Origin of the sequence: Telluribacter sp., from assembly GCF_035998675.1 — a bacterium.
Taxonomy (GTDB): domain Bacteria; phylum Bacteroidota; class Bacteroidia; order Cytophagales; family Spirosomataceae; genus Telluribacter.
The window spans coordinates 288358-346028 of record NZ_DASYHI010000022.1; the positions used below are offsets into that span (position 1 = coordinate 288358).

At 50.1% G+C, this 57671-nt stretch carries 57 protein-coding genes (2 of these 57 only partly in view); 27 read left to right on the forward strand and 30 right to left on the reverse strand.

What is annotated here, in order from left to right:
* Positions 1–816: the 5' portion of a tRNA 2-thiouridine(34) synthase MnmA gene (gene mnmA, locus VGN67_RS20625; protein ID WP_327488796.1), read on the reverse strand. The gene continues 294 nt to the left of window position 1, outside the view; the window shows 816 of its 1110 coding nt (coding positions 1–816); it begins with the start codon at positions 814–816; its stop codon lies beyond the left edge, outside the window.
* Positions 817–1032: 216 nt separating this feature from the next.
* Between mnmA and VGN67_RS20630 the strand changes: the two genes are divergently transcribed.
* Complete coding sequence (locus tag VGN67_RS20630) at positions 1033–2496, forward strand: hypothetical protein (RefSeq protein WP_327488797.1); 1464 nt, start codon at positions 1033–1035, stop codon at positions 2494–2496.
* Between the two features lie 10 nt (positions 2497–2506).
* Here VGN67_RS20630 and VGN67_RS20635 read toward each other — a convergent pair whose 3' ends face one another.
* Complete coding sequence (locus VGN67_RS20635) at positions 2507–3586, reverse strand: DUF2891 domain-containing protein (RefSeq protein WP_327488798.1); 1080 nt, start codon at positions 3584–3586, stop codon at positions 2507–2509.
* Positions 3587–3767: 181 nt separating this feature from the next.
* Here VGN67_RS20635 and VGN67_RS20640 point away from each other — a divergent pair, with 181 nt between their 5' ends.
* The 5 genes from VGN67_RS20640 (at position 3768) to VGN67_RS20660 (ending at position 7452) form a co-directional block, all read left to right on the forward strand.
* Positions 3768–4391 (forward strand): hypothetical protein, encoded by a 624-nt coding sequence (locus tag VGN67_RS20640; protein ID WP_327488799.1) that lies wholly within the window; start codon positions 3768–3770, stop codon positions 4389–4391.
* 210 nt (positions 4392–4601) lie between these two features.
* The gene (locus tag VGN67_RS20645; RefSeq protein ID WP_327488800.1) at positions 4602–5315 is read left to right on the forward strand and encodes a PspC domain-containing protein; all 714 of its coding nucleotides are present in this window, start codon (positions 4602–4604) and stop codon (positions 5313–5315) included.
* Positions 5316–5375: 60 nt separating this feature from the next.
* A complete protein-coding gene (locus tag VGN67_RS20650) occupies positions 5376–5561 on the forward strand; it encodes a LiaI-LiaF-like domain-containing protein (protein WP_327488801.1) in 186 nt (61 codons plus the stop codon).
* Between the two features lie 12 nt (positions 5562–5573).
* Positions 5574–6572, forward strand: a complete 999-nt coding sequence (locus tag VGN67_RS20655; protein WP_327488802.1) for a LiaF transmembrane domain-containing protein — start codon at positions 5574–5576, stop codon at positions 6570–6572.
* 217 nt (positions 6573–6789) lie between these two features.
* Positions 6790–7452, forward strand: a complete 663-nt coding sequence (locus VGN67_RS20660) for a hypothetical protein (RefSeq protein ID WP_327488803.1) — start codon at positions 6790–6792, stop codon at positions 7450–7452.
* A 58-nt stretch (positions 7453–7510) separates the two neighbouring features.
* Here VGN67_RS20660 and VGN67_RS20665 read toward each other — a convergent pair whose 3' ends face one another.
* Entirely contained in the window at positions 7511–7936 is a 426-nt protein-coding gene (locus tag VGN67_RS20665) for a hypothetical protein (RefSeq protein WP_327488804.1), read from the reverse strand.
* Between the two features lie 139 nt (positions 7937–8075).
* Positions 8076–8732 carry a response regulator transcription factor gene (locus VGN67_RS20670; protein WP_327488805.1) on the reverse strand — a complete coding sequence of 219 codons (657 nt, stop codon included), beginning with the start codon at positions 8730–8732 and terminating at the stop codon, positions 8076–8078.
* A 410-nt stretch (positions 8733–9142) separates the two neighbouring features.
* Here VGN67_RS20670 and VGN67_RS20675 point away from each other — a divergent pair, with 410 nt between their 5' ends.
* Positions 9143–9733 carry a M15 family metallopeptidase gene (locus VGN67_RS20675; protein WP_327488862.1) on the forward strand — a complete coding sequence of 197 codons (591 nt, stop codon included), beginning with the start codon at positions 9143–9145 and terminating at the stop codon, positions 9731–9733.
* Positions 9734–9821: 88 nt separating this feature from the next.
* Here the strand turns inward: VGN67_RS20675 and VGN67_RS20680 are convergent, their stop codons facing one another.
* Positions 9822–11498, reverse strand: coding sequence for a glycosyltransferase family 39 protein (locus VGN67_RS20680; protein ID WP_327488806.1), 1677 nt, complete (start codon positions 11496–11498; stop codon positions 9822–9824).
* Between the two features lie 488 nt (positions 11499–11986).
* Between VGN67_RS20680 and VGN67_RS20685 the strand changes: the two genes are divergently transcribed.
* Complete coding sequence (locus tag VGN67_RS20685) at positions 11987–12184, forward strand: DUF4249 family protein (protein ID WP_414717353.1); 198 nt, start codon at positions 11987–11989, stop codon at positions 12182–12184.
* Between the two features lie 67 nt (positions 12185–12251).
* Positions 12252–12815, forward strand: coding sequence for an outer membrane beta-barrel protein (locus VGN67_RS20690; RefSeq protein WP_327488807.1), 564 nt, complete (start codon positions 12252–12254; stop codon positions 12813–12815).
* 107 nt (positions 12816–12922) lie between these two features.
* Here VGN67_RS20690 and VGN67_RS20695 read toward each other — a convergent pair whose 3' ends face one another.
* Positions 12923–13660 (reverse strand): head GIN domain-containing protein, encoded by a 738-nt coding sequence (locus VGN67_RS20695; protein WP_327488808.1) that lies wholly within the window; start codon positions 13658–13660, stop codon positions 12923–12925.
* Positions 13661–13942: 282 nt separating this feature from the next.
* Between VGN67_RS20695 and VGN67_RS20700 the strand changes: the two genes are divergently transcribed.
* The 3 genes from VGN67_RS20700 (at position 13943) to VGN67_RS20710 (ending at position 17758) form a co-directional block, all read left to right on the forward strand.
* Positions 13943–14518, forward strand: a complete 576-nt coding sequence (locus VGN67_RS20700) for an RNA polymerase sigma-70 factor (protein WP_327488809.1) — start codon at positions 13943–13945, stop codon at positions 14516–14518.
* Between the two features lie 18 nt (positions 14519–14536).
* On the forward strand, positions 14537–15562 hold the full coding sequence (locus VGN67_RS20705) for a FecR domain-containing protein (RefSeq protein WP_327488810.1): 1026 nt from the start codon (positions 14537–14539) through the stop codon (positions 15560–15562).
* 375 nt (positions 15563–15937) lie between these two features.
* Entirely contained in the window at positions 15938–17758 is a 1821-nt protein-coding gene (locus VGN67_RS20710; protein ID WP_327488811.1) for an STN and carboxypeptidase regulatory-like domain-containing protein, read from the forward strand.
* A gap of 150 nt (positions 17759–17908) precedes the next feature.
* On the opposite strand, the gene nadE is transcribed toward VGN67_RS20710, so the two are convergent.
* From nadE to VGN67_RS20725, 3 genes are all read right to left on the reverse strand, one after another.
* On the reverse strand, positions 17909–19936 hold the full coding sequence (gene nadE / locus VGN67_RS20715) for an NAD(+) synthase (protein ID WP_327488812.1): 2028 nt from the start codon (positions 19934–19936) through the stop codon (positions 17909–17911).
* Between the two features lie 160 nt (positions 19937–20096).
* Entirely contained in the window at positions 20097–20840 is a 744-nt protein-coding gene (locus VGN67_RS20720) for a glucosamine-6-phosphate deaminase (protein WP_327488813.1), read from the reverse strand.
* Between the two features lie 21 nt (positions 20841–20861).
* Positions 20862–22070, reverse strand: coding sequence for a DUF1343 domain-containing protein (locus tag VGN67_RS20725; protein ID WP_327488814.1), 1209 nt, complete (start codon positions 22068–22070; stop codon positions 20862–20864).
* Positions 22071–22134: 64 nt separating this feature from the next.
* Here VGN67_RS20725 and VGN67_RS20730 point away from each other — a divergent pair, with 64 nt between their 5' ends.
* Together VGN67_RS20730 and VGN67_RS20735 are read left to right on the forward strand one after the other, a co-directional pair.
* A complete protein-coding gene (locus VGN67_RS20730; protein ID WP_327488815.1) occupies positions 22135–23355 on the forward strand; it encodes an ABC transporter permease in 1221 nt (406 codons plus the stop codon).
* A gap of 266 nt (positions 23356–23621) precedes the next feature.
* Positions 23622–24050: a hypothetical protein gene (locus tag VGN67_RS20735; protein WP_327488816.1), complete on the forward strand. Its 429-nt coding sequence runs from the start codon at positions 23622–23624 to the stop codon at positions 24048–24050.
* A 114-nt stretch (positions 24051–24164) separates the two neighbouring features.
* Here VGN67_RS20735 and VGN67_RS20740 read toward each other — a convergent pair whose 3' ends face one another.
* From VGN67_RS20740 to VGN67_RS20750, 3 genes are all read right to left on the reverse strand, one after another.
* Positions 24165–25232: a DUF5700 domain-containing putative Zn-dependent protease gene (locus VGN67_RS20740; protein ID WP_327488817.1), complete on the reverse strand. Its 1068-nt coding sequence runs from the start codon at positions 25230–25232 to the stop codon at positions 24165–24167.
* Between the two features lie 105 nt (positions 25233–25337).
* On the reverse strand, positions 25338–25994 hold the full coding sequence (locus VGN67_RS20745) for a hypothetical protein (RefSeq protein ID WP_327488818.1): 657 nt from the start codon (positions 25992–25994) through the stop codon (positions 25338–25340).
* 289 nt (positions 25995–26283) lie between these two features.
* Complete coding sequence (locus VGN67_RS20750; RefSeq protein WP_327488819.1) at positions 26284–26688, reverse strand: hypothetical protein; 405 nt, start codon at positions 26686–26688, stop codon at positions 26284–26286.
* 178 nt (positions 26689–26866) lie between these two features.
* Here VGN67_RS20750 and VGN67_RS20755 point away from each other — a divergent pair, with 178 nt between their 5' ends.
* From VGN67_RS20755 to VGN67_RS20765, 3 genes are all read left to right on the forward strand, one after another.
* A complete protein-coding gene (locus tag VGN67_RS20755; RefSeq protein ID WP_327488820.1) occupies positions 26867–27076 on the forward strand; it encodes a hypothetical protein in 210 nt (69 codons plus the stop codon).
* Positions 27077–27081: 5 nt separating this feature from the next.
* A complete protein-coding gene (locus tag VGN67_RS20760; protein WP_327488821.1) occupies positions 27082–27207 on the forward strand; it encodes a hypothetical protein in 126 nt (41 codons plus the stop codon).
* Between the two features lie 235 nt (positions 27208–27442).
* Positions 27443–28558 carry an NAD(P)/FAD-dependent oxidoreductase gene (locus VGN67_RS20765; RefSeq protein ID WP_327488822.1) on the forward strand — a complete coding sequence of 372 codons (1116 nt, stop codon included), beginning with the start codon at positions 27443–27445 and terminating at the stop codon, positions 28556–28558.
* A 24-nt stretch (positions 28559–28582) separates the two neighbouring features.
* On the opposite strand, the gene VGN67_RS20770 is transcribed toward VGN67_RS20765, so the two are convergent.
* From VGN67_RS20770 to VGN67_RS20780, 3 genes are all read right to left on the reverse strand, one after another.
* Positions 28583–29143: a DinB family protein gene (locus VGN67_RS20770; protein WP_327488823.1), complete on the reverse strand. Its 561-nt coding sequence runs from the start codon at positions 29141–29143 to the stop codon at positions 28583–28585.
* Between the two features lies 1 nt (position 29144).
* Entirely contained in the window at positions 29145–29564 is a 420-nt protein-coding gene (locus VGN67_RS20775) for a DUF4345 domain-containing protein (RefSeq protein WP_327488824.1), read from the reverse strand.
* Positions 29565–29639: 75 nt separating this feature from the next.
* Complete coding sequence (locus VGN67_RS20780) at positions 29640–30224, reverse strand: Crp/Fnr family transcriptional regulator (protein WP_327488825.1); 585 nt, start codon at positions 30222–30224, stop codon at positions 29640–29642.
* A 279-nt stretch (positions 30225–30503) separates the two neighbouring features.
* Between VGN67_RS20780 and VGN67_RS20785 the strand changes: the two genes are divergently transcribed.
* Positions 30504–31214, forward strand: coding sequence for a hypothetical protein (locus VGN67_RS20785; protein WP_327488826.1), 711 nt, complete (start codon positions 30504–30506; stop codon positions 31212–31214).
* 20 nt (positions 31215–31234) lie between these two features.
* Here VGN67_RS20785 and VGN67_RS20790 read toward each other — a convergent pair whose 3' ends face one another.
* The 3 genes from VGN67_RS20790 to VGN67_RS20800 all read right to left on the reverse strand — a co-directional run bounded on the left by VGN67_RS20790 (position 31235) and on the right by VGN67_RS20800 (position 32104).
* Complete coding sequence (locus tag VGN67_RS20790) at positions 31235–31618, reverse strand: type II toxin-antitoxin system VapC family toxin (RefSeq protein WP_327488827.1); 384 nt, start codon at positions 31616–31618, stop codon at positions 31235–31237.
* Positions 31618–31833, reverse strand: a complete 216-nt coding sequence (locus tag VGN67_RS20795; protein ID WP_327488828.1) for a hypothetical protein — start codon at positions 31831–31833, stop codon at positions 31618–31620. Before VGN67_RS20795 ends, VGN67_RS20790 begins: the two co-directional genes overlap by 1 nt.
* Positions 31834–31927: 94 nt before the next feature.
* Positions 31928–32104 (reverse strand): UPF0175 family protein, encoded by a 177-nt coding sequence (locus VGN67_RS20800; RefSeq protein ID WP_327488829.1) that lies wholly within the window; start codon positions 32102–32104, stop codon positions 31928–31930.
* A 137-nt stretch (positions 32105–32241) separates the two neighbouring features.
* Here VGN67_RS20800 and VGN67_RS20805 point away from each other — a divergent pair, with 137 nt between their 5' ends.
* The 9 genes from VGN67_RS20805 (at position 32242) to VGN67_RS20845 (ending at position 44749) form a co-directional block, all read left to right on the forward strand.
* Positions 32242–33477 carry a nucleoside recognition domain-containing protein gene (locus VGN67_RS20805; protein WP_327488830.1) on the forward strand — a complete coding sequence of 412 codons (1236 nt, stop codon included), beginning with the start codon at positions 32242–32244 and terminating at the stop codon, positions 33475–33477.
* Positions 33478–33486: 9 nt separating this feature from the next.
* Positions 33487–34833 (forward strand): APC family permease, encoded by a 1347-nt coding sequence (locus VGN67_RS20810; RefSeq protein WP_327488831.1) that lies wholly within the window; start codon positions 33487–33489, stop codon positions 34831–34833.
* A 390-nt stretch (positions 34834–35223) separates the two neighbouring features.
* Positions 35224–36771 (forward strand): sodium bicarbonate transporter family protein, encoded by a 1548-nt coding sequence (locus VGN67_RS20815; RefSeq protein ID WP_327488832.1) that lies wholly within the window; start codon positions 35224–35226, stop codon positions 36769–36771.
* 11 nt (positions 36772–36782) lie between these two features.
* The gene (locus VGN67_RS20820) at positions 36783–37655 is read left to right on the forward strand and encodes an alpha/beta hydrolase (RefSeq protein WP_327488833.1); all 873 of its coding nucleotides are present in this window, start codon (positions 36783–36785) and stop codon (positions 37653–37655) included.
* Positions 37656–37688: 33 nt separating this feature from the next.
* On the forward strand, positions 37689–39026 hold the full coding sequence (locus VGN67_RS20825; RefSeq protein WP_327488834.1) for a DEAD/DEAH box helicase: 1338 nt from the start codon (positions 37689–37691) through the stop codon (positions 39024–39026).
* A gap of 673 nt (positions 39027–39699) precedes the next feature.
* Positions 39700–40086, forward strand: a complete 387-nt coding sequence (locus VGN67_RS20830) for a hypothetical protein (protein WP_327488835.1) — start codon at positions 39700–39702, stop codon at positions 40084–40086.
* Between the two features lie 200 nt (positions 40087–40286).
* A complete protein-coding gene (locus VGN67_RS20835) occupies positions 40287–41384 on the forward strand; it encodes an endo-1,4-beta-xylanase (RefSeq protein WP_327488836.1) in 1098 nt (365 codons plus the stop codon).
* Positions 41385–41521: 137 nt separating this feature from the next.
* Positions 41522–42334, forward strand: a complete 813-nt coding sequence (gene fdhD, locus VGN67_RS20840; protein WP_327488837.1) for a formate dehydrogenase accessory sulfurtransferase FdhD — start codon at positions 41522–41524, stop codon at positions 42332–42334.
* A gap of 120 nt (positions 42335–42454) precedes the next feature.
* The gene (locus VGN67_RS20845; RefSeq protein WP_327488838.1) at positions 42455–44749 is read left to right on the forward strand and encodes an FdhF/YdeP family oxidoreductase; all 2295 of its coding nucleotides are present in this window, start codon (positions 42455–42457) and stop codon (positions 44747–44749) included.
* 76 nt (positions 44750–44825) lie between these two features.
* On the opposite strand, the gene VGN67_RS20850 is transcribed toward VGN67_RS20845, so the two are convergent.
* The 12 genes from VGN67_RS20850 to VGN67_RS20905 all read right to left on the reverse strand — a co-directional run.
* Entirely contained in the window at positions 44826–45563 is a 738-nt protein-coding gene (locus VGN67_RS20850) for a DUF72 domain-containing protein (protein WP_327488839.1), read from the reverse strand.
* 44 nt (positions 45564–45607) lie between these two features.
* Positions 45608–46612, reverse strand: a complete 1005-nt coding sequence (locus tag VGN67_RS20855) for a PDDEXK nuclease domain-containing protein (protein ID WP_327488840.1) — start codon at positions 46610–46612, stop codon at positions 45608–45610.
* Positions 46613–46692: 80 nt separating this feature from the next.
* The gene (locus VGN67_RS20860) at positions 46693–46887 is read right to left on the reverse strand and encodes a hypothetical protein (RefSeq protein WP_327488841.1); all 195 of its coding nucleotides are present in this window, start codon (positions 46885–46887) and stop codon (positions 46693–46695) included.
* 56 nt (positions 46888–46943) lie between these two features.
* A complete protein-coding gene (locus VGN67_RS20865; protein WP_327488842.1) occupies positions 46944–47306 on the reverse strand; it encodes a DUF72 domain-containing protein in 363 nt (120 codons plus the stop codon).
* 321 nt (positions 47307–47627) lie between these two features.
* Complete coding sequence (locus tag VGN67_RS20870) at positions 47628–47966, reverse strand: hypothetical protein (protein ID WP_327488843.1); 339 nt, start codon at positions 47964–47966, stop codon at positions 47628–47630.
* A 193-nt stretch (positions 47967–48159) separates the two neighbouring features.
* Positions 48160–48480, reverse strand: coding sequence for a hypothetical protein (locus VGN67_RS20875; protein WP_327488844.1), 321 nt, complete (start codon positions 48478–48480; stop codon positions 48160–48162).
* Between the two features lie 530 nt (positions 48481–49010).
* Positions 49011–49505 (reverse strand): hypothetical protein, encoded by a 495-nt coding sequence (locus VGN67_RS20880; RefSeq protein ID WP_327488845.1) that lies wholly within the window; start codon positions 49503–49505, stop codon positions 49011–49013.
* A 322-nt stretch (positions 49506–49827) separates the two neighbouring features.
* Complete coding sequence (locus VGN67_RS20885) at positions 49828–50970, reverse strand: aldose epimerase family protein (protein ID WP_327488846.1); 1143 nt, start codon at positions 50968–50970, stop codon at positions 49828–49830.
* A 50-nt stretch (positions 50971–51020) separates the two neighbouring features.
* The gene (galK, locus tag VGN67_RS20890) at positions 51021–52196 is read right to left on the reverse strand and encodes a galactokinase (protein WP_327488847.1); all 1176 of its coding nucleotides are present in this window, start codon (positions 52194–52196) and stop codon (positions 51021–51023) included.
* 124 nt (positions 52197–52320) lie between these two features.
* Entirely contained in the window at positions 52321–53256 is a 936-nt protein-coding gene (locus VGN67_RS20895; RefSeq protein ID WP_327488848.1) for a D-2-hydroxyacid dehydrogenase, read from the reverse strand.
* A gap of 217 nt (positions 53257–53473) precedes the next feature.
* On the reverse strand, positions 53474–56932 hold the full coding sequence (locus tag VGN67_RS20900; RefSeq protein ID WP_327488849.1) for a DUF1080 domain-containing protein: 3459 nt from the start codon (positions 56930–56932) through the stop codon (positions 53474–53476).
* Positions 56933–56965: 33 nt separating this feature from the next.
* Positions 56966–57671, reverse strand: the 3' portion of a protein-coding gene (locus tag VGN67_RS20905) for a Gfo/Idh/MocA family oxidoreductase (RefSeq protein WP_327488850.1). It continues 569 nt past the right edge of the window; 706 of the gene's 1275 nt are visible here — the last part of the coding sequence; its start codon lies off the right edge, out of view; its stop codon occupies positions 56966–56968.

Sequence of the window (57671 nt, forward strand, 5' to 3'; positions counted from 1 at the left end):
GGTTTCTTTCCGGATTTCGGTCACGAATACCGGCCTCCCTAACGCAATACCCAGGCCTTTGCGTTGGCCCACGGTATAAAATGGGTAACCCTCGTGCGTACCTACCACGGTACCGTCTTCCAGTACGTACTTGCCTCCCGCTACTTCGGCTTCCAGGCCCGGTACCCGGCGCCGCAAAAATCCCCGGTAGTCATTGTCGGGTACAAAGCATATTTCGTAGCTTTCGGACTTATTGACCAAGTCAATAAAGCCCCGTTCGCGGGCCATATCGCGTATTTCACTTTTATGCAGGTACCCCAGCGGTAGCTGCGTACGGCTCAGACTTTCCTGCGAAACGCCCCACAGAACGTAGCTCTGATCTTTCCAGGTGTCTACGCCTTTGGAAACTATGTGACGCCCGCCTTCTTCGCGCAGGTTGGCGTAGTGGCCGGTCGCAATAAACTCGCAGTCGAGGCGGTCGGCGCGGCGCAGCAGCGCGTCCCATTTAATGTGCGTGTTACACAGTACGCAGGGATTGGGGGTGCGTCCGGCCAGGTACTCGCTGGTGAAGTGGTCAATGACATAGTCACCAAACTCGTTGCGGATATCCAGGATGTAGTGGGGAAAGCCCAGCTCCACGGCCACGTTGCGGGCGTCGTTGATGGAGTCGAGGGAGCAGCAGCCGGTTTCCTTTTTGGTACCACCGCTGCTGGCGTAGTCCCAGGTTTTCATGGTCATGCCTATGACCTCGTAGCCTTGCTCGTGCAGCATAACCGCCGCCAGTGAAGAGTCAATGCCGCCACTCATGGCGACCAATATTCGTCCGTGTTTGCTCATGTTGTTAATCCGCGAAGGTTCAAAGCCTTCCGATTTTTGTAATAGTAGTAGTTATTTTCTTGCAAAAGTAGATAATTGCTTCAACAAACAGACTGCCGGACAAAGTTCGTTTCCGGAAAGTGTTACACCTTTACTACTTTCGGGTAACTTTGGTTTTCTACTCAAAATGAACCGTATATTGCCAACTTACCCATTATGCCAACTCCTTATTTGGGAATGAATACTACTTTATTGCGTAAATTAAGCCTTGCATACCTGCTGCTACCCCACCTCCTTTTTGTACTTGGCTGGTTCCGGATTCAATACAGTATACCCATCGCTCTGGGCTTTTTATATTTATTTGGGATTGAAACTTTTAAAAAGCAGGATACTGCTGCCCCACCCCTACTCCCCAAAGAAATCCTTTTCCTGGTACTTTTCTCCTTGGTTTGGGCCGCCGTAACCGGAGTGGGCAACCTTTCGTACCAAACCATAGACCACGTAGCTCACAATGCCAAGTACTATGACCTTTACAAAAATCCCTGGCCCATGTACTTCGCCGAAAAAGGGCAGTACGCCTGCTACTATTTCAGCTACTACTTAGTACCGGCCCTGTTTTCAAAAGTTACCAATCAACTGTCCATTCCGGCTCTCGTTATCTGGACTGCACTAGGGTTCGCGCTGGGCCTGGCCTGGATATTCCTGCTTATCAACAAGAGTAAAAGGCTTCTGGTAGTTTTTTTATGTATTGGCGGAATCGGGCATTTTCTTAAAACCCTTATTTACCGAAGCCTTGAACATGACTTCCACATTGTTCCTTTTACCATCGAAATATGGTCGGTCTTTGAGCAGTCTTTGTGGGTACCCAATCAGGTCATTACTTCTATTTTACTGGTAGGGATAGTACTTCATGATACCTTCATCCGAAAAAAAATGGACGAAAGTTTCTTTCCGATAACGCTGGGTTTTACCTGGGCCATTTTTCCCTCTATGGTACTGGTTTTTCTTTTCGGCATAGTCTTTTTTCAACGGTACTGGAGGCACTTCAACCAGCTATTTGGCAGACAATTCGTCAACTGGTACCTGTTACCCGGACTCCTGTTTCTTCCCACCTTTGTTTACCTGCTATCCTCCGACGGGCTGCCGGTCAATGGTTTCATCTGGTCTTTCGACCCCCTTTCGGAAATCTTTCTGGAATACACCATCGAAATTGTCATTGACTGTCTGGTCCTCATCACGCTAACGCTCTACCTGCGCCCCTACCAGGATACCTTCCCTAGCTGGTTCATGTATGCTACTTTTGGGCTTTTTGTGGTTATGTCGCAGTATAGAATCGGCCTGGTTAACGACTGGTTAATTCGTGGCACTATACCTGTTTTTTGCGTAATCGGGGTTTTTCTCCTCAGAGGTGTTCATACGTATTTCCGCAAGGAAAAGCCCCTGCTTACCCCAAAGCCTATCCTGCTGTTACTATTTCTGGTGTCCCTTGGTATGGTAGTTCCAACGGTTCACCTGGGTCGCGCTCTTTATAAAAATGCAGGTACCAAAGCTTTATTTCCGGACTACATTCCTTTTGAACCGTATCCATTCAACCAGTTTCCCAATACCTACGAAGCAATTAAGTACCACTGGGGGAAGCAGGGCGCGGATGAATACCTCGCTAACAAAAACTCTTTTTACGTCCGCTACCTGGCCCGTTAGCCGGAGTACCTTAGTCAAATATAGCATACACCGCAAAGGAAGCCAGCCAGTGGTCGCCGCCGTAGTTGCCGGAGGTAACGTTCGGTAAGGTTTTGAGTAAAAACTGCCCGGCCGTATCGTTGAAAAGCTTTTTCCAGGGATGGCTGGCGGGTAGTGTCTTCGCTATTCCTTTCATACACCAGGCGCGGCTAAGACTGAGCCCATCCAGGTGCACGATCTGAAAATCGGTGCGGTCGCTGACAATTGGCATCCGGATAATGGTATCAATGCTTCGCTTTTCGTAAAAGGTATTCAGCCATTTTTCAAAGTCTTTGGCCGGAAGTACCCGGCGCATCAGGTCGGCAATTTCCAGACTGGGCGAAAGAAAGTCGGAGCCGTCGGGTTCGAGGTAGGCGGGGGTACTTTCATTCTTTTCATAGAATACTTTACTCTTTTCAATCACCGCTTTTTCAAAGGCCGGATTGCCCACCGTCCGCGCCCAGTCCAGCGCGAACACCAGCCCAAAAGCCGTGTTGGGATGTACTCCGGTGCGGTTGGGATAGGTTTGTTTGGGCAAAAAATTGGTCCATAGCTCCACTAAAGCCAGCGTAAGGGGCTGCAGGTTCTGGTGCCACTGCCTGGCCAGGGGTGTATCCCAGGTAGCCAGTTCCTGGTCCAGCTTGAGCAGCCAGGCCCAGCCGTAGGTACGTTCAAAGGTGCGGGTAGTCTTGTATTTGGTGAAGTACTCGGCTTCCACTTTTATGCGGGCCGGGTCAAAGTTCCTGTTAAAAATAGCGATGATCTGCTCACGCTCCGGCAGGTCGGGGTAGGTCTTGAGGAGTTTGGCGAGCATCCAGTGCCCGTGTACACTCGAGTGCCAGTCGAGGCAGCCGTAAAAAGAAGGATGAAGCTCACTCGGCAACAGGCGGTGGTCGTCGGGGCTGTCGGACGAGTGGCCGGTTTTATTGGGAAACTCCTGATCAATGCAGTGAATCGGCAGGGAGGCCAGGCGACTGGCCATTTCTTTTGAAAACAAAGAAGAGTTTTGGGAGAATCCGGCAAATGAAATCATCAGCAACAACAGGACAAACGGGTACTTTTTTAGATTCATATTGAATAATAAATTGAGAGTATTGGCAGGAAAGGCTACTAATTTAGGGACAAGAAGCTATATGTAGGGTACTTAGCGGCCAAACTATTACTTTTGTGACCACTGTCCCGGCCACTTTACAGGCAGACAGGTTCCGGATACGGGTTTGCCTGCCTCATTTGCCATACAAGAAAATAAAAAAATGCTCACGACCACCGTCAAAATAAGTAACGTTACTAACCTTTCCGATGCCCGCTACTGCGCCGGCATGGGCGTAGATATGCTTGGGTTTTCCGTTGATCCCGATTCTCCCCGGTACGTCGCTCCCAAGAAATTTGAAGAAATACGTAACTGGCTGGTGGGTGTAAAACTGGTGGCCGAGTCGGCACTGACGGAAGCACAGGTACTTTTGGAAGCCCTGAAAGAATACCGGATAGATGCCCTGCAGGTAGAAGACCCCAACCTGCTTCCTTACCTGCGCAGCGACCTTTCTTTGCCCCTGTTGCTGCGGGTCAATGTGGATACCTACGATGCGGATGAGCTGGACGCGCTTATGAGCCGGTATGCTTCGGCGGTTGATTTTTTTCTGCTGGAAAGTGAGCAGGATGCCCCCCTAACCGAAGACTGGAAAGATTTCCTGGAACAGCTCGCCGGCCAGTACCCAATTCTGGTTGGCTTCGGGCTGAACGACGAGCAGGAAGTACGGGACCTGCTAACGGCTACTACCGTAGCCGGTATAGCCCTGCGCGGCAGTGAGGAAATTCGTCCCGGATTCAAGGACTTCGGAGCCATGATGGATATTCTGGAAGCCCTCGAAGAAGAATAAAACACTCCGTAAAGCGCCCTCAGGCGCAGCAAAAGCAGGAACCGTTAGTACCGGAACGGCTGAATAACAGGCCCGACCGGACTTTTGTATAGCATCCCGGTATTTGACCATTTAACCTTAACTGGAACCGATAGTATAGTTCCGGCTTGAAGTATCTTGCATAACCTACTACCTTTGAATACAATTTAATCCTAACACTATCTTACTCTCATGGAAAAGAAATTGCGTCGTATACCCGGTGAGGCGGTCTTGGGCGGTGTAGCCGCCGGAGTAGCCGATTATTTCGTTGTTGATAAAGCTATTATTCGGGTGCTGTTCATTCTGGCTTTGCTGCTTCCTCCGCACGCCGGCTGGATCATCATTGCCTATATTATCCTGTGGGTGGCACTACCCGAAGGTGAAACCACTACCTTTACCGGAAGTACTACCGGCTCCACCACCGGTGAAACCTACGGAGGTACCCCCGGCACTGCTTCCGCGTCGAGAACCTTTTTTGGAAGCGGTCCGTCGCAGCCCGGACAGTCAGCCAAAATCCTGGGCTTCGGACTGGTGGCCGTTGGAATTGTGCTGCTGGTTGACGAGCTACCTATCTGGTACAACATCCGGCACTATTTCTGGCCCGCGGCCCTGATTGGCATTGGTGCTTATCTGCTGCTTCGTCAGCGCGATGAAGAAACTTTACACTCCGACCGTGACCCCATAGTTACGCCGCCACCGGCCGAGCCCGTACGCCCCATTGACCCGGACCCGACCCCGGCTCCGACACCCCCTTACAATGCCCCAACGGAACCCGTACGCCCCATTGATCCGGACCCAACCCCGGCTCCGCCTCCATCCAATGCCCCCGCTGACCCTACCTGGCCGACTGATCCTACCGGTCCGGATGAGCCCAACGGAGACGATGGCCCCATTCGGGTCAATTAAGGACTGCAACCCGTACCTTCCTTTATTTCCAATTGTCAACCTTTAAACGCTAAGCAAGCCATGAACTTTCGTAACACTTTCTGGGGTGTAATACTCATAGTAGTAGGCTCCCTGTTTCTTATTGAAGAATTGTCAGATTTTGACTTTGGCCGTTATTTCTGGCCTATCATCCTGATCGTATCGGGCGCCCTGCTACTGCTCCGACAAACCATTAGCTCTGACAAAAGCACAAATTCAAATTACTAACCTTACTCTGCTATGAGACGATCGAATGGTATTTTCTGGGGCGGCCTCCTGGTAATTCTGGGGGTGTTCTGGCTCCTGCGCAACATGGGGCTGCTCAACATTGACTGGGACGAAGTACTTCGTTTCTGGCCGGTACTACTTATCCTGGCTGGTATCAGTCTCCTGACCACCGGACGGGAACGGGGGAGCATCGGCAGCGGCCTCGCCGGACTGTTCATAGCACTAGCGGTACTGGGCGGAATTCTGCACCGCACCGACCGTGCCTTTGAACGTAACAACTGGAACTTTAAGTGGGACCATGAGGAGGAGCATAATGATAATGAACACGACTCCCGCGACCACGACTACCGGGAAGAACGCCGAAACCGCAACACAAACGAGCAAACCAACCACTACGAGTACGACATGGATGGGGCTATTCAGGAAGCTACTTTTAACCTGGAAGGTGGGGCTGGTGAATTTACACTACGGGGTACTTCCTCCAAACTTTTTGAAGCTGACACCCGCAGTTCCATTGGGGGCTTTATCTCCAACATTCGCTCTAATAAATCGGAGGGTACCGCCCGGGTTGATTTTAAAATGGAAGAGGAAAACGTTAATCTTAAAGACGGCAAAGTAAAAAATGTTGTCACTATGAGTTTGAACGAAGCACCCGTCTGGAACGTAGTTATGGGCTTTGGAGCCGGTAAGGCCGATATGGATTTCAGTAATTACAAAGTAAAAACACTCAAACTAAGTACCGGAGTCGCCGATGTTGACCTTCGCCTGGGCGAAAAAAACGAAACTACCAATGTGGATGTAGAGTCAGGTGTGGCCTCCGTGGCGATTGAGGTACCCCGCTCGGCCGGCTGCGAAGTCTGGATTGATGGCGCTATGAACATCAAAAAACTGGACGACCTGGAAAAAATTGATGACAACCATTATCGCTCCTCCAACTTTGATAGCGCCCGGCAGAAAATCACCATCAGGTACGAAGCCGGACTTTCCAAAGTAAGTATCAATCGGTATTAGTGTGTTCGTATACTGGCTACGTTAGCCCTGTCGGGTACTTACCCGCTCCCGGCAGGGCTTTCCTGGAAGTCCCCTTCTTTTAATTTTATTTATTCCTTATTGCCAGCTAGTTACGCCCTTAACTAACTTAGGCTCCTTATTATTGACAAAGTCAAAAAGTAACCATAATTTCGATAAATCAACTCAATAATTCACCATCTATTTTAAATAACAAGCTATGAAAAAAGTTTTCTTTCTGGTAGTGGGGCTATGCATGGGCACCGCCGTATGGGCCCAAACTCCCGACAATACCTTTCAGGCCACCATCAATGGAAAAGAGTGGAAGGCCAAAGCACAACGTCTGAAAATCCCGGTTAGTGATTTTAACTACCTGGCTATTGCCGGCATGGAAGTGAATCCGGACGTGCAGCTCTGGATTCGGCTGTACTACTTTGGCGAACTAAAACCCGGTACCTACCCGGTACTTACCATGCGGGAACTGGAGTCGAAATACGAGAAAGCGGTTGACCTGCCCAACGGCTACGCCCTGGTTGACTACACCGAAGAAACCAAAAAAATGGGACACGGCTTCCACGACGGAGAATCCCTGAGCGGAACTGTAACCGTTACGGCCGTAAGCGACCATTCCATTGAGGGGACTTTTGACGCCAAACTTAAAGGCGTATACTACCAGAAAAGAGCGGCCGCTACGCTGGGTGGTTACGGGCTTATTGCCAATCTGGAAAAAAAGGTGATTACAGCCGCGGGCGGGGGAATGCTCGTAACCGGCGACCCGCACGACCACGACAACACCAAAAAGACCAAAGAAACGGCTGAGTTAACCGTGAATAACGGGAAGTTCAAGGTAAGCTGGGGCGAAACCGCCAGGAAAACCAACTAACGCACAAGGCCCGGAAGCAAGCTTCCGGGCCTAATTTTTATTGTACCTAGGTACTTAATTACTGCTTTTTTGCCGTAAAAGTACCCTGAATAGTACCGGGCGCTGGCACTGCCACTTCTCCTTTGTAAGTACCTTCCAGGGTGGTGGTACTGGTAAAGGTACCTGCCACCGCAACCGGGTCAATTTTAAATTCAATTTTATCCCCTATTACTTCGGAGTACCCGTTCGAGTTGGTCCCTTTCTGATTGGTGGTAAGCTGGGTTCCAGCGTAGTTAACCCGGACGTTTACGTCGTAGCTGGTCAGCATTGGCTTACCCTGTACATCCGAAATCGTAAACCGCAGCGAATCACCCGAATTCGTAGTCCCTTTCCATATGCCCACGTAAGGCGACTCCTCTACCGGGTCCACATCGTCTTTTTTACAACCAATAAATACGGTCGAACAGAACAGCAGTAGCACTGCCAGGAGTTTTACTTGTTTCATGATTTTTAGAGAATGAGTTGAGTCTTATGAGAAATTAACTGGCTAGTATACATAATACTACTAAAAGCTTCACACACTTTGGACTTAAATCCAATTCTTTCCTCCATAGTTTCAATTATCCCCTATTAGTTCGCTCTTCTCATTTATCAATAAGACCATGCGTGAGGGCATAGCGGGTGAGGCCCACTACACTGTGGATATTCAGCTTTTTGAAAATATTGCGACGATGGGTTTCTACGGTACTCGGAGCGATAAACATCTCACTGGCGATTTGGGCGGTAGGTACTTCATTGATAATATAGCGAATTACCTCAATTTCGCGGCTGGAAAGGATGCTTACCGGGTCCTGGGCCTCGGACTCGGTAGTACCGTCGGTTGTCTGTAGCTGGTTCAGGCGACTCAGAATGTGTTCTTTGAAGTACTGGTCGCCGGCCATAACCGTCAGGATGGCCTGTTCCAATTCATGCCGCGACGTGTTTTTCAATAAATATCCTTTAACGCCCACTCGCATGGCCTCCCGAATCACCTCGGGTTCTTCATCCATCGTCAGAAGCAGTACCTTTACCTCTGGAAACTTCTGACTTATCTGGTTGGCAAGGTCAATTCCTCCCATAACCGGCATGTGCAGGTCCGACAGCACGACATCTACCTCCAGTTGTTCCAGCATTTCCAGCGCCTCGGTTCCGTTGTTGGCGATTCCTGCTACCTCTATTCCTTCCATTGCGGACACCAGCATGGCTAAACTTTCAACTAATACCCGGTGATCGTCTGCCAGTAAGATGCGTATTTTCTTCATAGGTGTGTATGGGTGCCGATGTAGTACTATTTATCCTTAAATGTATAGTTACATAGGGCAGCCGGGCTTTACATTCTACTTATCAGCTCAGTAATATTAGCTAATATCTGACGGATCTTTGCAATAAAATATAGAATATTTGTAACAATAAGCCCAAACCCACCGTCAAACCTTACTTTTGCACTTTCAATAAACTAATGTCTACCCCCATGTTCAGGCGCTTTTTTCTGCTACTAACAGCGGTTTTTCCGGTCCTCTTTTATGGTTGTAAAAGCCAGTCCGGGAATACCCAGGTATTTAGTACTTCTCCCCCCTCCGATACCGTAGTTGCCGCTGCCGTTACTCCCCCCGCCCCGGAAGCTCAGGAAGCCCCTCCCATTCAGGAATCCGTGCCCGACCTGGAGCAGGCTATGATAAACCAGGGACTGGTGGATATTAAAAAAGTAGATTCAACCCTGCTGGTGGAGCTCAAATACTCGACAACGGATAACTTCGTCGGGAAAGACGTGTACGGCGACCTGACCCGGGCTTACCTGCAACCCGCTATGGCCCGTAAGCTGGCCCGCGCCAATAAACTGCTGGCAGAAATAAAACCCGGCCACCGCCTCCTGGTCTACGACGCCGCCCGTCCCAACTCAGTACAGTACATCCTGTGGGACGCGCTGGATATGCCCGCCCGGCAAAAGCCCCAGTACGTGGCCGACCCCAAGGTAGGTTCTATCCATAACTTTGGCTGCGCCGTGGACCTGACCGTAGCCGACGAAAACGGTACCGCGCTGGACATGGGTACCCACTACGACTACTTTGGGCCGCTGGCCTACCCCCGCACCGAACAACAGATGCTCCGCGAAGGCAAACTCACCACCCGGCAGATAGCCAACCGCGCCCTGCTCCGCCGGGCCATGACCGGGGCGGGTTTTTCGGTAAACCCCACCGAATGGTGGCATTTCGACGGTATGTCGCGCCGCCAGGCCAAAGCTACCTATGGTATTATTAGGTAGGCGAAAAAGGGTAAGGAAAAAGTTGATGAGTTTAGGGTTTATGAGTCTATGAGAAGAACTCTGCGCGTAACTTCCTGCATTCGCTCTTTCACTCTTTAACAAGCTCCACCAGACAGTAGGTGTCCAGCGTTTGAGGGCGGGTGTCCGGATTAAGGAAGGTACCGGTAAGGCGGGTAATGTGAAAATCGTGGAAGCAGCGCTGGTTCACCACCCGTACCCCCGGCCGCAGGTACCCAGGTACCTGAGTCGGGTCAATGATCAACCAGAGCGCCTGCCGGTTCTGCAATCTTTCGTTTACCTGTTCGGGAGTAGCGTAGGGGATAATTTGTTCAATGCCCAGTTCGAGGTCATAAAAGAGCGGAGTACTTTCCGCAAAAAATAGCTTTTCAGTCGGTATACCCTGCTGCCGAATTACCTTAGCCAGCTGATTACCGGCCTGGTAGGTATCCAGCTCGGGGTATATTAATCCGTTGAGTATACTATTGACGTACAACGCTCCCAAAGCCGAAAACAGCAGTACCCGGCGTAGTGCATCCCTGATAAAATAAAGGTAAAGCGCCAGTCCGGCCCCGAACACTACCAGCAGGGTACCCGCCAGTGTACCGGTACCCCGGCTGAAAATCCAGAAGCTCAACAATAAAGCTACCCCAATCATGAGTACAGGTACTACCGACTGTACCCAGATTAAAAAACGGAGCCTGGCCTGGGTTTGCATGAGCTTTGCCTCCACAATCCAGCCGGCCACCCACACCGCCATCAGGGGAAAGAGGATGTTGAGGTAGTGCGGGAGCTTGAAAGAAGAAAAGGAAAACACTACCATACAGGCCAGGGCCCCTCCACCCGTTAACCATTCTTTTACGGGTCTTCTTCGAATATAAATAAAACGGGTAATCCAGGCCGCGTACACGAGCAGGGACCACGGCAGTACCGCCCACAAAAGCGTATGAAAAAAGAAGAGGGGATCATTGGCACCATTCTGACCGAACCGCCCCCCCGACATCCGTTCGAAATTCTGATCCCACAAAATAAAACGCACGCCTGACAATCCTTTCCGGCCCGCTATGACCAGCTCCGGATGTAAATCAAACTGCATGTAGTACGCCCACAGGACCGGACTGATAACGACTACAAATGCCACGAAAGCCAGGGCTATTTTTACCGAGAAAAGCCGTCGCCAAGACCTCTGGTGCAGTACTTCCACCAAAAAAGCTATACCCAATACTCCTACCCCCACCATGCCCTTCACATCAAACGCCAGTCCAGCCATAGCGCCTCCCCAAAGCACACTGCGGGTAGAGCCGTACCTGAGGTACTCGTAGAGTTGCCAGGCACCCACGGCCACAAATCCCGTCAGCAGGGCGTCCATTCGTACGTCGTGGTTGGCCAGTACCTGTGCCTGCATGGTGGCCAGTACCACCGCCGCCAGTGCACCTGTTTCCTTGTTGTAGGCTTCTTTGCCCAGGCGGTAGGTGGCGTAAATACCAAGTACCGAAACCAGCAGGGAGGGTAGCCGGTAGGTCCAGGCCGATACTCCAAACAACTCAAAGGAGGCGGCTGCCAGCCAGAAAGACAGGTGGGGTTTGTCGAGGTAAGGCTCAAACTGATTGATCAGGCTTATATAATCGCCCGACTGGTACATCCGCAGGGCTACCGTAGCGTTAAAGGCCGGGTCCGAATTCAGGATGGGCAGGAACAGCCCCAGGCCGTAAACCAGTAGTACACCAAGGCTTATCAGGAGGTAGTCAGTGCGGCGAAGTATATTCATTAAGGTTAGCGAATACTGTATTAAATGGCCAAACTTACGCCTTTCCTTTGAAGGTACTTACAGGGTATACAAAGATTTCATGCTGTTTATACAGTTAAAGCGCAGGATTTTTATCTGTTTCGAAAAAATAGTAGAACAGTAGTTTCTTTTCAGAGGATTGAAGTCCGGAGTGGATAGAGACAGCGCCGTAATAACCTCCACCGACCGTTGGATAACTTTCTCAAATTTTAAAATCTTTTCTAAAGGTCCCTCCCTATATTGGCTTCCCGAAACCATACACCGCTATATAACTTCACAAGATGCCGCAACTGACAGGGCATATACCTGGGCTGGAAATCAAATGTTAAAAAAGCTTAAATAGGGGTTCGCTCTACAACCATTCCAGCGTATAATTCATCTTCATTCCAGTGTTTATTTTAAGTACCAAACCACAACTACACCCTCTATGAATAAACTCTTTTCCTATCCTTTTTATCTGCTTTAAAGTCATAGCTCAACTTCGCCTGGAGATGGCAGTACTCTCTCCGGAGTATGTAGCCTATGCCAAAACCCAGTATAAGCCAGAGGGACCGGATAATGCGTTTGCAGAACCCAGGTCGACCTATACCAATGTAGAAGGTGGATACGGGGTAGTAGCCGCTATGAACTTGGTCAATAGGAATTTGCAGGTACGGCTTCCCCAATAATTAGTACTAAACTATTTCGTAACGAATCACCATCACTTTTCAATTCATTCACCTCAACTCCATCCACATGATCAAGCGTTGTTTATTCGTATCTCTCCTATCGTTATTGTCTTTCTGTGCCACAGCCCAAACCGACCAGGGTACCTGGCTGGTGGGACTATCGGGAAATGGCTCATTTAGACGTGTGGAGCAAAGTAAAATAACCAGCCTACAGCTAGCGCCTCAACTTGGCTATTTCGTAAATAAAAATCTGGTTTTAGGTACTCAACTCACTTTGGATCATGACCAAAGAACCTTCATGGAGACGCTTACCTATAAAAGTAATACCACAAGTATACACGGATTGGCCCGCTACTATTTCGGGAACTGGAAGGCCAGGCCCTATGTGAATTTCATGACAGGGTATACCTGGAACCGGGCACTTACCATGAGTCAAAATGGTGAGCTGGTCAGGTTTAGAGGCGATGAGGGGTGGAATGCATCGTTAGGGGCTGGTGTAGCCTACTTTGTCGCGCCTAAAGTCGCCCTAGAAGCAGATGCCAACTACCGTCATCACTTTAATGATGATTTGGGGAGAAGAAATAATAGGGCTGTAACGCTCCGGCTGGGACTCTCGCTGTACCTTCGCTGACCTGCAATTACCTTTATTCTTCTGGTAAAGCAGGATTTTTTCTGTACCAATAAAAAATCAGGACGGCCCGTGGGCCGCCCTGATTCACAATCCAGTATGTTAAGTACTTATTCCTTGCTGAGGTTGCTCCCTCCCGACAGGCGCTGCTCGGTAGTAGGGTTGCCGCGGTAGCGTACAGTGCTGGCACCGCTGGCGTCTACTTTGAGGTACTTGGAGGCCCATACACGGGCGCGGCTGGCACCGGACAAATCCAGGTCGGCTTCTTCTACCGGAAAATCAGTACCTACCAGTTGCGAAGCGCCCGAAAGCTGGCTGGTCAGGAAGCGGCCATCGCCCCGCAGATTCAGCTCCGAAGCGCCCGACAGGTCTACGTCCATGCGTTCAGTAGAGCCGGTAAAGGTAGAGCGGGAAGCGCCCGACAGGTTTACTTCTACCCGACGCTGGTCTTCAAAGCCTTCGATGGTTGATTCGCTCGCTCCCGAAAAACGTACCGAACGCAGCTCGGGCATGGTAATGTCGATGTCCATCCGGTAGCGGCGTGTGCGCCAGGCGTTGCGGTACCGGATGGTCAGTAAGCCGTTGCGGTCTACGTATGCATCCAGGTCGTCGAGGTCGTTCAGTTCACCGGTAGCCGTTACCTGGAAAGTATTGCCCTGCCGTACTCTGACGTGAAACGCGCTGCCCATTTCAAGACGGTCAAAATTGGTCAGGCTGACGTCGCGGGTACTGGTACCCCGGGGAGAAATGCCACCGTCCATGGAGTTGATGTAAAGGCACGACTGCATAGTCAGTAAGAATCCCAGGATGGCTACGCTGAAAAGAATGGAAGTGAAGGTTTTTTTCATGGCTAATAAATGATAATTGGTACTACAAAATAAAATGGATGATTTAGTTTAAATAACAAGGACTGGCTTTTTCGTCGGCCTTTGTATCAGGACAGCCCTCCCCGGCTTTCCCCCTATCCAAAACAAAAAATTATTTTTTCGGCCTGATCGTAGGGGTCGGCAGGTACTTGGTTGTCATGGGAGAAAATAGTTTTAAACTTGGTAGCAACCGCTCTTCAAAATATCGGAACCGGTACTGATGGCAATTACCTATTTTTGTACGGAAAAAAACAAGACGCCTTCGTGCACTTATCCGACACAGAAATCGTATCCGCCATTCGGCAGGGCCACGAGTCCGCTTTTGAGCAGATGTTCCGTACGTACTACGAACGTCTGTGTCATTATGCGAATTCGTTGCTGAAGGACGAGGACGAAGCCGAGGAAATGGTACAGACGGTGTTTCTGAGTATCTGGGAAAAGCGGAGTGAACTGGAAATAACCCTTTCGCTGAAAGCGTACCTGTACCGGGCCGTCCATAATCACTGCCTGAATAAGATCAAGCACTACCAGGTTCGCGAAACCCACCGGGAGTACTCACTGTACTACCAGCCCCAGGGATACGAAGCGGTTACTGAAACTATTTACGGAACCGAACTCGAAGAGCGCATTGAAGAGGCAGTCAGCCGCCTGCCCGAACAGTGCCAGCTGGTGTTTCGGTTGAGCCGCTTTGAAGAACTGAAGTACCAGGAAATAGCCGACCGGCTGGGGCTTTCGATCAAGACCATCGAAAATCAGATCGGGAAGGCATTACGCATTTTACGCAGCGAACTGGCCGACTACCTGCCCGCGCTGTTTTGGTTGGCTTGTTTTGTTTTTTGACCGTATTAATTTATTCTCTTGAATAACCCAAACGAACCCATTTCTGACGAGCTACTGGCGCGCTACCTGGCGGGGTCGGCCACCGCCGCGGAAATCGACCAGGTGAAGCAATGGCTCGAGGCCTCGCCCAGGCGTGCCACCGAGCTGGCTGCCTACCGCAAACTGTGGGAGCGGAGCCAGGCGGTGGGGCAAAAACGCATGCCGGTCAATACGGATGCCGCCTGGGAGAAAATGCAAAAGCGCATGCACAGGGCTGCGCCGGAACCGGCAACTCCCGTCCGAAAGCCCGAAGCCATCATAAAGCCTATGCCCGTCAAGCGGCCGATGACCCCTACCCTCTGGGCGGCGGCGGCCGTAGCCCTGGTCGCCCTGGCGTTTGGCTGGTTATTCTTTACCCACAAAGCTAGCCCGCAACTTGTAAGTGTCAGTACCCAAAACAATACATTTGAAAAGACTTTACCCGACGGCACCAAAGTATTCCTTAACCGAAACTCTACCCTCACTTACCCCGAAGGACTGACGGGCGATTTTCGCACCGTATCCCTAAAAGGAGAAGCGTTTTTTGACGTAGCCCCCGACGCCAGTCATCCTTTTGTTATTGACGCCAACGGTACCCAGGTACGCGTGGTAGGTACTTCATTTAACGTAAAAGCCTACGATGAAGCGGTTCGGGTGGACGTAAAAAGCGGTAAGGTGGAAGTAAGCAAAGCGTCCCGCAAAGCCATTTTGACTAAGGGCGAAGGAGTAAAAGTAGAGGCCGACACTATTATGCGAAATATCCTGGCCGACCCCAACATGGCCGCCTACCGTACGCAGGTGTTTGAGTTTACGGCCACCAGCCTGGATGAGGTAGTGCAGTCGCTGCGGAATGGGTACAACGCCGACGTACGGCTTTCCACTGAACAACTGGCCAACTGCCGTCTGACGGCCCGTTTTGAGAGGGAAACTTTGGACGCTACCCTGGCGGTGATTGCCGAAACCCTGAACCTGCGCCTGAGCCACCAAGGCGATACCTACTGGCTGGAAGGTACCGGTTGTCAGTAAGTAATTACGAATTCTTAATCAGTAGTGTACGAAGAAATTATTTTTAGCCCCAAGGGGGCGGTAACTTAGTAGAATAGGCGTTAGAATTGTTCATAAAGCTCCGTAGGCGGCCGCCGCTGCGGAGCGACACATCAGAGGCTTAGTGTCGCCCCTACCGGGGCTTAAATCTCTGCAACTCGCTAATCTGCTACTAAGGTTTGGCCCCTCTGGGGCCGTCCGCCTCTGGGGCCGCTTTTGAACCTGAAATATTTTCTTCGTACACTACTAATTCCGAATTTTGAATAATCAGAACCAATATAGTTAACTACTTGCCACTACGCATAAACTCCGGCTACGCAAAGACTCATACACTTTTATAATTCATTACCCACTACTTTGATTACCATTAAATTACATAGCGGCTTTCTCCTCCTACTTCTGATTTTCCAGACGACTCACCACTTACTGGCGCAGCCTTTGCTCGAAAACCGAATTAGCCTGCGGGTCAGCAATGAACGCATTGAAGAGGTACTTCGGCAAATTGGAGACAAAGGAGGCTGTAGCTTTTCGTACAGTCCGGATGCCATTGATGTAAGAGCGCGGGTGTCGGTCAATGCTACCAATCAGAGCGTGCGGGAAATCCTGAATGAAATATTCAAGGGCACGGTTTCTTTTAAGGAACGTCGCAAGTACATTATTTTACAAAAAGTAGCCGCCGAACCCGAGCGAAAGCCCGATAATTTTATCCTGAACGGCTATATAATAGATAAGAAAACGGGAGAACGGCTCTCCGACGCCAGTATCTACGAAGCCAACTCGCTGGTGTCAACGGTTAGTAATGAGTATGGCTACTACCGCATCCGACTCCCCTCGGCCCAGCCCACGCTGCGGCTGGAAGTCCGGAAGGAAGAGTACGCCGCCCGCTCGATTGAGGTTACCCGGCGCCAGGACTACTACCTGTCCATTTCGTTGGCTCCGGATACCATTCGCCATATTCAGCGGCAGAATCCCCGCCTGGTAACCCGGCATGACTCGGTACCTTCGCGCATCGACTCCCGCGTGGAGATTCCCAGAGTGGACGCTCCCAGGGTGGCTACTCCGGTTGCTGAATCAGGACCGGCCGATACGCTTTCGCCTTCCACCAGCCCTTCCTACACCCTACAGGAGCGTCTGCAGCAAATCCGGGATGACATGGTTGAAGCTTTTGCCTCGACCCGCCAGGCCATCCATACCGAAAACATAACCGATACCCTCTACCGGCCTTTCCAGGCTTCCATCCTACCTTTTCTGGGTACTAACCATCAGCTGAGCGGAAACGTAATCAATGATTTGTCCCTTAACCTGATTGCCGGTTATTCGCTGGGTGTGGGTGCGCTGGAAGTGGGAGGCATGTTTAATATTGTACGCTGGGATGTAAAGGGTATTCAGGTGGCGGGGGTAGCCAACCTGGTGGGTCGCGATGTAAACGGACTACAGATTGCCGGATTCGGCAACCTGAACATCGGAGAATTTCGGGGCATTCAGATTGCGGGTACCGTCAACACCACCGCCGAAGACTTCCGGGGCCTTCAGATTTCGGGTGGAGTTAACGTAGTAGGGCGTACCCTGAACGGCTGGCAGATTTCTCCCGGTTTAAATTACGCTGGTATAGTCCGGAGGGGTCACCAGATTGGCTTCCTCAACTACGCCGACTCCTCGGCAACTACGCCTTTCGGGTACCTTAGCTATGTCCGCAAAAACGGGTACCGCCGCTATGAATTCTCCACCGACGAATTAAACTACTTCAACGCTACCTTTAAAACGGGGGTACCTGCTTTTTATAACATCTTTACGCTGGGCCTGAATGCCTTCATACCCGGAAAGCCCTTTGGTAGCATTGGCTACGGCATAGGTACAGCCCGGCGGCTGGGCCGGGGCTGGATACTCAACGCCGACCTTATAGGGAACCGGCTGGCGGTTCAACGCCAGTTCTGGCGGGAACCGCAGGCTGGTCACTACCGTCTGACGGTAGCCCTTGAGAAAAAACTGAGTGAGCGGCTTGCCCTGTCTGTAGGCCCCACCCTGAACCTCCTGCACACGCCCTACGCCGGTTTGATAAATACCAGCGTTCAACGCGGTATGGAACCAATCTGGTTAGGAAACAAGCCGGATAGTGGTAGTACCACCTACGCCTGGGTTGGCTTTCAGGCAGCCCTGCGGCTTTGCAATCGGATTTAATTGAAAAGCAGGAAAGGAGGAAAGGAGGAAAGCAGGAAAGTGCCGAAAGTGAGTTGAAGTGTTTATGAGAATTACTCTGCGCGTAACTTCCGCTCATATAAAATTCTTCAACATTCACTCAATCACTATTCCTCTCATTCACTAATTAACCTAAAACCCTATCCGCTTGGCGCGTTTGATTTTTTTCTCGGCGGCATACTCTCTCAGTTCCTCCAGCTCCCGCTCAAACCCACCCGAAAGGATCGGGAAGCGGCACCAGGTACGGGGGTCGAGGTTAAGGTCGTCGAGGTGGAAGGAAGGGGCGTAACGCTCGCGTTTCCACTGATTCCGGCTCCACAATTTAAAGAACCGCTCGGTCCACTGGAGCATCAGTTCGGGTGAGTATTGCCCCTCGTAGCGCACCAGAATATTGCGGTAGCAATCGACCGGTGGCTTTTTATCCCGAATCGCCAGCTCTTCCAGCGAATCCAGCAACTCGTAGGGCATTAGGTCATCCTCGTCGGTCTGGTTGTACTCCTGCGGCCGGAGTTCGGCGGTAGGTTGCAGGCTGTTCACTTTTTTGAGGCCTTCAATCCGGATATGCTTGCCCTTTACTTCGCAGCCAATGGTTTCGAGCCAGCGGAGCCACTGACGCAGGTAGTGCTTGTCAATACCCGCAATGGGGCTGAGGCCACCGGCCGTATCGCCGTCCATCGTAGCGTACCCAACCGCTACTTCGGAGCGATTGGAGGTCGACAACAACAAGTGATTGTCAACGTTGGTCAGGTACCATACACCAGGGGCCCGTACCCGCGCCTGAATATTCTGTAGGGCTACATCGTCGGTTTTCCAGCTTAGCTGCCGGCCAATCTGCTCTTCAATCAGCCGGGTGTAGGTTTCCACCAAGCCATTTATATTAATGGTATAAAAGGTAGATCCAATGGACTCCGCCAGCGAACGGGCCGATTCAAGCGTATCCTCGGAGCTGTTTTCAGTACCCTGGTAAATATTGTGAATAAGCTCTTTGGAAATAGCTTCCACCGTTTCGGCTCCCTGAATTTTGCCGATATAGCCTAACTTTTGTTTAAACTGCTCCATTCCGATACTTTCATCGGCCAGCCGGATCATCAGACCGCACAGGGCCGTACAGGCCGACGAATCGGCTCCTCCAGACAGCGAAATGGTAAAGCCCTGCGACCGGCTTTTGCGCAAATAGTCAAACAGGGCCAGACAAACCGCCCGAGCAAATTCTTCTTCTTTGATGGCCCCTCCGCTTTCAAAAGGCTCCATGGTAGCCACCTGATGCGCCACGGGTTCAATATCCGGAAAATCGAAGGTGGCTACTATTTTCCAGGTTTCTTCCCTGACGAGTCTCCCCAGGTTCTGTACCTGCGTCAGGCGGGTAAATTCGGTATCAATCACCGCCGTCGTTATCAGATAATCCGCGTAGCTGAACCGTGGACTGGATACCAGCAGTTCTCCGTTGGAGGCAATCATGGCATCACCATCGTAGATGGCGCGGCCGGCTTCATTTCCCAGAAGGTTGGTGTATATATAATTACAGCCAAAGGTACGGGAGGCGTCTACCACCAGCCGCTCCCTGATCATGAACTTGTTAAAGGCGAAGTGGCTGGCGCTGGGGTTGAGCATAATATCCACGCCCCGGTCGTAATGGGTTCGTCCGGGACGGTTGGAGATCCAGGCATCTTCGCAAATTTCAAAAGCCAGCCGAACGCCCGACACATCAAAAATAATATCGCCAATGGGGTAAGACATCTGGTCTATTTCGGTCCGGGTTACTACGCCGGGAGCCCAGGCGTGAAACCAGCGCGGCTCGTAGTGGATTCCGTTGTTGGGCAAATTTTGCTTGACGTAAAAACCCAGAATACGCTTGTTGGCAATCAGGCAGGCCGTGTTATAAACCCGGTGGTTGTGACGGAGGGGCAGCCCCACCGCGACAATAATGTCGCCCGTATGCTGTACGATTTCCAGCAGGCATTTCTTGGCCTGTTCCACAATGTCATACGACATGAAATAGTCTTCGCAACCGTAGCCCGTTATACACAATTCGGGCAGGCAAAGTATCGATACTTCCTGCTGGCGAGCAACCTCAATGGCTCCAATGATATTGGCGGTATTATTTTTCCAGTCCATCGGGGTTTGGTTTACTACCCCGGCGGCTACTTTGATAAGTGTCATAAGCGAATAAAAATGGATGATTTGTACATACTGCCAAGGTACCTCCCAACTTAGGTATAAGATCCGTGGCACCGTTTGTAACGGTGCCACGGATGGCAGATTAACTAACTATTGGCTGTTATGGTAACTAAATAAAGGAGGGAAAGGGTTTGAAAGCTTTTCACGATAGACCGGGTTGCAAGAGGTCGGAAGCCGCTTCGGAATCGAGCAAAACCAGGGCGTCGGGATGCTCCTGAACCAGACTTGCCGGGAACGATTCGGTAACTTCTCCCCTCAGAGCGCGGGCAATAGCCGGGGCTTTGGCCTCCCCGCTGGCCAGCAGGACCAGTTGCCGGGCCTCCCGCATGTGCCGCAGGCCAATGGTTACGCCCCCGGTAAGTATAGTGGGCGTTTTGAAGTACTTCTGTCCAACCTCTTTGGTGATGGGTTCAAGCTCGGATATATGGGCGTAGGTGTCAAAAGGAGTACCCGGTTCGTTGAGCGCCAGGTGGCCGTTCATACCAATGCCAAGTACTATCAGGTCCAGGCCCCCCAGTTGCTGTAAAGCTTGGTTAATTCGCTCACAGTCGGCGGGTAAATCGTCGGCCTTGGCGTTGAAGAACAGGATTTGTTCAGCCCGAAAGCCAATCGGATGAAGCAAATCCTGATCCATGACCTGTCGGCAACTGCCTTCCTCTTCCGGCCCCATCCCAATCCATTCGTCCAGTCCCACGAAGGTACATCGGGTAAAATTGACCAGCCCCTGCTCGTGGCGAAGTACCAGCTCCCGAAACATGCCCAGGGGGGTACTTCCCGAAGGCAGACAAATGACCGCCTCCGGCTTTGCCTCTAAGGTACTTACCACCACATCGGCCGCCGCCCGGGACAAGAGTCCGTAGGTAGGATAAACCTGAAAATCCAGCATAGTAAAATAGAATATGTATAGTTAATCGGCGTAAAGCAGGTACTTCTTTCTCATTTCTTTATACCGGGCCAGTTCCGGTTCAAAAGCCTGCCGGATTTCTTTTTCGGTTTTTCCCGCTTCTATCATCTTACGGACTATATCAGTACCTGCCAGTTTATCGAAATAGGCCGCGCTGGTAAAGAATTTTGATTTGTCGGGGGCCTTCTGGTAGAAGTCCAGGACGTATTTAAGCGAAAAGCCCAACGCTTTGGCGTCGACCCCGCGCAGGTCCAGTCCGTAGCAAAGTTTACCCTCGTTGTTCGGATTAACGGCCCCGGGTTTTTCGACGGGCGTAAAGGTATAGGAGCCATAAACCGGATTGGGAGCACCGATTACCTGAAACTGCGTGTCGGTACCCCGGCCTACACTAACCACCGTAGGTTCAAAAAGACAGATGGACGGGTACAGCAGTACCGACTGCATATTGGGCAGGTTGGGCGATGGCTTTACGGGTAGGTTGTACGGGGTACTATGGGTATACTGCACACAGGGAACGATGGTCAGATCCGCCGGTTTTTTGCCTTCCAGCCAGCCTTCTCCGTTGATCATCAGGGCCAGCTCGCCCGAAGTAAGGCCATGTACTACCGGCACGGGATTCATGCCCACAAAAGAAGCGAATTTCCGGTCCAGCACGGGGCCATCCACAAAATGTCCGTTGGGGTTGGGGCGGTCCAGAACAATACATTTCTTACCCTGCTCAGCGCAGGCTTCCATGACCAGGTGCATGGTACTTGGGTAGGTATAATAGCGTACCCCTACATCCTGAATATCAAAAATGACTACGTCGATTTCCCGTAGCTGCTCAGGCGTCGGCTTTTTGTTTTTCCCGTATAAGGAAATAATGGGTACCCCGGTGCGGGTGTCCACGCCATCTTTTATTTCGGCCCCGTCGGCCGCTATCCCCCGGAAGCCATGCTCGGGGGCGAATATAGTTTGGATGGTAATGCCCCGCTTTTGCAGGGAGTCGGCCAGGTGGGTTCCGTTGGGAAAAATGGTTGTATGGTTTACGACCAGCCCCACCCGTTTCCCTTGGAGCAGCGGCAGGTACTCGTCGGTGCGTTCGATACCAAGTACCGGTTGGACATTCCGGGTTTGGCGGTCCGGTTTTTGTTTGGGCTCGCTGGTAGTCTGGGGAGTTTTGGAACCACACGACCAAAGCAGAAAAAGTGATAGTATGGAGATGAAGTTCATCACAGTTTGTTTTTTCGTTATTTTCGCCAAATTAATCAATAATTTACTAACCTAACATTACCTGTTGCGATTTCCTTCGTTCATATCCAGCCGCATCCGGCACAATAAGGCAGGTTCATTTTCGGCCACCGTTTCGCGGATCGGCGTAGCCAGTATCGCCATTGGTGTGGCGGTCGGAATTGTAGCGTTTGCGGTTTTATTTGGCTTTAAGGATACCATTCAGCAAAAGGTATTTCTGTTTGGCTCGCACCTGCGCGTCAGCGCCCTCACCCTCAGCAACACCTACGAAGAAGGCCCGCTGTCCCGGAATACGCCCCTGGCCGAAGACCTGGACCAGATGCCACAGATCCGGCACTGGCATACCGTGGCCCATAAGTCAGGTATACTGAAAACGCCCGACGAACTCAAAGGGGTGATCCTGAAAGGGGTAGATGAAAATTACGACTGGACGCTCTTTGAGCGGAGCCTTGTGGAGGGGCGGCTGATCCAGAAGCCCGACAGCGGCTACTCCACCGAAATCATCATCAGCCGCAAAATTGCCACCCAGCTCCGGCTCAAGTCTGGCGACGAGGTACTTATGTACTTTGTTCAGAACCCGCCCCGGGCGCGTAAGCTGCAGGTAGTAGGTATTTACGAAACCGAACTGGAAGAATTTGACAACAGCCTGGTATTGGGTGATATATCGCTGGTACAACGCCTCAACGACTGGGACCCCAACCTGGTAGGTACCTACGAAATATACCTCAAAGACTTTGAACAGCTGGACCCAGTAGCGCTGGAAGTATTTGACCGGATGTCGCCGGACATGGTACTTCAGAAAGTAACCGAGAGCTTCCGGCCCCTGTTTGACTGGCTCTTGCTACTCGACCGCAACACGGCCGTTTTTCTTACGCTCATCCTGTTTGTGGCCTGCTTCAACATGATTTCAATCCTGCTGGTAATGATCATGGAGCGGACCCCGCTGGTAGGTCTGCTTAAAACCCTGGGGAGCCCCGACGGACAAATCCGGACTATTTTTCTGCGCGTAGGAATCTACATGGTGACGCGCGGCCTGCTCATTGGTAACGTGGTTGGTTTGCTTTTCTGCTGGATACAGTACCAGTTTCAACTCATCCCGCTCGACCCCGTCAACTACTACATGGATACCGTACCCATTGTGTTTGACTGGTTCACCATTCTGATGATCAACGTCATTACGCTGCTGGTAGTCAGTATGGTTCTCCTGATTCCCACCTACGTCATTACGCGTATCCAGCCCATCCGGGCGCTCTTGTTCAAGAAGTAGAAGTGTGCTTGTTTAGTACGCTTGCCCTGATTTGCAATCAGGGCAACATCTAACAGCGACTGCGCGTCCCGGTTTAAAACGCAGGCTGACTCAACCCCAGTGGGGGACCGTCCTGATTACAAATCAGGGTTAGCTGGTTAGCTGGAGCACCGTTAAATAACTTTTCTGGAGGGCTATTGTAGACCTACTTATTTATACTGATATTTGTACAGCTAGCACTTGTTCATAGCTATTTAAACTATTTCCGTTCTTATCATTACAGCCAAATGAGATATTTAGCCTTAATAATTGTGATAATCTTCGCTTCTTCATGCAAACCAGACTATGTAAAAATCGAAGACAAAATAGAGGGGTCCTGGATATTATCGGATTTCAAATATACAGATAATACTGGTAAGGTAGTATCAGAGTCCCCTTCCAACGTTCAAATTACTTTTCTAGGGACAACTACTAGAAAAGGAATTATCAAGGCTCCCTCTAATGAATTTACTTTTGAATACAATTTTGGCCCTGACAAATGCAATCTAGATTTTTCTAACAAAAAGGCATTACCTCTTGAAATTATCGGTAAGGTTCAAGTTTATTCCTACGAACTTCTGGACAGAAATAAGCTAATATTCTCTATTGATAAGGAATACGACTATACTACTAATCAGGTACTAAGAAACGTCACCTATACATTTAGGAGAATGTAGTAGAGGAGCCTCTCAGCTTCATTATTGCGCCAGATCATCGGAAGCCTTTCCGGTTCCCTTCCCGCATTCGCTCGTCAATGTCCAGCGACTGCGGGACTCATGTTGCGAGCAAAATTATTTTACGAAATATTTTTTTTCAAAGTCTCTAAGAAGAGATATAGCCTGATCTGAAAACACTGGATACTTGTTACCAGCACTTCTTGCAGCTTTATTGTATAGGAAGAAGAATTGAAATGGATTATCAACAGTCTGTTTCAGCTCTTCATGAAACCCGGCATCTTCAATAGCACAAGCCATAAAATAACCAGGAAAATGACCGTTACCTAATATGACCCCTTGCCAATATCCCGCGCCGTATAGTTTACTATCAGCAAAGGAACTTAGTTTTTCTAAACTTGAATTGATTTCTTCAACAGATTTAGGTGCTACTTTTAATTTTTCTAAATACCATTCCTTGTCCTGATAGTTGGAAGCTTCAGATAAGACGTACTTCTTATCAACCATATTCGCAATTCCTTCATTAGCCACATTTTTAATGGCCCATATCGCACCTCGGTCTGTTGAATCAATATGAGATTGATGTTGATTTTTTGAATACTGATCCATAATAAAGTGATGAAGTTCATGGGCAGCAAATGCACCTATTTTTGGCTGATCTAAATCAAAGGATAACAGAGGATTCATAAAAATACCATCTATGTTTGCGCTACCATCATAGTCAAACACTAAAAAATAAATGGTAGGATCTTGATACTCAAATTGTATCAGCCTTACAGGAAGGTATTTATAAGCCAACACTTTCATGCTATCCAAATAAGACATGGTTTGTAGCTTATCAACATGCTCTGTTGTTTCTGATTGTAGGCTTATCGTTCTAGCCAATTGCTGTACCCACCTGTCTTTTTTGTATAATGCAGAGAGAGAATCGTTTTCCTCTAAAAGACAAGCTGCGGTTAGTTTTTCTTTAAATATGTTAACTGTGCTAACATCTATCCCATTGTTCTTTATGTATAACCTATAGCCATCAGAGGCTAATAGTGTTTCCCAATCTTGTTCAGTAACCAACTCACCAGATTTAATCTTCTTCGTAATTTCCCAATATGCATCTAGTGATTTCGTATTGATTTGTGAAGGTCCAAACCAACAAGCCATTGTAATGAAATGGATCAATAAATATGTCATAATCACGTGTGTTCTATTTTGCCCAACGTTTATAGTTTGCGCTGTGCGTGTCGCCCATGCGGGCAGGGAAAATAGCGCAAACTATTTGTTAGCAGAAGATTTTATTTAATCACTATCAGTCATCGCCAAAATCCAAAATTCACCCCGACCTTCATCAAAAATAAAGAACGACAAGTCCTCATACATACCGCCAAACCATCCTGACCAACCCTCTTCCAATTGATATATTTTAAAGTCGTCAAACCTGCCTTGAATTATCTCATTAACAAATACAGTTGCCCAAGTTTTAGCTTCAGCAGCAGAGTAAATCCATTTTTCAAATAAACCACCATTGCATACAAGTTCAGCTAATTCACTGTCAAAATATAATGGGTTCAAATATTCAAATATAAGTTTATCGAAATTGTCCCAATTGATATTCCATCCATCTGTTAATTCAGCTAACGGGGCTTGATGAAAACAAAGTGATTCATTAGTTATTAGGGCTTTTACCGCCTTATTGGCCAGAATCCTTGTCACGTTGTCTATATCTTCAGACCAGTGGATACACCGAGCGAACGTTTCTGGTTCTTCACTAATAAACCTTAAAATAATAGGTTCATAATTATAAAGTTTTGCCATTTCTAAGAAATATCTACTCTGTTTTAAATCAGAGCAGTTTATATTTTTGAATACAGCAGAATTAAGAAAGCTTACTATTTCCGCGTCCGGCATTGCTGGCAACTTTAAATGATTTCGATAATTTCTGAATTTGCGGGTCATATTAAAGTTTCTGCTAACGTCCTGTGCAAACGCACTTAGCTTCGTTTATATCCGCTATGACTGTAGTTCCATAGGTTTGTATGAGTTGCTAAACTATAGCCTCTACACCCAATTGTAGGTCGTTTTTCAAAGTTTTACAGTTCCTTAAGTCACGTATAAAGAAGAAAATGGAAAGTAGCATTAATGTAGGTAGATATTATTAAATCTCAAAATCGCCTAACTGACTTTTTATTGTATAGAAGCCCACTGGGTGATAAGTATACGCACTCCGTCTTAGTCAACCTGACTATTACTTCTCCTTCCGCACCCAGATCGCACAGGAAGTACCGGGGCGGGTGCGGCGGATGAATGAATAGTACATAGACTCAAGCGACCCGTTTTCGCAGGTAGTTTCAACTTTTACTGCAAACAACGGAGAATTACGGAGGAGCGAATCGGGTATGGTGATCTGATCGGTACCAAACAAGACCTTCTCAAACCTGGCTGCGATGTTGGTGTTTACCGTATCGCGTTGCGGATAGATGTACCAGCGAAACTGGCGCGGCTCCCCCGGCACCCGGTGGCCTACGGCATTTAGGGTAAGGCCCTCGGAAGGGACGTAGCATCGGTCTGTTACAGTAATTCCTTCAAAACCCTGGCAGGTGGAAGTAAGCTCCTTCGGCTTACACCCCGCCAGAAATAGGCCAGCAACCAAACATAGGAGAAGTTGTTGATATTTAAAGCGCATCTGAGTGTGGTTTAAGGTGCCCCTTGCATAACTACCCACAATTTAGGAAATTGGGAGGAGAACCCAAACCTTCTCGTTCAGTATGTCTCAGGATAACTCCCACCTCCACCGTACCCTCACCCCTACGCTGCTATAGGGCCTGGGCGTGGGCTATGTCATATCCGGTATGTACTTCGGCTGGAACCTCGGCCTGGAAAAAGGAGGTACCCTGGGTATGGCCATTGCGAAGGGGATAGTAGTAGTCATGTACGTCTGCTTCACGCTCAGCTACGCCGAACTGGCCTGCGCCATTCCCAAAGCCGGTGATGCCTTCGACCCCGTTGGCCGGGCTATAGCCTGCGGGGTGGGTTTTTAACGAGCATGGCGCAGAATATTGAATTTTTGTTTGCTCCGCCGGCCATCTCGGAAGGCATCAGGCTACCCGCTGGTACCTTACCGGGCCTTACTTATTTCGGTGGGTTCTTTGGTGGCGTTGGCTATTTTTAACCCCCAATCGGCGCTTATATTTGTATTGCTTATGGCGGGTACCTTTGGCATACAGCGGCTGTTGGGCACCCGTTGCCTCAATACCGAACGCAGCTGCTTAACGGGCACTTTTGTGTAAGTACCTTTGCTGAATACATTCCCATGCAAGTACCTGTTCTACAATACAAATTCTTATTAAAATTGCAGTCAGGAAAGCCCGGGCCAAACCTATGATTAGCTGTAACCTACTGTAGCAATGGAAACGATTATTATTGGAGCCGGTCCCTCCGGACTGGCGGTGGCCGGACGACTGGCCGAGAAAGGAATGCCTTACCTCCTGCTGGAAAAAGGCCAACACGTGGGAGAGGCCTGGCATCACCATTACGACCGCCTCCACCTGCACACCGACCGGCGGTTTTCGGGCCTGCCGCACCGGCCTATACCAAACGACTATCCGGTTTTTGTGCCCAAGGATAAATTGCTCAACTACTGGCAGGACTACGCCAGCCACTACGGCATAAAGCCGCTGTTCAACCAGGAAGTAAAGCGAATCTTGCGCCGGGGGGACCGCTGGCAAATCAAAACTACTACCGATATGTTTGAGGCCGATCAGGTGGTACTTTGTACGGGCTACAACCGCATTCCGGTAATTCCGCACTGGCCGGGCGACAGGAACCTGTACGAAGGGGAGCTTATCCACAGCAGCCGGTACCGCAACGCCGAAACCTATCGAGGCAAAAAAGTACTGGTGGTAGGTATGGGCAACAGCGGGGCCGAAATAGCCCTCGACCTGAGCCAGAACGGCGTTGAAACCTACCTGTCGCTCCGCAGCCCGGTTAATATTGTAACACGCGACGTGGGCGGCAAACCCACGCAACTTTCGGCCATTGTCCTAAGTACCCTGCTTCCCAACTGGGCCTACGACCGGGTTTCCCGCTTTGTTCAGAAAAAGACCATCGGCGATCTTTCGGCCTACGGTATCACTACGCCCACCTACTCCCCGACGCAGGGTATCCGCACGGGCCGGATTCCGGTGCTGGATATAGGTACCGTGGCGCAGATCAAAGCCGGTAAAATCAAGGTCAAACGGGATATTGAACATTTTACGGCGCAGGGGGTACAGTTTGTGGACGGTACCCGTCAGGCATTGGACGCCGTGATACTGGCTACGGGTTATCGCGCCCTGCTCAGCGAACTGGTGGAAGGCATCGGGCCGCGCCTGAACGACCGCGGCTGCCCCGGTCAACTCTGGTACGACGACCTGCCGGGCCTGTACTTCCTGGGTTTTTCCACGCCACTTACCGGGGTTCTTCGCAGTATTTCGATTGATTCCGGAAAAATTGTAAAAAAGCTCCTGGAAAATCAGCAGTGAAGTACCTTCGGAGGCAGTACCCAGTCAGGTACCGGCTTTAAGGTTTCTTCTGGCCTGCCTGATGTGTCTTTCGTTGTGCGCGACAAGTACCTGAAAAATATCCCCCAGTTTCAGTTTTATCCATTTGGTTAGTGAAATCGGAATCCGGATGTGATTGAGGTCGGCTGTCCTGGCCTGCCGCAGGTACTGCAGCAACTCTTCCTGCTGCCGGATAAATTCACCCACTACGGCGGGCGCGTCCAGGTCAGTAGCGGGCGTGTGCTGTTTAACAGCCTTGAATTTGGCCGTTCCGGTGACCGGGTCCATCGTCCGGATGAAATAAGCGCCCAGCCAGCTGCTTTCAAACGGTTCATCCGGTTGTTTTTGCCCGGAGGCAGCCAACGCTTTTTGCAGGTGAGGATGGTAGTACTGTCCGTAGGTATTCAGGTGTTCGAGACACTGGGCAATACTCCACCCACCGTTTTCAGCCGCCCGCAGCAGTACTTCCCCGCTCAGATTCTGGAAGGTACTTACTGCTTCCTGCAGGTGCCGTTCTACTTTTTCTTCCAGGGCCTCCAGCAGCTGGCTTTGCGGAATAGTTTTCACGTTAAAAGGCTTCTTTGGTGGAAACAGGTTTCCTGTAAAGCAGAACCAATACCAGGGCCAGCAAAAACAGGACTGATTCGGTTACCAGCCATTGTTTGCCAAATGCGCCCAGCGCCCCTTCGACAAATATGGTTATGGTACGGGACAAGGCATAAAAGCCCCACAGCAGGCAAAGAAACAAGAGTCCTTTCTGGGTGTAGTACCTCATCAGGTACAGCAAACTAATGACCAGGGTGGCTCCCACGCCACCGTACACCCCCCGGATGGAACTGCTGGCGTCGGGCGAAGTAAGTTGTACCTGCACCAGATCCATTACCGACTGCGGATCGGCAAAAGCCATAACACTTACCATTAATAAACTTAGGGCTGACAAAAGAATAAACCCCGTGGCACAAACGGAAATGATTTTTTGGGTTTTCATGGTAGCTGATTTTTACGTTTTACTCTGCAAAGGTGCTACCCTGCCCCAGGATAAATGTTGGTAAAAACCAAGATTTCAGATTTTTATCCGATTGAGCAGCTTGCTGAAATTGCTCGCGTCAATACCCAGGTAGTTGGCCAGGTACTTATGCGGTACCAGCTGTAATATATGCGGACTACGTTGCAGAAGCATTCTGAACCGTTCTTCGGACGAATAGCACTGCAGCTCCACCAGCCGCTGAAGTACCCCCGATAAACTGTGCGTGACACCCTGCCGTACCATAGAATTGATAGCGGGCCGGTGGTCCATCAGGAGCAGCAGGTCCCGGACCGGAGCCCGTAAAAAGTAGGAGGGGGTGAGGGTTTCGTAGTAAAAGCGGGAAGGCTGTCGCAGCAGCATAGAGTCGAGTACGCCCCCGAAAGAAGGCACATAGGTAAATACCAGGGTAGCTTCGCGGTTTTGGTCGTCAAGGTAGTACACCCGCTGCACACCCTCCGTCACAAAGTACAGGAAGTTTTCGTTCTCACCGGCGGCGGTAAGTACCTCTTTTCTTTTAGCGGAAAAAGGCGTCCAAAGGCCGGCAAACTCCTGCCAGTCTTCACCAGACAAGGGCTGAATAGCCGATACCAGATTTTTTAAATTTTCGACCGCTTCCGCCATGGGTTTTTGAGAAAGTCCAGAAATGGAATAGAAGCCCGTCACCCCTGCTTCCATCCGGGGCTAAAAGTACTGACTTGACTCAATGACAAGCTACACCGGAAGCAAAAAAAGTCTTTTTTCAAAAAACTTGATAAGCCAGAAACTGATAAACCCGTTATTCCTTACTATTTTAATGCGCATCTTGTGGTATAGCTCGATGAAACTTAAAATGGGCTTATGCCTTTACTACGGTAACAATTACTACAAAGCTCATATTCAGCAACAATAACTACACCTACTATGAAACCCTTATCCCTTTTGACCATGGTGGCGCTGGTAGCCCTGCTGAGTTGCCGACGCTCCGACCCAGGTCCGGAACTGCCCGACTACGAAACCAAGCTCACATTTGCCTGCAGCGATAACCTTTCGGACTACTACGGCCGCGCGACCCTACGCAACCAGCAGCTCTGCTACTCCACCAACGACGCTTACTACGAAAATTTTGCCTACGGAGTCTCTGGCGTCGTGACCGGTAGTAACTCCGCACCTTTTAACCCGACTGGACCCGTAAATGGTATGAAGGTAGCTTTCGGGGTAGGAGGTTGGGGGGCTCCCAAGGTGCCTCCCGCCCCGATTCACTTTACTATCCATACCCCTTTCTTCACCAAAAGTACACGTGCATTTTTCCTGGAAAATATCTATAAGGGAGCGGAACTCAATATTCTTTCTACGGAAAAAACCAGCCAGTCTTTGACAGAAATGGACCGCCTGTTTCAAATAATACTGTTTGCTCAGTATGAACCTAAGTGGGGGTTTACTAATGTAGCAGGATTCCAGTCCTGGTCGGGTCCTCAGGACCCGGCTACGGCCTACCTGCGGGTGCTGGAAATGGAAGAGCGCGAGGATGGGAGCTTTGACATTGCCTTCGGCTTCCGCTGCAAGCTCTACGACAGCGGCCGCTTTTACGCCGAAGTGACCGATGGCATCATACGTACCAATATCAGGTTCTAAGGAGCTACGGTTATTCCCTTTTACCAAACCCTCTCTATTTCATAAAGAGAGAACTTGTCATCACTCGATAGTATGGGAAGACTTTCAACTAATGATTGAGCAATGATTAATCTATCAAATGGATCCCGATGATGATAGGGTAAAGAAGCAACCTTCAGAATATGGCTGATTTCGAGCCCAATAATCTCAATATCGTTTGCTAAGGTGTCTTCAACAAACTGCTCAAGACTAACGGGAAGAGTAAGTTTATCCAGACTTATCTTTATAGCAATTTCCCAAAAGCTGACAGCGCTAACAAAAAGCTGTATATCAGCTTGTTTGATAACTCCTAAGGCTTTTTGGGATAGCCTGGAATGATCTCCAAAAATCCAAAGGAGAATTTGAGTATCAATCAAGTACTTCATTACATATACTCTTTAAAATCGTCCAAAGGCTCTTTAAAGTCCCTGGCTATTTTTATCTTACCCTGGTACTTTCCTAGTTGTCGTTCAGGCTTTTGATCTCTGGATTTATTTACACTTTTGGATAGTGCAGCTATGAGTTTCTCTTTCTCCCTCTGTGAGAGTTGATTAGCTAAACTAAACACTTGTTCAAATCCTATATTAAGTCTTAATTCCATGTCCTTCCCGTTTGATTCTCAATTTATAATTTTTAACTAAAATCCGAAAGACCCTTATAATTTCATAATCATTATAGCCAAAAACAGAAAGCCCCTATTTTCCCAGCATCTCCGGGAAGGCCCGCTTGGATAATCCAACAATCTCAGCGGCCTGACCAGCCGAGAGCTTACCTTTTTCGTATAATTCCCCGGCTACCAACATCCTCACCTCAACGGGGTCAGTCTGCGTAGTAGTGGGAATTATAATTGTAATATTTTCGGTAGACATCATAACTGTCCATAGTTATCAGAACTAATATAACGATTAATTTTGATAATTAGCACGAAAATTCCCTTAGCTTTAACCCTCCAATGTGCAAGTACTCAAAAAAAATAATCGTTAACCGGTAGCTGTTGTAACCACCCTCCATGGCCCTGAATTATATTTTCGTTTTTTTCTTTGTCATTGCGTTTGTCATTGCGCTTTTCAAATTTATTTTTCTGGGGGATGTCCTGACTTTCAAAGCCATAGTGGAGGGAATGCTGGACATGGCAGAGTTAGCCGTGATGGATATTGCCCTGCCCCTGGCCGGGGTCATGACGTTTTTTTTGGGTATCCTCAACGTGGGCGAACGCGCCGGAGCCATTAATGTACTGGCGCGGGTGATTGGCCCTTTCTTCAATAAGCTTTTCCCCGAAGTACCCAAAAACCACCCCGCCAACGGGCAAATGATCATGAACTTCGCGGCCAACATGATTGGCCTCGACAACGCGGCCACGCCCTTTGGCCTTAAAGCCATGCAAAGCCTGCAGGAGCTGAACCCGGATAAGGATACCGCCTCCAACGCCCAGATCATGTTTCTGGTGCTGCACACGTCGGGTTTACAGATTATCCCGCTCAGTATTATTGCGCAAAGGGCTATTCTGGGAGCCGAAAGCCCGTCCGACATTTTCATTCCCTGCGTAGTAGGTACCTATGTTACAACCGTAGTCAGTATGATTATCACCGCTACCTGGCAACGAATCAACCTGTTTAACCGCACCGTAATACTGGGGCTGGGAGGAGTAACTGCCGTTCTGGGACTTCTGCTTGCGTATCTCTCCACCCTTCCCAAAGAACAAATCGAAACCGTTTCGGTAGTCGTGGGCAATTCACTGCTGCTGCTGATTGTAGCCGGATTTCTGGGGGGAGCCTTGTATAAAAAGGTGAATGTATTTGAGGCATTTATTGATGGAGCAAAAAACGGATTTTCTACCTCCGTCATGATTATCCCCTACCTGGTAGGAATGCTCGTTGCCATCAGTGCCTTCCGTAACTGCGGCGCCATGGACTACCTCGTTAACAGTCTTAAGTACCTCTTCTCCTTTGCCAGCTTCAACACCGACTTTACCGATGCCCTACCCGTAGCGCTGATGAAACCCCTGAGTGGGAGCGGTGCGCGGGCCCTGATGATCGACGCCATGAAGCAGTTTGGTCCCGATTCGTTCATCGGTCGTCTGGTGTGTATTTTCCAGGGATCGGCCGATACTACCCTGTACATAGTGGCGCTTTACTTCGGGTCAGTGGGTATCAAAAACACCCGTTACGCCATTGTGGCCGGTCTCATTGCTGACTTTGTGGGCGTACTGGCCGGTATCTGGCTCGGGTACCTGTTCTTCCATTAATCTACTTCTATGGCCGAGCCTCAGCCCCCCATTCGTCCGCAGATCGGCGCTTTTGATCTGGGTATGATAGTCATCAGCCTGGTGATTGGAATCGGAATATTCCGGACGCCCGCCATAGTGGCCCGGCAGGCGGGCTCACCGGAAATTTTCTTTTCGGCCTGGGTAGCCGGGGGACTTGTTAGCCTGATTGGAGCCTTTGTCTTTGCCGAAATCGGTTCGCGCCACCACTTTCCGGGTGGCTTCTACAAGCTTATTTCGACGGCCTTCCACCCCCTGTACGCCTTCATGATCAACTGGGTCATAGTACTTACCTACGGGGCGGGTATGGCCGGAGTAGCCCTGATCGGGTCTGAGTACCTCAATCCCCTGCTACCCACCGGCTGGCAAGGAGCGACGGGCATCCGGATCACGGCCATAGGTACCCTGCTGTTTTTTTATCTGATTAATATGCTGGGAATCCGGGCGGGAGCAAAGACCCAAAACTTGCTGAGCGGCCTGAAGATCCTGATGATGGGGGTACTTTGTCTGGGCGTGTTCTATACCGTTCCGCCGGGCGCTGCTCCCCAAACACCGGTGCCGGAAGTACCTGCCTCGTGGTTTACAGCTTTCGGGGCCAGCCTTATTGCGGTGTTTTATACCTACGGCGGGTACCAGCAAACGCTCAACTTCGGGGCCGACATTAAAGATCCCGTTCGAAATACACCCCGGGGCATATTTATTGGCATGTTTCTGATCCTGGCGCTGTACCTGACCCTCAACTACACCTACTACCACACCCTGGGCTTCGACGGCCTGCGGACTTCCAACCTCATTGCCGCCGATACCGCCCGCGCCTTGTTCGGGCCGGGGGGACAGGTCTTCTTTTCATTGGCTATATTTCTGTCGGTTCTGGGTTTTATCAATGCCACTATGCTGTCGCTGCCGAGGGTGTACTACGCCCTGGCCGATGACGGCATACTGCCCGCTGCATTCAAAAAAGTAAATACCCGCACGCAGGTTCAGGAGTTTGCCCTGACGTTCCTGATCGTAACTACGCTGGCCTCGCTCTGGCTGCTGGATACCTTCGAGCAAATTGTCAACTACGTTATGTCCGTGGATAGTATCGCTTTGGCAAGTGCGGCGGCCACTATTTTCGTTTTTCGGAAGCGGGCCCGTCTCCGGGGGGCCGGCAGTGCTGATCCTCATCAGGGCTTTCATATGGCTGGCTACCCCTGGCTTCCCGGTTTTTTTGTGTTGTTCCTGCTCATTATTGCCGCCAATGTCATCATCACTGATCCTTCCTCAGCCCTGATCGGCTGGGCGCTTTTTCTGGGCGGAGCACCCCTGTACTGGGTACTACAGCGAGCAGGAGAGTAGCTTTTCCTCCCAATTTCTAAACATCTTTTTACTTTAATTGTATAGGTAATCAGGTTACCGGTTCCCTTTCCTTCCTCTTCTGATACGCTTCCCCTATCCGCTATTCACCTACGAGCTGCCGTGCCCTAACTAAAGTACCTGGCTGCGTTGCAATATAAAAAGTTGGCCTGCTGCTCCACCCTCGCCTCCTGAAATAAAGCTATTTCATAAAACATTTTTGCACTTTTTTAAGTAGTATAGATTTACAACTCTGGCTCAAAACACACGAAAAGGCTGCCCCTACAGCCTCAACAGTTCACCATTCGTGAGTCTATTGGCTACATGAAATACCATTGTAGCTGGTTTAGTAATAAACAGAACACTAGTTGAATTAGATAAAACTAATAAACAATGAGTAAAATAGAAGGTACTGAATTAGAATGGACCGGTCGTTTATTCGGTGGTATTAGTGATGACATCCGTAGAAAAGTGCCCCATTACCTCAGTGATTTTAAAGATGGCTTTCACTCGAAGGTAGCCGGAACTACCCTGTTTTTATACTTTGCGGCCTTAGCCAACGCTATCGCTTTTGGTGCCCTGACGGGTTTGTTAACGGGCAACCAGATTGGTATTATCGAAATGCTGGCGGTTACGGCGGTAGGTGGTATCCTGTTTGCCCTGTTGGCTGGTCAGCCGCTGACTATTCTGGGGGGTACGGGTCCCATCGTTATTTTTACGGGGATGCTCTATACCGTTTGTGGGCAGCTGGAGATATCATTTCTGGCTACGTACGCCTGGGTAGGTATATGGTCCGGCATCATACTGCTGATTTGTGCCTTTACGGACGCCAGTGCGCTTATGAGCTATTTTTCCCGCTTTACGGACGAAATCTTCGCCGCTCTTATCTCGGTAATATTCATCGTGGAAGCCGTTTCGGATACCGTAAACGCCTTCGGGCCGGAGGGCTTTGGCCTGTCCAGCGCGTTTCTGACCATGGTGCTGGCGTTGGGTACCTTTACCTTATCACGAAGCCTGAGAGATTTTACCAAATCCCGTTTTTTGAGTACTTCCGTCCGTAGCTTCCTGAGCGATTTCGGTCCGGCCATTGCCATTGTAGGTATGACCGCCTTTGCGCTGCTCTTTCCGGAAGTGCAGCTGAGTACCCCCACGGTACCCGAAAGCCTTACCACTACCTCGGGCCGCCCCTGGCTGGTCGATATTTTTGAGGTACCTACCTGGGTGATTTTCGCATCGATTGCCCCCGCTATTCTGGCCACTATTCTGTTGTTCCTGGACCAGAATATCACAACCCGTCTGGTCAACTCTCCTGATAACAAATTAACCAAAGGAGGAGGGTACCACCTTGATTTGGCCATTGTAGGGATAATTGTGCTGCTGGGAAGTCTGTTTGCCCTGCCCTGGATTGTAGCGGCCACGGTTCACTCCCTTAACCACGTAAAGAGTCTGGCGGAAACCAAGTCAGTGGAAACCGACGGTGTAAGTAAAGAAGTAATTTATAAAGTACGGGAGAATCGGTTGTCGGGATTGCTTATTCACATCCTGATTGCTATCTCCATATTCCTGCTGGATTACTTTGGCTACATACCCATGGCGGTATTATTTGGACTATTTCTCTACATGGGATTTGCCTCGCTGGGTGGTAACCAGTTCTTTGACCGGCTGATGCTCTGGATTACCGATCCGAAACTTTATCCTTCCACCCCCTATACCGAGCGGGTTCCCCGCAAGTGGATTCACCGGTTCACGATTATTCAGCTGGTATGCTTTATAGCCTTGTGGGCGCTTAAATCGTCCCCAATCGGTATCCTTTTCCCGTTAATGATTGCGGGACTCGTGTTAATCCAGATGGCATTGCCCCGGTTTATTCCCGAAGAATACGTGGAGGTGCTGTCAGCCGAAGATTTCGAGGAGGAAGATGAAATTCACGTTTTTGATTAAGTACCTGTTCCGTGAATAACTTTAAAGTACCTGTTTCGCAACTAGTTTGCTCACTGCTTCTGGGAGCGCTGTTCGTTTCAACCTCGGGCTGCGTTTTCAGAAGAGTGGTACGTACCAAGGATCTAGCGTATGTAAAAGCGGATGCAGCCACCCGCAAAGCGGAGCAGCGATTAAATATATTCGCTCCCCGAAAACCCAAAGAGCTAAAAAACGTGCTGGTCTTTATCCACGGAGGCCGCTGGAACTCGGGCGACAAGGACCAGTACGACTTCTTTGGCAACCGCTGGGCGCGCAAAGGAGTAGTGACTGTGATTATTGACTACCCGCTTAGTCCGCAGGCCAGCTACAACCAAATGGCCACCAGCGCGGCGCAGGCGGTACAGTGGGTACAGCAAAACATCCGGCAGTACGGTGGCGACCCCAATCGGATCTTTGTATCGGGCCATTCGGCTGGCGGTCATCTGGCTTCCCTTATTTCCCTGCGCAACGAGTACTTCGACAGCCTCCAGATTAAGAATCCAATTAAAGGTACTATCTTAATTGACGCCGCCGGACTGGATATGTACGGGTACCTCCAGGAACAGGGTTTTGAAGACGGCCATACCTACCTGAAAACTTTTACCGCCAATCCCCAGGAGTGGAAAAAGGCTTCTCCCATTTTTCACCTGCACGAAAACATGCCCCCCATGCTTATTTATCGGGGTGGTAGTACGTATTCTTCTATTGAAAAGAGTACGGAAAAATTTGTTTCGGCTCTGAAAAACTATGTACCCCGGCCCAGGTATCAGGTACAGCCGGGCAAAGGACATATTGGTATGATTACCCAGTTCTTCTTTACCTGGAACCCTCGTTATGACGAGATTCTCCGATTTATGGAGGAATAGCCCTACCTTCGTGGCTCTTAATCTGAGTGTGCTATGACTTTTGACGAACTGAATTTAAATAAGTCTTTGCTGAACGCGCTGGGCGATTTGGGCTACCAGACTCCTACTACCATTCAGCAGAAAGTATTTTCGGTCATGATGTCCGGCCGGGATGTGTGTGGCATAGCCCAGACGGGTACCGGCAAGACCCTGGCTTACCTGCTGCCCTGCCTGCGTCAGCTGCAGTTCACCAAAGAAAAACTTCCCCAGATCCTGATCCTGGTACCTACGCGGGAACTGGTAGTGCAGGTAGAGGAGACAGTCCAGAAACTAAGTACCTACCTGAGTCTGCGGGTGGTGGGTGTGTACGGCGGGAGCAACATCAAGTCACAGATGGCCGACCTGCAGCAGGGTGCCGACCTGGTGGTAGCCACGCCGGGCCGGCTGATTGACCTGGCCCTGAACGGCTCCCTGAAACTGAAAGGGATTAAGCGCCTGGTCATTGATGAGGTGGACGAAATGCTGAATCTGGGTTTCCGGGCGCAGCTCAATACGGTACTGGACCTGCTGCCTCCCCGCCGTCAGAACCTGCTGTTTTCGGCTACCATGACGGATGAGGTAGAGAAGCTCATCGTCGCGCATTTTAATAGCCCCGTGCTGGTAGAGGCGGCGCCGGCCGGTACACCACTGGAAAATATAACGCAACTGGGATATGAAGTACCTAATTTTTATACCAAGGTCAATTTCCTGAAATGGGTACTAAGCCAGGATACCGACATGACCCGGGTCCTGATTTTTGTGGCGACCAAGCAACTGGCCGATCAACTGTACGAAGAAATAGAGGCGCGGTTCCGGGATAATGTAGGCGTTATCCACTCCAACAAAGCCCAGAACCACCGCTTCAACGTAGTACGGCGGTTTAAGGAGGGAGAGTACCGCATCCTGATTGCTACCGATATCATAGCCCGGGGGCTGGACATAGCGGAAGTATCGCACGTGATTAATTTTGATTTACCCGACGACCCCGAAAGCTATATTCACCGGATAGGCCGAACCGGCCGCGCCGATCAGAAAGGGATAGCCATTAGCTTTGTAACCGAAAAGGAGCGGGAACTGCTGGCGGCAATTGAAGGGTTGATGAACTACAACATTCCCCTGGCGCCCCTGCCCGATGAAGTGGAAGTGTCGGAGGTACTTACGGAGGAGGAAATGCCCCGGATTCAGATGAAAAATAGTGAAGTAAAACCGCCCCGGCCGGAAGCCGGTGGTGGAGCCTTTCACGAAAAAGCGGAGAAGAACAAGAAGGTAAACGTCCGCCGAAACCACAGGGAGGAAATGATGAAGAAGTACGGCAAGCCCATTAAAAAATCCCGGAAGAACAAGGGTGATTAGCGGGTAGCCTGTTTCTGTAACATTTCGTAAAAGGTATAGGCTTCCTCACTCAGCAAGTACCTCTCAAACAATCAGCGGTAAAAATTGCTCTGACCCGGCGGACCGGGTAGGGTCAATGACTTATTCTTAACCCGCCACCCTTACTTATTTTTCTTTCTTTTCCTTATCGTGGAGCGTTCCGCCTATTGGTAATGCACCGGGTTAAAAACCCGAACCTCCCCGATTCTTTCCCCCTGACCTCGCTAGACTAGTACTTCTTTCCGCTGGTTTCCCCAAAAAGCATGGTTTCCGTTGCCTTCGAAGCTGGTTTTGCAGTATGACATTTGCTGCTTCCACAACACCGGGGCAATATCATTAAATAATTTATCGAAAAAATACAAGTACCTCAACTGAATTCACGGAATTTTACAACGAAATAGGCTAGAACACAAAGAACTATCTGTTGTACTTTTCACATATTTATATAACTTTTCAACTATATACATAGGACCCTATCATGAACTTTTGCAAACCTAAACGCAACCCTTGACTTGTATACAAGCTTTTCTCTACGTTTGTATCAACCAAAAGGACAACAAAGGGTCTGATTAGGGTAAACAAATCAAGTAGTAGGCAAGGACTTTTATTTATTTAAATAATCCAATTTAACTACAAATTTAACTTTGACATTATTATGAAAAAAACATACATAGTACTTGCAGTATTGATGGGAGTATCAATTGCAAACCTGGCCTTAGCCAATGACACAACTAATAAAGTAGAAGTACGCGAAGACGTAACCGTAGAACTGACCGTAGAAGCCGCCAAAGACCTGAAGTTCCGGTTGTCGGCCCAAAACCTGCCCAGCCGCGCCTACATTGCAATCCGTAACAAAGAAGGACAGGTCCTTTACAGCGAATACACCGGAAAAACTGACAAGTTTTCCAAAATCTTTGACTTGTCCAATCTGGCTGATGGTACCTATACCTTTGTGGTTGAAACCAGCAACGGCTACGTGGCCAAACCATTTGAGATAAAAACCGAAGTAACCCGCGTTGTTACGGCAAACACTTCCAAATAAGCGCATGGGTCAGCCAATGCATCAGTAGTACTTGCCTCAGTACTTGAATCGAACCGCCCGGTAGCTACCGGGCGGTTCGGTGTTTTCAGAGGTTGGGGCAAAATTCTCCGGCTGGCCGCGTAGTTTTGGCCACTTCCCTACTTTAAATCTGGTAGGCCCGGCGCTACTTTTCCCAATTCAGAAAATCAGACTGACCAGATATGAAATCCAGAAACCCTTTTTCCCGAGTAGCTTTCTTTATAGCACTGGCGGTCACTGCGACCCTTTTTACCGCCGGTACTTCCTGGCAGCAGGACGAAAAAGGGCTGAAAGACTACTACAAAGACTACTTCCCCATCGGAACGGCCGTGTCGCCCCGGGTCCTTAGCGGCCCCGAAGCAAAGCTGATCATACAGCACTTCAATAGTATCACCGCCGAAAACGCCATGAAAATGGGACCCATCCATCCCGAACCCGACCGCTACTACTGGCAGGATGCTGACGCCATTGCGGCCTTTGCCCAGGCGAACGGGATGAAGATGCGGGGGCATACCCTCTGCTGGCACAACCAGACCCCCGCCTGGTTCTTTAAGGACGCGGAAGGTAAAACGGTTTCCCGGGAGGTACTGCTCAGTCGGCTCAAAGAGCATATTACGACGGTAGTATCGCGGTTCAAAGGCAAAATCTACGCCTGGGACGTAGTCAATGAGGCCGTGGACGACAACGAAAGCAAGGGAATGCGCGAGTCGGAGTTTCTCAAAATTATTGGCGAAGACTACATCGCCAAAGCTTTTGAATACGCCCACGCCGCCGACCCCAGCGCGAAGCTCTTCTACAACGACTACAACACCGAGAACCCCGGCAAGCGGGAGCGGATTTATCAACTGGTCAAAAAATTGAAAGACGCAGGGGTACCCATCCACGGCGTGGGGCTACAGGCGCACTGGAATATCAGTGGCCCGTCGGAGCAGGAAATAGCGCGGAGCATCGAGCGGTTCCAGTCGCTGGGGCTGGACGTACAAATTACCGAACTGGACGTGTCGGTGTATCCCTCCGAAAGCGGACGCCGCGACAAGCGCCCCGACGAAGCGGATCAATTTACCAGCGAGATGGAGCAGAAACAGGTGGAACTGTATAAAAACGCTTTCAAGGTACTTCGCGACCACCGGCAGGCCATTACGGGCGTAACGTTCTGGAACGTATCGGATAAAAGCTCGTGGCTGGACAATTTTCCCGTGCGCGGACGCAAAAACTACCCCTTGCTCTTCGACCAGAACCTCCTGCCCAAAAAGGCGTACTGGGAAGTAGTGAAGTTTTAGGGAGTTCAGGAGTTTATGAGTTCATAGTTGATGAGTTCCTAGTTTTTCGAATGTACTCTTATTCCTCTGTGCTAAAACTCCATAAACTCTGTGGAAAAAAAACATTCATAATTCCTAATTCAGCATTCAGAATTAATATGTCCACCCTCTCCACCGCCATCCGAAAGTACCGGAACGGACAAGTACTTGATACGGACGATGTACTGGCCGTGGAGGAGCCGCTGGGTATAGCAGTGCTGTACGGTCCGGAACGGAAGCGAAAAAACCTGGCGGTGACCATGCGCACGCCCGGGCAGGACGAGGAGCTGGCGCTGGGTTTTCTTTTCACGGAAGGGATCATCCGGCGGGCCGATGAGGTACTTGACATCCGGCGCGACGACGCCAACCGGGTTACCATCCTGCTGCACGAAGAGGTACTACTGGATCTCCAGAGCCTGGAACGAAATTTCTACACCACTTCCAGCTGTGGAGTATGCGGAAAGGCGTCCATTGAAGCCGTACAATTGGCCGCTGGTACCCGTATAGGTACCTCGTCGGAATGGCAGGTACCTGCTGCCCTGCTGCATCAGCTGCCAGGTACCCTTCGGCAGCAGCAGCGGTTATTTGAACAGACCGGCGGCCTGCACGCGGCGGCACTGTTTGACCGGGAAGGTACTTTGCTGGCAGTACGGGAAGATGTGGGCCGGCACAATGCCCTTGACAAACTCATAGGTTCAGTTTTACGTTCCGCCCAGGTACCTCTCAGTCAGCACCTGCTGCTCCTGAGCGGACGGGCCAGTTTTGAGCTGATTCAGAAAGCCGGTATGGCCGGTTTGGGATTCGTAGCGGCCGTGGGTGCGCCTTCCAGTCTGGCCGTACAGCTCGCCGAAGAGTTGGAAATGACGCTGGTAGGGTTTCTGCGGGACGAACAGTTCAATATCTATACCGGTGAGCAGCGGGTGGTCTTGTGAGTGTATGAGTAGATGAGTGTATGAGTGGCCATAAACACAAAATCTCCCCCCGCCGGGGGGATTAAGGGGGGCAACAGAGCCTCAGCGTTAAGAACTAATAAATCGACATTCGATAATACTATGGTACCCCAGGCGGAAAACCCGACCCGACTTACCGGACTGAAACTCGACAAACCCTACGCCACGGCGGCGGGCCTGGAAGCCGTGGCCGTCAGTATGCGGACGGTATACGAAGAGGCGGGCGTGAACCGGGGCTTAAAAGCACTGTTCAAACTGAACCAAAAGGGCGGCTTTGACTGCCCCAGCTGCGCCTGGCCCGACCCCGACGGCCACCGTTCGGCCATAGCCGAGTACTGTGAAAACGGCGCTAAAGCCGTCGCCGAAGAAGCCACCGAAAAAGCCCTGTTCGCTGATTTCTTTGCGGCCCATTCGGTTGCCGACCTGGCCGAACTGTCGGACCGGGACATTGGTAAGCAGGGCCGGGTGGCCGAGCCCATGTACCTGCCCGCCGATGGTACCCACTACCAGCCCATTAGCTGGGGAGCGGCCTTTGGCAAAATAGCCGCTCACCTCAACTACCTGGCTTCGCCCGATGAAGCCGTCTTTTATACCTCCGGCCGTACCAGCAACGAGGCAGCTTTCCTGTACCAGCTTTTTGTCCGGGAGTTCGGCACCAACAACCTGCCCGACTGTTCCAATATGTGCCACGAATCCAGCGGGGTAGCCCTAATGGAGTCGGTGGGGATTGGCAAGGGCAGCGTGACGCTGGACGATTTTAACCAGGCCGAGGTCATCATGGTCATGGGGCAGAATCCGGGTACCAACCACCCGCGTATGCTGACGGCCCTGCAGCAGGCCAAACGAAACGGCGCCACGATTATCGCCGTGAATCCCCTGCCGGAAGCAGGACTGATGGGTTTTAATAATCCGCAAACCGTCAGGGGTGCTCTGGGAATGGACAGCCAGCTCAGCAGCCTTTTTCTGCAGGTAAAGCTCAACGGCGACATGGCGTTGCTGCAAGCCATAGAAAGACTCCTGTTGAATGAAGAGGAAAAAAGGCCGGGTGCCATATTTGACCAAACCTTTATTAAAGAACAAACAGAAGGCTACGAAGCACTGCTTGACCACCTGCGTCAGCTGGATATGCAGGAACTGGTGGCTCTCTGCGGGGTACCTCTCGACCAAATCCGGGAGGCCGCCCAGGTACTTACCCATAAAAACAGGATTATTATCTGCTGGGCCATGGGGCTGACTCAGCACGCCAACGCCGTAGCTACCATCCGGGAGGTAGTGAATCTGCTCCTGCTCAAAGGCAGCATCGGAAAGCCCGGCGCGGGTACCTGTCCGGTACGCGGCCACAGCAACGTCCAGGGCGACCGCACCATGGGCATCTGGGAAAAGCCGCCCACCGCACTGCTGGAAAAACTACAAAGTACCTTCGGCTTTGAACCTCCGCGTCGGCATGGCTTCGATACCGTGGAGGCCATTCGGGCCATGCACGCCGGAAAAGTGGGCGTATTCTTTGCCATGGGGGGCAACTTCCTGTCGGCCACGCCCGACACCCGGTACACCGCCGAAGCGCTCCGCCGCTGCCAGTTGACTGTACACGTATCCACCAAGCTCAACCGCAGCCACCTGGTACACGGCCGGGAGGCCCTCATACTACCTACCCTGGGCCGCAGCGACCGCGACCTCACCGGTGGCACCGAACAGTTTATCAGTTGTGAAAACTCCATGGGGGTAGTACAGGCGTCGCGCGGGGTACTTACACCCGTTTCGGATAACTTGCTGAGCGAGGTCGCGATTGTGTGCCGACTGGCGCAGGCCACGCTGGCAGGCCGGACCAGAATAAACTGGACCAGGTACGAGCAGCACTACGATTTTATCCGTCAGGATATCGCTCAGGTTATACCCGGATTTAAAGACTATAATGAAAAAGTGCGGCAACCAGCGGGCTTCTACCTGCCCAACGGCGCCCGCGAAGGCCGGTTCAACACCCCCGACGGCAAAGCACACTTCCACGTAGCGCAAGCCGTGGTACCCAGTCCGGGGCCGGATGAGTACCTGATGATGACTATCCGCAGCCACGACCAGTTCAATACCACCATCTACGGCCTCGACGACCGCTACCGGGGCGTACGTAACGAGCGGCGGGTCGTATTCATGAATAAAACCGATATGGCAGCGGCTGGCTACCAGCCCGGCGAAGTCGTCGATCTATTTAATTTAACGGACGGACAGGAACGCGTAGCCCGCACGTTTATTCTGGTCGCTTACGACATACCCAGGCGCTGCATCGCTACCTACTTCCCCGAAGCCAACGTACTGGTACCTATAAGTACCACCGCCCAGAAAAGCAACACACCCGTGTACAAGACGGTACCGGTTAGTTTAAGGAAGGCAGGAAAGGAGTAGTCTTTATGGGTGAAAATACTAGTAATTGCAAATCTTAGATGAAATCCTGCGTTCCCCTTACCCAATCCTTCCACCTCTATATATTCTCCAGCAACTTCTGCAATGTTTCGGCATCTTTGGTTGCGGCGCCGCCGATGGTGTTGTTGAAGAAAACCCACACCTCTTTTTCGTCCAGCAGCCAGTCGTTAATCATGTAGCCGAAGCGCTCCAGCGCCTCGTCTGAATAGGGGCCTGAGTAGAGCTTTTCTTCCCCGTGCAGGCGCAGGTACACCAAGTCGGCCGTGACGGTTTCGAGCTTGGGCCAGCGGGGCGAATCGGCAATAACAAAAGCAATGTGGTAATACCGTAATATTTCTATTGGCTCCTCCTCCAGCCAGGATTTATGCCGCACTTCCAGCGCAAAGGGCTGGGTAGGGTACTTGTCGCGCAGCAGCGAGAAAAAGTTTTCGGCCACCTCCAGGTTAAAACGAAAACTGGCCGGAAGCTGAATCAGCACCGGCCCCAGACGGTCACCCATAATCAGGAAGCGGCTCATCCATTTTTCCAGCTGACCGGCCACATCCACCAGGCGCTTTTCGTGGGTAATTTCTTTGTGCAGCTTGGCGGCAAACTTAAAATGGGCGGGGGTCTGGGCCAGCCACTTTTCAATGGTTTTGGCCATGGTGTAGTGGTAGTAGCTGCTATTTACCTCGGTAGTATTAAAGTAACCGGCAAAGTACGACAGGTAATCAGCCGATTTTAGGTCTTCGGGATAGAAAATGCCTTTCCAGGCATAGCTCCAGCCTGAGGTGCCTATGTATAGGTTTTCGCGCATGCCGCTCAGGGTTGCTGATGAAGTGGTGAATATTAAGGTACATCTCACCTGTTCTGGTCTAATTTATCAATCTCTTTTCTTACCTCTGCAATTAGTTGCTGTTCGGTAGGCAGGTATAGTTGGTATTTACTGGCGATGATTGTCTTATTGTTTTCAGGTAGGGTGATCTTTACAACGGCATCATTTTTATCGGCACATAGCAATATGCCAATGGTGGGGTTTTCGAAATTCTGTTTTTCAAAGCGGTCGTAGTAGTTTACATACATCTGCAACTGCCCTATGTCCTGATGGGTGAGCTTGGTGGTTTTGATTTCAACCAGCACAAAGCATTGCAGTAATCGATTATAGAATACGAGGTCAATAAAAAACTCATCGCCTTCAAGATGAATGCGTTTTTGCCTGGCCACAAAGGAAAAGCCGTTTCCTAATTCCAGTAAAAATTCCTGTAAATGCGTAATGATGGCAGTTTCCAGATCTTTTTCGTAGTAGGCAGTCTCCCGTCTTAGGCCCAAAAATTCCAGTATCATGGGGTCTTTGATGATCTCTTTGGCATCGGCAGGTAGTTTTTCTTCACGGGCTACTGCCAGTACTGCCTGCACATCGTTGCTCAGCAAAAGGCGTTCAAACAACTGGCTGTTTACCTGCCGTTCCAATTGCCTGGCCGTCCAGTTGTTTTTTTCGGCCTCGGCTATGTAAAAAGCTCTTTTATCCTCATTCTCAATGCGTATGAGGGTTCGGTAATGGGTCCAGCTGAATTGCGAACGCAGTGCGTTCGTATTCGGGAAAGTACGGTAAAACTGCCTGTTCATCTCTAATTGACGAACCGAAAACCCCGTCCCAAACAGGGGTTGAAACTCATGTGAAATAGATTTGATGAGGAACTTGCCATAGTCTGCCCGCTCTTTGCCCTCCTGCTCTTCTTCAAACAGTACTTTGCCTATTTGCCAGTACATCAGCACCCGTTCGGTATCCACCGACCGAATGGCCCGCTCCCGGGCCGAGGCTACGATGCTGTGTATTTGTTGTATGAGTTCATGCTTTACCTGCATGGCTGTGGGTCATTTCTTAATCATTTTCAATTTCATTGAAAGCCTGTGCAAGCAAGCGGTTTGGTAAATTGGCAATCTCTTCAGCTACTTTTTTGCATGATTTCTAATTCGGACAATACAGCATTTATTTTGCTTACTACTTCCTGCGTGATCTCCTCCATCGTCGGCGGTCCAGGTTGCTCGGCCTTTGAACGAAGCCGTTCAATTACCTGCATAAATCCATCGCTGTCTGTTTGCTTAATTGCAATCAGATTCATGTCTGCCAGGTCTTTCAAAAGCCGGTCAGCTTTTGGGTCTATTATGTCTACTTGATAGGTTATCATATTCAAATTTACTTAAATTTTGTTAAAAAACTGGCCGGAAGCTGAATCAGCACCGGGCCCAGGCGGTCACCCATGATCAGGAAGCGGCTCATCCATTTTTCCAGCGGGCCGGCCACCTCCACCAGTCGCTTTTCGTGGGTAATTTCTTTATGCAGCTTGGCGGCAAACCTAAAATGGGCGGGGGTCTGGGCCAGCCACTTTTCTATGGTTTTGGCCATGGTGTAGTGGTAGTAGCTGCTGTTTACCTCGGTAGTATTAAAATACCTGGCAAAGTAGGGCAGGTAATCGGCCGATTTCAGGTCTTCGGGATAGAAAATGCCTTTCCAGGCATAGCTCCAGCCCGAGGTACCGATGTAGAGGTTTTCGCGCATGCCGCTCAGGGTTGTATATAGAAGTGGTGAATCTTTAAGTACGATAGGGAGGAAAGTTGGTGGAGTTGACGATATTGTCTGGTTTTTATGCTAACGTTTAAGTGTTTATGAAGTTGTGGCATTTGAAAAACGTCAGTTTCAATTAACCACAAAAGCAAAATAGTGATTTATAGTTGAATGCTTAACGTCCAGCCACAATTTTATAAACACACTGTTGTGCGCTGCTTTCGCGTCAAGCAAAAGATGCATCACGAAAAACCGCGGTTCTACAAAACATGATGTTAAGCTAAACAACAGTTCTCACAGTTCAAAATTAAAAGGTTATAATAATTCAAGTTCTCCTTTATCCCATAATTTCAATATCATCTCTGCTTGCATAGAAGTAATAGTAGGAAGCTTGGCTAAATCTCCTAAACATTGAAGAGCTAACTCTGGATTACTGTGTAAAGAAAATGTGGCAGCGCATAGCCTTACTCCTTCATTATCGTCATTCAAAAATTCCAGAAATAGATGTTGCTTTCCTATTTTTTTGGCTTTCTGATATAGCTTCATCAATTTCTTATGTAACCTATTTGCGTACTTCGAATCTCCTTCTAAGATAGTTGAATGGTGAAGGCTTGCCATCTCAAAAAAATTTTCTCGTATTTTTTCCTCCGTCATACTTTTGGTAGAAATCTCGCTTTAAAGTCTTACGTTCTTACACTCCAGTAGCGCACAACGGTTTGGCGCTTGGCGAAGGTGGCGATTTTCACCACAAATGTTGCTGCGGAGAACCAAACTTTGTTTAACCACAAATGTGGCAGCGGAGTACCGAACCGCCACTTTTGCCAAACGCCTGTTAGCAGTAGTGTTTTTATTCAATGTCCAATTCATCGTCAATGTTGCAGCATAATTCACCTGTTTTTGATTTAGTCTTGTCGTAAAGAAATTTATTGAACTTAATTTTTCTGTCAATAATGCTAATATTATTTACAAGTCCAAATATTCTTTTGGTTTTTGCTATTGTTTTTTTGTCTGTGTTAATAATGTAGATTTCAAATCCTGGTTCATTGTCTGAAAGGTCAAAGCTAATAAGTGCAATAAATTTCTTGTCTTTTGATATTGCAAATTTGTCCTGCCAACAACCATTAGGAATTACTAGGTCTAAACCCACTAATTGCAGGTCTGCCATCATATAGGGAGAACCATTCGAATTTCTCGTCTGTTAGAAATACTTACTTTTATTTTATTCTCCATTTAGTCCATTTTTGGTGTTGTTAACAAGAGCCAAAGCCAAAATGAAGCCCAAAAAAATCCAACTCCGTTGATGATAAGTAGTCCAATGCTGTTATTAAATTTTTTCTTGAAAGTCAGTCCTGCCGATATAAGTAGTAGGTTTATTGAAAGTGAAATTGGTAAGATTAAAAGTCCATACCCGAAAGCTCCACCTGTCGATTTTATTGTTACGAAACTTAATGGCAAAAAGTAAATATTTGTCAAGATTACAAGTGTCGATATTGTCCAATTTGCTGTTTTCAATTCGTAATTGTCTGTTTGTTGTTGGTCGTCCTAACATTACTGATAACGTTCAAGTGTTTATGAAGTTGTGGAATTTGAAAAACGTCAGTTTCAATTAACCACAAAAGCAAAATAATGATTCAAAGCTGAATGCTTAACGTCCCGCCACAATTTTATAAACACAATGTTGGGCGTAGTTAATCGTTGTCACGATTTTGCTTTATCATACCGTAAAACAATACTGCTTTGTCCGCCTTTATTGTCATAAAAAGCGCCTACTGTTCCCCAAACAAAACTTCTTTTTTTACCAACTTGTCCAGTCAACCAGCTGTCTAAATACTCCCTTTTTTGAAGTTCATTTTTTTCGCTCCAACTGTCCCAAGAGCCTGTCAAAATAGGTTTGTCGTCAATGATAAAACTTACAAAAGAAAGTATTTCTTTCTCAAAATAAAAAGTTCCATAAAAGTATGTATTGCCCTTTTTTACATTAGAAATAATATAACTTCCAAAATCATTTCGGATGTCTCCACTTTTTACATTTTCTTCTTTGAAATATAAAAGTAAATTGTCTGGTGTTGTTTTAGGTGACACCTCAAAATCATTTGAAATTAACAAGTGTCCATCGACTTGGTCTATGAATTTTTCTGTCAAGTTGCTTGTCTTGCTAAAAAATGATTTAAAATATTTGGAAAGTACTGTCACGGTTTAATTACGCCCAACTCCTAAATATAAGCAAGTTTTGCAGTACTTTTTGTATTTATTTGTACTTATCTCATATTTTCTAGCATTATTAATGCCGTATATATTTTCATCAACCATCCTGAGCCGGTAAACCTCCGGAGCCAAAGCGAAGCGGGATTAAGTTAATCATTTTCGGGTTTATCTTCTTATGGAGGCTATATTTTTCTAGTCGGAGGTAATCAATTCATAAGCCAGCAATAAAAAAGCCCGGGCGAACCCGGGCCTATGAAAATAATAAAGCTAATAACTAAATCCGCGCGGCGGACCGCCCAACAACCCACCCCTACTTCGTCGAAAACTTGAAGCGGGTCATGGTGTGGTACTGCTCATCGGGGCGAAGTACTACCGACGGGAACTGCGGCTGATTGGGTGAATCAGGAAAATGCTGGGTTTCGAGGCAGAAGCCGGAACGCTTGTTATAGGTCTTGCCTTTGCCCTGCGCCTTGCCATTCAGGAAATTGCCGGTATAGAATTGTACACCCGGCTCAGTGGTATACACTTCCATGAAGCGTCCGCTTTCCGGCTCATGTACCGTAGCGAAGCGTACCATACTCTGGTCGGCCCGGTTTATGACCCAGCAGTGGTCGTAGCCGCCGCCGTTCTTTATTTGCTCATGACTCATATCATCAATCCGGTCTCCGATGGGAGCAGGTTTGGTAAAATCGAAGGGAGTACCTTCCACGGGTATCAGCTTACCGGTCGGAATCAGGGTAGCATCTACCGCCACCAGGCTATCGGCATCGAGCATTACCTCGTGATTGAGAACAGTACCTTCCTTGCCGCTCAGGTTGAAATAGGAATGGTTCGTCAGGTTTACGACGGTGGCTTTGTCGGTAGTAGCCTTGTAGTCAATCAACAGGCCGTTGTCGTTGTCCAGGGTGTAGGTGACGGTCACGTCCAGGTTACCAGGGTACCCTTCCTCACCGTCCTTGCTGAGGTAAGTCATACGCAACCCTACTCCCTCGTCCGTTTTCATCTCTTCGGTTTTCCAGATTACCTTATCAAACCCTACTTTCCCGCCGTGCAGGTGGTTGGGGCCATTGTTGGTGACCATGGAATAGGTTTGTCCGTCGAGGTTAAACTTGCCTTTGGCGATACGGTTACCGTAGCGGCCGACCAGAGCGCCAAAGAACGGATTTCCGTTCACATAAGCGGCTAAAGAATCAAATCCCAGGGCTACGTCGGCCATGTTACCATCCTTATCGGGTACCATAATATGCGTGATGATGCCTCCGTAGTTGGTAATCCTTACGGTCATCCCGTTGGCGTTGGTGAGGGTGTAGAGGGAGGCTTGCTGCCCGTCCGGCAGTTGACCAAATTCGGCTTTTGTTACGGTTGCTTGCATTGATTGATTAGATTTTTGGGACTGGCACCCAGCCAGGCTGAGCCCGACCAGCAACGATGCCAGAAAGAAGTAGTGCTTCATGGTTTGTTAAGGGAATAAAAGGGTTAGTTTGAGGTAAAAGCAGCTAGCTCTTAAATTCTATGCACTTCTGCCGTTCCATCCATAATTCTTACGCGGTAACAGGGGAGTTCTATGTTAAAAGCCTGCTGGTAGGCCGCTTTCATCTGCTTTTCAAAAGTGTCTACAGCGGTATTTTTAATGAGGTTCAGGGTACATCCGCCAAAGCCGCCGCCCATCATCCTAGCTCCCAGAACGTCGGGGTTATCACGGGTTTGATCGACCAGAAAGTCCAGCTCTTCGCAACTGACTTCGTATTCGTGCTGCAGGCCCTCGTGGGTTTCGTACATTTTTTTACCAAATCCCGCCAAATCTCCCCGCAGCAGCAGTTCACAGGCTACCTGCACCCGCTCAATTTCCTCGGTTACGTACTTACAACGCCGGTACACAACCGGCCCCAGCTCCTCGCGGTGCTCCTCCACCATGGCGGGGGTAGCGTCCCGCAGGCTCTGCACGTCAGGATGGTACTTCTGGAGAATGGAAACACCCTTTTCGCACTCCTGCCGGCGGGTATTGTACTCGGAGCTGGCCAGCGAATGCTTGACACTGGTGTCACAAAGTACTAAGAGGTACTCATGCATCGGAAACGGGAAGTACTCGTATTCCAGCGAACGGCAGTCGAGACGAATAACCGATTCTTCCTTGCCAAACACCGAAGCAAACTGGTCCATAATACCCGACTGTACACCTACGTACTGGTTCTCCACTTTCTGGCCCAGTTTTACAATGGTCAGCCGGTCCAGCCCTAAGCCGAACAACTCATTCAGCGCGAAAAACAGGCAGCATTCCAAAGCGGCTGAGGATGACATACCCGCTCCCAGAGGAATATCCCCGCCAAAGGCGGTCTGAAAACCACCCAGCTGGTACCCGTGCTTCTGAAGCTGATCCAGTACGCCAAGCTGGTAGTAAGTCCACGTCTGTTCAGGCTTGGAAAAATCGTCCAGCGTAAACTCGTAGGTTTCGTCCAGATCTACGGCGTGCAGAATGACGCGGTTGTCGGTGCGGGGGGTAATGGCAAAGAAAACGGCTTTATCCAGACTGGCTGGCAGGACAAAGCCCTGGTTATAGTCAGTATGCTCGCCAATAAGGTTAATTCGTCCGGGAGACCGGAATAGCCGGGGTGTTTCTCCGAATAATTCTTTGAATTTATCGTGCACGCGGTCGGCGTTGCTACAGGTGTTATCTATCATTTTTGGAGTGCCGCTCCTACGGAGCTTTAAATAACCGTATCTTTTTGTTTCTATTGAGGTATGTCCCCAGCGGCAGGAACTCTCCCCTACCTCCTCATTCAGAATTCAAAATTCATAATTCCTCTTAGTACCCCCGCCTGAGGTCCACTTCGTTGTCAATCAGGTGATCATTCCGGAGCTTTTCCATATTATGCAGAAACAACTCCACTTTCCCTACATCCTCGTTGACCTGCCCTCCCCCAGTATGCTGGGTAAGTACTACGTTGGGCAAAGCCCAGAGTGGGCTGTCGGTAGGGAGTGGCTCAATTTCGGTTACGTCCAGGACAGCGCCACTCAGGTGTCCGGCGCGAAGTACCTCAATGAGGGCTTCCTCGTCGGTAGTACTTCCCCGTCCTACATTGGCGTATACACTCCCCTTTCGCATCCTCATTAGTACTTCCCGATCCACAAAGTGATGTACCGTACCGGGGAGGGTATTGACCACCAGGTCGGTATCGTTCAGTTCGCTCAGAAATTCCTCCCGGCTGTGCAGGTCGGCGGAGGGGGAGGTACGGGCCAGGGTAAGTACCCGGCAACGGAAGCCTTCCAGAATATCCCGCACCGCGGTACCAATGGTACCGCTACCCAGCACAATCGCTTTTTGCCGGTACAAAGTACCCAGGTACGGGCGCAGCCCGGCCCCGACCCACTCTTTCCGCTGACGGAGCAGCGTCAGTACATCTACCCCGCGGTACAGCGCCAGAATACCCCCCACAATAGTTTCGGCGCAGGGACGGGCAAACCAGTCACCCATGTTGGCCACACGGGCATTGAGTTCGAGGCCCCGGTACTTGTCAAAACCAGCCGAGTCGAGTTGCCAGAACTTCAGGTGAACGGGTGGCGATTGAAACCACTCAAGGGGGGGATTGCCCAGGATTATTTCCGCCTGACTAAACATATCGTATGACTCATCTGAGTTTTCTTTTTCGGAGCGAAAATACAGATGGTGCCCGGAGGAGAGGGCCGAGCGCAACTGCTTTCGCAGTGATTCATCTAAATCTGTATGGATGTATATGTACATGCTTTTTTAGAATAAAGAGTAAAAACTACTCAATTTTACCTACAAGGCCGTCCTGTTTTGGTTTTCAAAAAATGGCCTACTGATTTAACGACCTTTCTACCATATAGTTAATTTAAATCTGGTTCACCCTAAATATTTTTGAATGTACTCATAAAAAAAACCGAAGCCCGGCGGAAAGTGCCGGACTTCGGTAGGTAGTTAGCAGGAGGCTGCTGGTTTATTTTGTGGCTTTGGTCTTCCCTTTTGTTTTGGGCTTGCTGTCACCGGTGGTAGTCTCTACCGCTTTGCTCAAATCTTTCACCCGGATATTTCTAAACCGTACAATGTCGCCGTGGCCCAGGTAGCCGATGTGCCCGGAAGCCCTTTTCAGACCCGGATGGTCTTTTTTATCCAGGGTACCGTTTTGGCTGGCTTCGGCCAGGTCGCCTTCCAGAATCGTAGTATCGTTCAACACCACCTTGATTTTGGAACCCTGCACAGTTACCTCCTCGTAGTTCCACTCTCCTACCGGTTTCAGGAAACCACGCTTAGCCGGAATAACCCCGTACACCGAGCCGTGGTACTGGTACTCGTGCAGATTTTTGTATTTAGGCGCGTCGTTGTCCAGTATCTGAAGTTCCATACCGGTGTAGGCCGCGTCGCCTTCCAGCGGAGCCCGTATGCCGAGACCGTTGTTGGCACCGGGGGTAAGCTGGAACTCGAAGCGGTACACAAAATCGCTGTACTGGTCTTTGGTGTACAGGTTGCCTTTCCCTCCCTGGTTAGGATAAATGACCATTTCACCGTTTTCGATAATATAGTCGGTGGTATTGCCCATCCACTCGTACATATTGGTACCATCAAATAGTACCTTATATCCTTCCTGCGCTTCCTGCTGGCTCAGCTTAAACGGCTCGGGACGGGGTAGCTCACGGATATAAATATCGCGGTAGGCTACCTCGGTACCGTGGGCCTGTAGTTCAATCTGCTCTTCGGGGAAGATAGACTGCTTGCGGTCCCAGTAGTTCTCAAGAGGTACGTTATTGGCTACCAGTTCACCGTTCAGATGTACAGTAACGCGGTCGCCCACCATTTTGATGTAAAAAGTGTTCCATTCACCCACCGGGTTATCGGCTACTTTGAGCGGTTTACTTTCGTATTGCTTATTATTGTACAAACCACCCGAACCTACCTGTGCGCCTACCTTGACGCGGGACGTATCCCAGATCTGCACCTGCGGCGAACCCCGCAGGTAGATACCGGCGTCGCCATCCTTCTCAATCCGCCAGTCGACGTACATTTCGAAGTCACCGTATTTTTTGGTAGAAGCCAGGTTATCGCCGTGGCCGGTAAATACCAGGTCACCATTTCTGACCACCCAGTCGTTCTTGATCTTGGCGTCGGCTTTGGCCTGTTTGGTCGCCAGCGTGTCCGGGTGCATAGCGGCCCGCTTGATCGGATTTTCTACCAATCCTTTCCAGCCGGTGAGGTCTTTGCCGTTGAACATCGCCACGTAGCCTTCGCCCTGCGGCATTTCGTCCAGGTGCTTCCGGATTGATTCCTTTGCGTACTCGCTACCCTGCCCGTTCAATAGGCTCATTGTTTTGGTCAGGAGGTTGCGGACTACCTCGCCCTGGTACTCCTTATTGGACAGGCCAATGCTCATAACGGCCTGAGCGGCGGTTTGCTGAAGCTGAGGATCGTCCAGATAAGTACCGGCTACGAGCAGCGCGTTGAAAGTACGGTTACGCTGCAATTCTTTCAGAATCATATCCTTCTGGGCGGTGGTCTTGGCCACTTCCAGCGCCTTCCGGAGCATCAGTACCTTTTGGACCGGATTTTCCTTTGACTTTCTGACGGCCTGCACATAACCCTGAACCGCCTGGTTCAGGTGTTCGCCGTTGGTGGTATTTTTACTGATGGTATATAGTTCTTTGGCCGCGCTGGCATCGGTCCAGCTGGTCAGTGCCGCCAGGGTAGCTCCCTGGGCGGCAGCATCGCCACTGTTGTAAGCCGACACCACCGTTTGCATGGCTTTGTTGCCACCCACACTGGCCAGTACCTGGTAGTAGCGGTTTTTCCTGTCAGGAGCGGTACTGTTCATCTGCTTAAGCAGCAGATCCGTTTGCTGTTCCTGAGCACCGGCTCCTTTCACGGCTGCGATAACGGCATCCTGGAGTTCCTTAATCTCCTGCGGCTGACTGGCCCCGTCGAGCAGGCTAAACAGCGTGGGCAGGTCTTTTTGAGCCGCCATGTATTTCAGGGCCGCCAGGGCTGATTTTTTCACTTCGGTATCGGCAGTAGCAAGCTGCTTAAGTACGACGTCCATTTTGGTGTCGGCCGCCCGGGCGGCCAGTACATCAATAAGGGCGGCCTGGGCTGGGGCAGGCATGGCAGGCAAAGCGGTGGCTACCCGGTCTACCACGCTGGTACCTTTCATGGTTAGCAGGGCGTTCTTTACCGCTTTGACCTCCGCGGCATTTCCCTTTTTAAGTACCGGCATCAGCTCATTCAGCACGCCATCCTGACCCAGGGTACCGGCGGCTTTGATTGCCGCGAGTTTGACCGCGCCGTCTTTACTACCAAGCGCTTTGGTAATAGCCGGCAGGGCTTCTTTGGCTCCGGTCTGTCCCAGCATCGTGATAATCTCCGCCTGTACAGCCGGCTTTGCTTTCTTCATTGCCTTTAACCAAAGCGCGGTACTGGCTGCCCCGGTGTTGGCCCGCGCATATTTCAAAGCGGCAGCCCGGTAGGCAGCATTATCGCTATCCAACGCTTTTACCAGCGTAGAAATACCGGCAGGCCCCTGCATATCCGTTAGTACCTTCAGGGCGGCCGTGCGGGTATGAATCTGGTTAGCCGCGGTGGCTTTATTCAGTAAAGTAGTAGCCGCTTTTTCGGCAGCGCCACGGTTTCCTCCCTCAGCCAGTCGGCTCAGGTAGCGGAGGTAGGCCGAGGTAGCGTTAGCCTCATTGTAAATAAAAGAGCCTTTTTCCGCCGCCTGCGCCAGTACTGCTTCCGAAGTAGGCGCACCAATATCAGCCAGGGCATAAAGCGCTACTTTACGGAGGTCCATATCCTGGGTTTCGAGTAGTTTCTCTATAACCGGAGCCGCCGGGCTGAAACGACTATCACCCAGTGCTTCCACCAGCGATAGCTGGATGGGTCCCGAAGTACCATTCAGTGCGCTCAGCAGCGCTTGTCCGGCTCCGGTTGTTCCAATCTTCACCAGGGCCCGCGCCGCCGGACCGTTCAACTTTTTGTTTTTCAGGTAAGTCTGTAACACGGGCACCGACTCATCTTTACCGATAGTTTGCAGCTGATAAATCAGGAAAGTTTTGTTGTTATCATCAGTTAGCTTGCTCAGGGCTTCTCCGTAGGCTTCGGCCGCCATCTTTCTCCACTCCTCTTTGCCGGGCTGCATAACGTAGTAGGCAAAGCCCCCTAGGGCGTATTCCAGCGCTGTATTATCGCCTTTCTCCGGAGCAACCAGCATGCCGGCCATCTGAACCAGCCCCGGCTTTCCCAGGGCGGCCACGTCCTCCATGTTTTTCTTGAGTTGAGCGGAGTTCTGGGCAGGCATCTGCGCCAGTAAATCGGCAATCCGGGTGGTGAGCGTTCGTTTATCTTCTCGTTGAGCCATAGCCCCCGTGCTCAGGGTGCAGCAGGCAACAAGTATATATAGTAGTTTCTTCATGATAGTATTTGATGCAGGATTTTGAGAAAATGATTAGATGGTCCAGGCGGCACGCATGGGCTGGTCAATGAGGCGGTTGGCCCCTTCGTCATCAACGTACACCTGCTTGTCCGGATCAAATTTCAGCGAACGTCCCAGACGCAGCGCCGCCAGACCCATATTGACCAAGGTACAGGAGCGGTGGCCGTTTTCTTCGTTCAGGGCAAATTTCTTCCGCTCCTTTACCGCCTCCACAAAGTCCGTCACCTGCGGTTCCGGATCGGGGAAGGCCGCCAGTTTCTTTTCCAGATCGGGTATGTCCGAGCGGAAATTAGGATAGAGTTTCCCTTTGGGTCCCTGGATATAGGGTACATTAGCGTCTTTGGCTTCCCCATCCAGGATAATCTTACAACCATCGGCATAGGTATACTCGATGCGGCGCCAGGTACCTACGGCGTCGGTATGTTGCTGAGGCGCATCAATTTCTACGCTGATAGGACTGGTGTTATCCTTCCCCAGGAAGTACTGGATGGGGTCAAGGTAGTGCTGGCCCATGTCACCCAGTCCACCTCCGTCGTAGTCCCAGTACCCCCGGAAGGTACCGTGTACGCGGTGCGGGTGGTAAGGCTTATAGGGGGCGGGGCCGAGCCACATCTCATAGTCGAGGTCGGCGGGTACCGGCTGCGGGTCAAGGTCCGTTTGTCCTACCCAGTAGAATTTCCAGTCGAAGCCGGTATGGCGGCTTACTGTTACGGTCAGG

Excerpts from the sequence above, each read along its gene's own strand:
- VGN67_RS20720 (WP_327488813.1), bottom strand. The coding sequence starts at position 20,840 with ATGCTGGATTTTCAGGTTTATCCTACCTACGGACTCTTGTCCCGGGCG.
- VGN67_RS20760 (WP_327488821.1), top strand. The coding sequence starts at position 27,082 with ATGGCGCAGAATATTGAATTTTTGTTTGCTCCGCCGGCCATCTCGGAA.
- VGN67_RS20650 (WP_327488801.1), top strand. The coding sequence starts at position 5,376 with ATGAACTTTCGTAACACTTTCTGGGGTGTAATACTCATAGTAGTAGGC.
- VGN67_RS20865 (WP_327488842.1), bottom strand. The coding sequence starts at position 47,306 with ATGCGCGAAAACCTCTACATCGGTACCTCGGGCTGGAGCTATGCCTGG.
- VGN67_RS20640 (WP_327488799.1), top strand. The coding sequence starts at position 3,768 with ATGCTCACGACCACCGTCAAAATAAGTAACGTTACTAACCTTTCCGAT.
- VGN67_RS20670 (WP_327488805.1), bottom strand. The coding sequence starts at position 8,732 with ATGAAGAAAATACGCATCTTACTGGCAGACGATCACCGGGTATTAGTT.
- VGN67_RS20740 (WP_327488817.1), bottom strand. The coding sequence starts at position 25,232 with ATGACATATTTATTGATCCATTTCATTACAATGGCTTGTTGGTTTGGA.
- VGN67_RS20825 (WP_327488834.1), top strand. The coding sequence starts at position 37,689 with ATGACTTTTGACGAACTGAATTTAAATAAGTCTTTGCTGAACGCGCTG.
- VGN67_RS20810 (WP_327488831.1), top strand. The coding sequence starts at position 33,487 with ATGGCCGAGCCTCAGCCCCCCATTCGTCCGCAGATCGGCGCTTTTGAT.
- VGN67_RS20690 (WP_327488807.1), top strand. The coding sequence starts at position 12,252 with ATGATCAAGCGTTGTTTATTCGTATCTCTCCTATCGTTATTGTCTTTC.
- VGN67_RS20630 (WP_327488797.1), top strand. The coding sequence starts at position 1,033 with ATGAATACTACTTTATTGCGTAAATTAAGCCTTGCATACCTGCTGCTA.
- VGN67_RS20645 (WP_327488800.1), top strand. The coding sequence starts at position 4,602 with ATGGAAAAGAAATTGCGTCGTATACCCGGTGAGGCGGTCTTGGGCGGT.
- galK (WP_327488847.1), bottom strand. The coding sequence starts at position 52,196 with ATGATAGATAACACCTGTAGCAACGCCGACCGCGTGCACGATAAATTC.
- VGN67_RS20665 (WP_327488804.1), bottom strand. The coding sequence starts at position 7,936 with ATGAAACAAGTAAAACTCCTGGCAGTGCTACTGCTGTTCTGTTCGACC.
- VGN67_RS20885 (WP_327488846.1), bottom strand. The coding sequence starts at position 50,970 with ATGAAGCACTACTTCTTTCTGGCATCGTTGCTGGTCGGGCTCAGCCTG.
- VGN67_RS20660 (WP_327488803.1), top strand. The coding sequence starts at position 6,790 with ATGAAAAAAGTTTTCTTTCTGGTAGTGGGGCTATGCATGGGCACCGCC.
- VGN67_RS20695 (WP_327488808.1), bottom strand. The coding sequence starts at position 13,660 with ATGAAAAAAACCTTCACTTCCATTCTTTTCAGCGTAGCCATCCTGGGA.
- VGN67_RS20745 (WP_327488818.1), bottom strand. The coding sequence starts at position 25,994 with ATGACCCGCAAATTCAGAAATTATCGAAATCATTTAAAGTTGCCAGCA.
- VGN67_RS20675 (WP_327488862.1), top strand. The coding sequence starts at position 9,143 with ATGATAAACCAGGGACTGGTGGATATTAAAAAAGTAGATTCAACCCTG.
- VGN67_RS20870 (WP_327488843.1), bottom strand. The coding sequence starts at position 47,966 with ATGACGGAGGAAAAAATACGAGAAAATTTTTTTGAGATGGCAAGCCTT.
- VGN67_RS20785 (WP_327488826.1), top strand. The coding sequence starts at position 30,504 with ATGAAACCCTTATCCCTTTTGACCATGGTGGCGCTGGTAGCCCTGCTG.
- VGN67_RS20795 (WP_327488828.1), bottom strand. The coding sequence starts at position 31,833 with ATGGAATTAAGACTTAATATAGGATTTGAACAAGTGTTTAGTTTAGCT.
- VGN67_RS20805 (WP_327488830.1), top strand. The coding sequence starts at position 32,242 with ATGGCCCTGAATTATATTTTCGTTTTTTTCTTTGTCATTGCGTTTGTC.
- VGN67_RS20780 (WP_327488825.1), bottom strand. The coding sequence starts at position 30,224 with ATGGCGGAAGCGGTCGAAAATTTAAAAAATCTGGTATCGGCTATTCAG.
- VGN67_RS20775 (WP_327488824.1), bottom strand. The coding sequence starts at position 29,564 with ATGAAAACCCAAAAAATCATTTCCGTTTGTGCCACGGGGTTTATTCTT.
- VGN67_RS20765 (WP_327488822.1), top strand. The coding sequence starts at position 27,443 with ATGGAAACGATTATTATTGGAGCCGGTCCCTCCGGACTGGCGGTGGCC.
- VGN67_RS20900 (WP_327488849.1), bottom strand. The coding sequence starts at position 56,932 with ATGAAGAAACTACTATATATACTTGTTGCCTGCTGCACCCTGAGCACG.
- VGN67_RS20635 (WP_327488798.1), bottom strand. The coding sequence starts at position 3,586 with ATGAATCTAAAAAAGTACCCGTTTGTCCTGTTGTTGCTGATGATTTCA.
- VGN67_RS20895 (WP_327488848.1), bottom strand. The coding sequence starts at position 53,256 with ATGTACATATACATCCATACAGATTTAGATGAATCACTGCGAAAGCAG.
- VGN67_RS20845 (WP_327488838.1), top strand. The coding sequence starts at position 42,455 with ATGGTACCCCAGGCGGAAAACCCGACCCGACTTACCGGACTGAAACTC.
- VGN67_RS20800 (WP_327488829.1), bottom strand. The coding sequence starts at position 32,104 with ATGATGTCTACCGAAAATATTACAATTATAATTCCCACTACTACGCAG.
- VGN67_RS20850 (WP_327488839.1), bottom strand. The coding sequence starts at position 45,563 with ATGCGCGAAAACCTATACATAGGCACCTCAGGCTGGAGCTATGCCTGG.
- VGN67_RS20655 (WP_327488802.1), top strand. The coding sequence starts at position 5,574 with ATGAGACGATCGAATGGTATTTTCTGGGGCGGCCTCCTGGTAATTCTG.
- VGN67_RS20735 (WP_327488816.1), top strand. The coding sequence starts at position 23,622 with ATGAGATATTTAGCCTTAATAATTGTGATAATCTTCGCTTCTTCATGC.
- fdhD (WP_327488837.1), top strand. The coding sequence starts at position 41,522 with ATGTCCACCCTCTCCACCGCCATCCGAAAGTACCGGAACGGACAAGTA.
- VGN67_RS20835 (WP_327488836.1), top strand. The coding sequence starts at position 40,287 with ATGAAATCCAGAAACCCTTTTTCCCGAGTAGCTTTCTTTATAGCACTG.
- VGN67_RS20815 (WP_327488832.1), top strand. The coding sequence starts at position 35,224 with ATGAGTAAAATAGAAGGTACTGAATTAGAATGGACCGGTCGTTTATTC.
- VGN67_RS20790 (WP_327488827.1), bottom strand. The coding sequence starts at position 31,618 with ATGAAGTACTTGATTGATACTCAAATTCTCCTTTGGATTTTTGGAGAT.
- VGN67_RS20875 (WP_327488844.1), bottom strand. The coding sequence starts at position 48,480 with ATGATGGCAGACCTGCAATTAGTGGGTTTAGACCTAGTAATTCCTAAT.
- VGN67_RS20830 (WP_327488835.1), top strand. The coding sequence starts at position 39,700 with ATGAAAAAAACATACATAGTACTTGCAGTATTGATGGGAGTATCAATT.
- VGN67_RS20855 (WP_327488840.1), bottom strand. The coding sequence starts at position 46,612 with ATGCAGGTAAAGCATGAACTCATACAACAAATACACAGCATCGTAGCC.
- VGN67_RS20725 (WP_327488814.1), bottom strand. The coding sequence starts at position 22,070 with ATGAACTTCATCTCCATACTATCACTTTTTCTGCTTTGGTCGTGTGGT.
- VGN67_RS20680 (WP_327488806.1), bottom strand. The coding sequence starts at position 11,498 with ATGAATATACTTCGCCGCACTGACTACCTCCTGATAAGCCTTGGTGTA.
- nadE (WP_327488812.1), bottom strand. The coding sequence starts at position 19,936 with ATGACACTTATCAAAGTAGCCGCCGGGGTAGTAAACCAAACCCCGATG.